This is a genomic window from Kordiimonas aquimaris (assembly GCF_025574485.1).
GTDB lineage: Bacteria > Pseudomonadota > Alphaproteobacteria > Sphingomonadales > Kordiimonadaceae > Kordiimonas > Kordiimonas aquimaris.
Genome location: NZ_JAOBPO010000003.1, coordinates 39,867 through 97,537, shown reverse-complemented (window position 1 = coordinate 97,537; position 57,671 = coordinate 39,867). Strand labels below are relative to the sequence as shown.

Sequence of the window (57,671 nt, the reverse complement as noted above, 5' to 3'; positions counted from 1 at the left end):
CAGTACCTGGAGGGAAAATTGCTTCCGCTCCAGCAGAATACAACGCATCGTAATCCTGTGGTGGAATAACACCGCCAACAATAACCATGACATCAGGGCGTCCTAGTTTCTGCAGTTCCGCCCTCAATGCCGGCACAAGTGACAGATGCCCTGCCGCTAAGGATGATACACCAATAACATGCACATCATTTTCAATGCCTTGTCGTGCAACTTCTTCTGGCGTTTGAAATAGCGGTCCAATATCAACATCAAACCCAAGGTCAGCATAGCCGGATGCTACAACTTTCTGCCCGCGATCGTGGCCGTCTTGACCCATTTTCGCGATTAGGATGCGGGGACGCCTACCATCATTAACCTCAAATGCATCAACAAGTTGAAGCACTTCATCGACTTTTTCTGACTTGCCAACTTCCTGTTTATACACGCCTGTTATCGCCTTAATCTCTGCTTTGTGGCGACCATAAACCTTTTCCAATGCGTCTGATATCTCGCCAACAGTAGCTTTAGCACGCGCTGCATCAACAGCTAGTGCCAATAAATTCCCAGAACCAGTATCTGCTGATTTTGTAAGAGCATCAAGTGTTTGACTGACTTCAGAATCATTGCGTTCTGCTTTTAGGCGTTTGAGTTTTTCTAACTGGGACGTTCGCACAGCTGTATTATCAACCTTCAAAACATCGATTTCTTCAGTCTCATCTAATTGATATTTGTTTACGCCTACAACGGTTTGACGGCCGCTATCAATTCGTGCCTGCGTTCTAGCTGCTGCATCTTCAATACGCAGTTTTGGTATACCAGCTTCGATAGCTTTTGCCATACCACCTTCGGCTTCAACCTCTTGTATATGCCCCCATGCTTTTGCTGCAAGATCAGCTGTAAGCTTCTCAACATAATAACTGCCGCCCCAAGGATCTATAATGTCAGTTGTTCCCGTTTCCTGCTGAATGAACAACTGAGTATTGCGTGCAATACGTGCAGAAAAGTCCGTAGGAAGAGCAAGCGCTTCATCAAGTGCATTTGTATGCAGGCTCTGCGTATGCCCATGTGCAGCTGCCATTGCTTCAATGCATGTCCGTGGTACATTGTTGAAAACGTCCTGCGCTGTTAATGACCACCCAGATGTTTGGCAATGTGTGCGTAGAGACAAGGACTTTTCGCTTTTTGGATCAAACTGTTTAACAAGTTTTGCCCATAAAAGACGACCTGCCCGCATTTTGGCAACTTCCATGAAATAATTCATGCCGATCGCCCAAAAAAAGCTAAGCCGCGGCGCAAAAGTATCAACATTCATACCAGCAGCAACACCGGCACGAATGTATTCCACGCCATCAGCCAAAGTGTAGGCTAGTTCGAGGTCAGCTGTCGCTCCGGCTTCTTGCATATGATAGCCAGAAATCGAAATACTGTTAAATTTAGGCATGTTTTTGGATGTGTAAGCGAAAATATCCGAGATTATTCGCATTGATGGTTTAGGTGGATAAATATAGGTATTACGCACCATAAACTCTTTCAGGATATCATTTTGAATTGTACCAGAAAGCTTTTCAGGGCTCACTCCCTGCTCTTCTGCTGCTACAATGTAAAGTGCAAGAATGGGCAATACGGCACCGTTCATCGTCATGGAAACAGACATTTGATCAAGCGGAATACGATCAAAAAGAGTACGCATGTCATAAATGCTATCGATAGCAACACCCGCCATTCCAACATCGCCAGAAACACGTGGATGGTCGCTGTCATAACCGCGGTGTGTAGCCAAATCAAACGCAACAGAAAGCCCCTTTTGACCGGCGGCAAGATTCCGCCGATAGAAAGCGTTTGAATCTTCCGCAGTTGAGAAACCTGCGTATTGCCGAATGGTCCATGGGCGTGTTGCATACATCGTAGGGTATGGTCCGCGCACATATGGTGCAGCTCCAGGATATGTGTCGGTGAAGTCGAGGCTTTCTATATCAGCTGCAGTGTATTGAGGCTGCACAGCGATACCTTCTGGTGTAAGCCATGGTTCAGAAACGTCTGTTTTGGATAAAATCTTTGCATCTGATAGTGCAACTTTCGAAAAGTCAGGGATTTTGCTCATAACATAACTCCTGATTCAGATGTGCCATTGTCAAATGCACTGAATGCCTCTTCTAAAACAGCAACAACATCACAGCCCATATATATCATCGCATCCATACCAGCCTTTGTAAGCTCGGTGCCATCTGGCAGCTTGCCGGCTACATATATGCGCTTAAATCCTGCTTTTTTAAGCGTGCCAACCATTTCAACACCCACTTCCTGGTATTGATGGTCTGATCCACACAGTATGGCAAAGTTATCGGATGACTTTTCTGCTTCATTCAACATTGCTTCTGCTGTGTTAACGCCTGCGCTGCCACTTGCCGCAATACCGCCAGCTTCAAAGAAGTTTTTTGCAAATGTTGCACGCGCTGTAAAATCAGCTGGAGTTCCCAGGTTTGCCAAAAATATGGATGGCCGCTTACCGCTTTCAACTGTGATTTCATCACTCTTGAAACGTAACTTTTCAAACTCCCAAGCTATGCGCTTTAGAACAAGTGGTTGAAGTTGCTCAACAGCCTCAAGTGTTTTTGTTTCTTCGCTTGAATGACCAACAATACCAGTAATAGATTTTTCAGTAATGTCGGGAAACTCGGAAATCCCCGTTATTGCTAGCTTTCGCTTTCTAATATTGACTGCACGCTTGTCAGAGATTGCATTCAGTTTCTTTGAAAACGAACCGTTTCGTAATGCTGAGAGAATACCACCTGCGTTCTCTAATTCTTGGAATTGCTTCCATGCCGTTTCAGTCATTTCATTCGTTAATGTGTCTATTGCATAGGAACCTGCAGCAGGATCCAGAACTTTCGAAAGATTACTTTCTTCCTGAAGAATGATTTGAATATTGCGCGCAATTTTACGTGAAAACTTATTTACTGAACCCAGCATCAAATCATGTGGCAACACAGTTACACTGTCTGCTCCACCAATAGTAGCGCCAAAACAGGCTGCAGTACCACGGAGTATATTGACCCAAGGGTCTTTCATACTGAATTGATGTAATGCGGAAACCGCATTTATTCGTGGTGTGATATCCGTTACACCGCAAGCGGACATTACCTGATTCCAAAGCTGTCTAAGCGCACGGAATTTTGAAATTGTTTGCCACAAGCTTGTGCTAGCAGACATTGTGAACTGTATGTGTTTCGCAGCTATTGCTAGCTCTAGACCTTGCTTCTCCATGCTACGCAAGTATGTTACAGCAGTTGACAAGCAAGCGGACAGCTCCTGAACTTCCCCTGCTCCAGCGTTACTATACACAGTACCGTCAGCTACAAACGTAGAAACATTTGGCCAGCTTTGTGCAAATTGCTCAGCTACTTTGGCACCTGCTGATATTGCTTCTTCAGCTCTTGTATTGAGATACCCGAAACGAGCTAGCGCACCAATTGGATCAACACCCAATAGACCATTAATATCTAGCTGCTTGTATTCCCGGTCTTTTAACAACTTATCCATAGCAGTAGCAGCGGGAGCAAAGTCTACACCTTGGATAAGAGTGAATGGCAACATGTCTAAATAAACATCTTCAAACGCAGTGGATAAGCTATTTGGCGATATGCCGTGTATGCCAGTCTCATCAACTGTAATAGCCACAGCAGAAGCGCCCCGGCTCAAGTCTTCCAAAATTTCAGTATTGACGGTTGATGCGTCATTTCCCCAATGAGGTGAGACTATCGCCCATTCGCCGTACTCGCGTATGGATTGACTTCTAATTTTCGATGTTTCGCGTGTGTACAGTGCGTCAACAATAATATCATCATACGTGTGATACTGCATGGCGCGTTCAAATGGTTTTCCGCGTAGAACTTTCTCAACGGATGACCGCCAATCGACGTGAGAGCCCCCAGAAAAACCCTCCATGAATTTGATAGGAAAATCAGACATGCCAACCCCTAAGGCTTAAGGCAGTTTATTTGCTGCCTAGAAGATACAAATTACGATACGGTTTAAAGAGTTATACCGCATTGATCAAGCGTAGGGTTGCACCTATCAGAAACAAGCCAAAGAGAATACTCAACACTTTGTGTGGCAACCAATGCGCTGCTTTTGCTCCAAACGGCGCAGTTATAACGGCAGCTAAACTTACAATTATGGCAGAGGGGCCATGAATAAAACCTAACATGCCATCTGGCATACCTTCTATACCTTGGCCTGAAATGATATACCCAATTGTGCCAGCAAAACTCAGCACCAAACCAATTACAGAGGCCGTACCAACAGCACGGCGAATTGGAATATTGTACAAGGTCATATAAGGGACAGAGAAACTCCCTCCCCCTATGCCCATTACAGATGAGAAAAAGCCAATTAAAGTGGGGTTTGAAAAACGAAAAACACCTGATGGTAATGAACTGCCAAGTTTCCATTTATCAATGGGCAGAAGCATCTTTATGGCAAGAAATGCGGCAAGCGTGGCAAAAAAGTAAACCAGCTCAGTCGTTTTCAAGTATGTTGCAAAATAACTTCCTGATACTGCGCCAATGACAATTGTAAACCACCAGGTTTTCACAACGTTCCAATCGACGGCTTCTTTTTTATTGTGAGCCCATGCGCTTGAGCAATTTGTCGCAACAATGATTGCTAACGAAGTGCCTATGGCTGCATGCATGCGCCACTCAAAGGGTACCTCAAGCTTGGTAAACACAATGAATAATGCTGGAATAGTAACAATGCCGCCACCAATACCCAATAATCCAGCAAGAAAACCAGCAATACCCCCCGCAATTATTAGAGGTAGAGCATTGATGATAATATCCACAGGTCACTCCTCGTTTGTTGTTTTTCTTATGCTTTTCATATTCGGCCACGCATTATGATTATGGTCGTTATTTATCTAACTTGAGACTTATGACTTGGAAACATAAAAGCCACCACATAAAATGTGATGGCTTTATTATGGTCGGGAAGACAGGATTTGAACCTGCGACCCCTACACCCCCAGTGTAGTGCGCTACCAGGCTGCGCTACTTCCCGAAATAGATATTCAACAGAGCGGCGCACTATAACCGCGTGAAATTTCTCACGCAATAGGTCTATTTGAAATCTATGCTCATGCTGAATGTGAAATCAATTAAAGGCTGCTTCGTAATTTTTTAAGCTTTAATACTGCAGATTGAACAGCGGAAAGATCGTGCTTATCCTGATTTGATTCAGGTGCAAAAGTTTCTACAATTGGTTCCAAAGTTGTGTTTTCAGAAGCTGTTACATGTTCAATTGTTGCCTTCAGCCCTTGAGCTTTGAAAAGCTTTTGAACACCGCGAATAGTATAGCCTTCTGTATGTAGTAACCGTTTGATAACAGTTAATAAAACAACATCATCAGGGCGATAATATCGACGATTACCACCACGCTTTAGAGGTTTAATTTGATTAAACTTACTTTCCCAAAAACGAAGTACATGTTGTGGCAGGTCAAGTTCCTCCGCAACTTCCGAAATTGTTCGGAAGGCATCGCGGCTTTTACTACCGCGGGAACGTGTATCATCTCCCATAGCGTTCATCAGGCATTACTCCAACGACTATGCGTTGATACGGTCTTTCATTACTTGGCTTGGTCGAAATACCAATACACGACGCGGGTCAATTGGCACTTCTTGGCCAGTTTTAGGATTGCGCCCCATACGACCATTTTTCTGGCGAACAAGAAAACTACCGAACGAAGATATTTTCACATTCTCACCGGAAACCAAGCATGACGCTACTTCCTCAAGAACAGACTCAACTAATTCAGCTGATTCGTTCCTTGAAAGGCCAATTTCTTCATAAATTGCTTCGGTAAGGTCTGCGCGCGTTAATGTTGTGCTGCTCACATGCACCCCCTTCTATATAATGAATTGAGAACCAAACCTTATGCCCGTGTGCCTCACGAGTCAATAATTCAGAGAAATTCAATACTCAAAAAACTCATTATATAAATAACTTAGCGCGGCTTTTTGAATCAATACAGGAGGTAATGCTCTGCAACTAACTATCGTCGCCTTTTGCTAATGGGACAATCTCATCACCAATCGCGATTTCTTGTAAGTCTTCACCAATCAGTTTCACAAGGTCGTTTTGAGCCATATCAATAGCTGAAGTTACTGCAGACGAAAACCCATGTGCATTTGCACTACCATGGCTTTTCATTACAAGACCATTGAGGCCAAGAAATACACCACCATTATGATTGTTAGGATCCATATGATCTCTCAGCGACTTAAGTCCCTGACTTGCAAAGAAATAACCGATTTTAGTAAATAGCGTTGATCGAAATGCACGGCCGAGCAAATCTGCCATCAATCTTGCAGTGCCCTCAACTGTTTTCAAAGCTACATTGCCTGTAAAGCCGTCTGTAACCACGACATCTACAGCGCCAGTAGTTATATCGTTTCCTTCAACAAAACCAACGAAGTTTAAAGGTAAATGATCAAAGTCGCGCAACACATCAGCAGCAGCCTTAATACTATCTTTGCCTTTAAGGTCTTCAACGCCAACATTCAGGAGGGCAACTGTAGGCTTTGACAGGCCAAGAACTGTGCGCACATATGCAGCTCCCATAATGGCAAATTGCACTAAATTATTACTGTCGCATTCAACGTTTGCCCCAAGGTCAAGCATAACGCTTTCCCCGCGAATGGTTGGCATTGGTGATATAAGGGCTGGCCTGTCTATACCTGGCATGGTTCGTAGCATAAACTTGGCCAGCGCCATTAGTGCACCGGTATTACCGGCTGAAATGGCAACCTCTGCAGACCCGTCTTTTACGGCCTGAATTGCTAAACCCATTGATGACTGCCGTCCGCGGCGTAGAGCTTGAGAAGGTTTATCATCGCTAGAAACTACAGAATCAGTGTGAAAAACCTCACTCGCTGCTGAAAGTTCTGGATAGGCCGAAAGTAATGGCTGTATCTGTGTTTCATCACCATAAATATGAAATTTAGTGTGCGGAAAAAGCCTGCGCGCATCAGCAATACCATCTATGACCATTTGCGGTGCTTGATCGCCGCCCATTGCATCGACAGCAATTGTAATTTTTTTAGCCACTCACTATTCCCAACCTAAACACCTGCGTGCCCGCCTGCCCCAGACAGCAGCACTATTAACTTTCATCGAACAATATAGAAATTATGTGTTAACTCAAGATTCGTCGTTCAATTTAGACAAAACCGCAAAAGGGTTTGGTTTTTTTTCAAGCTCAGCGTTCACACTAACAGAGCCGTTAGGCACATCTTGAAGCTCAGCATCTGCTGCGCGGGGATACGGATCCATCATAACAGATAAGGTTTGTGCCACAATTTCACCAAGGGCAACTTGTTCACCTTCTAGAGCATCATAGTCAGGCGCATCAGGGTCCAGATAAACTTCATCTTCGTCAAACTGGTTCGCAATTTCTGGCTCAACCAGATTTAATTCAAAATCTTCGTCGATTATCTCATCAACAGGTGCCAAACTCACAATGCACTTCTGCTTTAATTTTGCTGATACATGACCAGACACAATAATTGCATCGCGATCACGTGCTGTAGAAACAGAAATATCAGCAGACAAAAATGCAATTGATACTATTTTAAATCGCTCTGCTAATCCGGATAGTTCGGCTTCACTCGCTTCTACTTTAAAACGTCTTTCGTCTTGATTAATTTCTGAACGAGGTATGCTTAAAGATAAGTCAAATGTCTGTGTCATCTTCGGTCTTCTTATTGCGAAAGAATAAATTATTTAGTTGCTACTGTTGGATTGAAAACATTTTTTGTATGCAGATCATTGATGTTCCAATTATATGATATCAACTGCACAGTATCCAGAGTATATGTGGCCAGTGCACTGGCAGCCTCTTCATTTTCAGTTATATTACGTATAATTACGGCTTTAAGAGATGTTGTTTTATCATCTGAATTCATAGCCTCACTATAGCTTTTCATACACCCTAGAAGAGTCGCGCCAACTTTCTTCATTTCTTTGCCAACGCTCATATCGCCGACACCAAGTTCGCGAAGCGAACGATCCATATCGCTAACGAGTGTTTCCTGCAACATACGGCGGATAACATTGTCACGCGATGCATCAGATAACGCACGATCAACAATAAAAAGATGAAGAAGGATTAGAGAAAACCTGCCGTCAATTGTATCTTCGATACTGTATGGCGGTTGATAAAGCACAGGTTTGCGCGCTTGATCGACCAATTGTTTATAAAGTAAATGAACTTCCTGCTTCATTCGGCGCTTGTCTCGAAATGACTTAAATAGCCCTTTCATAAGAGTGTCCTCTTCTTGCCATAAAGTTATCGAAAAAATGAATAGATCACTGTTATTGTGTGCAATATAGTGCACGCTCTAACACGGAGCCTTGCGCTAGGCAATGCTGGCGGTTATTAAGGCTTTGTTGTGTATTTAGTTAAGGACGCTATCACTATGACTGCATCAGTATTAAATGTAACTCTTAAAGCCTCTGTTATGATGGCTGCAGGTCTGGCTTTAAGTGCTTGTGGTGATGGTCGGGCTGTACGAGGTTATGTTTTCGACCCTCAGCTTGCAGACGCTATTCAACCAGGTGTTGATAATCGCATTTCTGTGGAGTCAACTCTCGGCACTCCCACAATTAAAGCAACTTTTGATGATTCAACATGGTATTACGTTTCAACGCAGGTTCGTATCCGGCCCGTATTTTGGCCAGACCCGAAAGAGCATCGTGTATTAGTTGTTGGATTTAATGACCGCGGGGTTGTGTCTTCCGTGAATAATCTTGGTCTTGAAGATATGCGTGAGATTGAACCAGTTGGTGATAAAACGCCAACCAAAGGACGCCGCCTTAACTTCTTTGAACAGATATTTGGTAGTATTGGCCGCTTCTCCGGTCAGGCCCCTACAGGTTCTGGCGAGAACCGAGGACCTAACGGTTAGAATTATAAGTCAACCAATAGAATAGAATCAAAAAAGCCCCGGCGTACCGGGGCTTTTCTTTTGTTATGTCACGAATTTAGTGCGCGAGTACTGCAAGCAGTAACAATGCAACAATATTTGTGATCTTAATCATCGGATTAACGGCTGGACCAGCTGTATCCTTGTATGGATCACCAACTGTATCACCAGTTACTGCAGCTTTATGAGCTTCAGAACCTTTACCGCCATGATTACCGTCTTCGATGTATTTCTTGGCGTTATCCCATGCACCACCACCAGCAGTCATTGAGATTGCGACAAACAAGCCACCTACCAAAACACCAACAAGCAATGCGCCAAGAGCCGCAAAACCAGCAGCCTGACCAGCAACAGCTGTTATTACATAGTAAACAATGATCGGAGCCAAAATTGGTAGAAGGCTTGGAACGATCATCTCACGGATTGCGGCTTTAGTCAGTAAGTCCACAGAACGTGCGTAATCAGGTTTTGACGTACCTTCCATGATGCCTGGATTGTTGCGGAACTGCTCGCGCACTTCTTCAACAACAGCACCACCTGCACGGCCAACTGCGGTCATGCCCATCGATGCAAACAGATAAGGCAACATTGCCCCCATAAACAGACCAACGATGACATATGGATTTGCAAGATTAAAATCTACATCCAGGTGACCAAAGTATTTCTCAAGGTCGGCAGTGTATGCACCGAATAGTACAAGTGCAGCCAAGCCAGCAGAACCGATAGCGTATCCTTTGGTTACCGCTTTAGTAGTGTTGCCAACAGCATCGAGTGCGTCTGTACGATCGCGTACTTCATCATCAAGGCCAGCCATTTCAGCAATGCCACCAGCATTGTCTGTAACTGGGCCGTATGCATCAAGCGCAACAACCATACCAGCTAAAGCAAGCATAGCAGTTGCTGCAAAGCCAAGGCCAATAACACCAGCTAGCTGGTAAGCAATAATGATACCTGCACAGATAACAATTGTTGGCAGTGCCGTTGATTCAAGTGATATCGCGAGGCCTTGAATAACATTGGTGCCGTGACCTGTTTCCGATGCTTTGGCGATTGATTTTACAGGGCGGAATTCAGTGCCTGTATAATATTCAGTCAACCAAATGATGATACCTGTCACGACAAGACCAACAAGACCACAGTAATAGAGCGTCTCGCCTGAGAATACAGCACCTGCAGCAGTGAATGTTTTGTTCATGTCACCACCAAGCGCGTATTCCATCGCAAACCACATGGCACCAGCTGACAATACAGCCGTTACGATAAAGCCTTTGTACAACGCACCCATAATTGAATTGCTGCTGCCAAGCTTCACAAAGAATGTTCCGATAATTGATGTAATAATACATACGCCGCCAATGATCAGCGGTAATGACATAATTTCAGCAGCGCCTGTTCCAATAAACAACGCGGCAAGCACCATAGTAGCACCAATGGTCACAACATATGTTTCAAACAGATCGGCTGCCATACCAGCACAATCACCAACATTGTCACCAACATTGTCAGCAATCACGGCCGGGTTACGCGGATCATCTTCTGGAATACCAGCTTCAACCTTACCAACAAGGTCTGCGCCCACATCAGCACCTTTAGTGAAGATACCACCGCCAAGTCGTGCAAAAATTGAAATCAAAGACGCACCAAAGCCAAGCGCAACTAGTCCCTCAATAACAATACTGTCGGTTGGGGCAATGCCTATTGGTCCAATCAAAACTGCATAGAAACCAGCAATAGCCAACAAAGCTAAGCCTGCAACCAGCATGCCTGTTACGGCACCTGAACGAAAAGCCATTGTAAGCCCTTCTTGTAGGCCGGTACGCGCAGCTTCCGTTGTTCGCACATTGGCTTTCACAGAAATCAGCATGCCGATGTAACCAGCCACGCCAGACAATACTGCACCAATGACAAATCCAATTGCAGATGTCGCACTAAGCAAGAAGAAAATAGCAATAGTTACAACAACGCCAACAACAGCAATTGTCCGGTACTGCCTATTCAAATAAGCTTGCGCTCCGTCCTGGATTGCGGCTGCGATTTCTTGCATTTTTTCGTTACCGGCACTTGCTGATAAAATAGCACCGCGTGTTACTATGCCATAAATAACGGCAATAACGCCGCAAGCGATGGCAGCGTATAATACATTCATGGGAAATCCTCCCCCTAAAAACCTAAATTACAGGCGTTTTAACTGGTGATACTCCCCACCAACCAGTTTGCCCCTTTGCATAATTCCCTAAAGAACCACGAAAATACTCTAGAAAGCAAAAACGATGGTTGCAAGCGAGATTCACATCATCAGACATAAAGCATTGGACAATGTGTGTTTTTCTAGAAAACTAAATGATGTAATTCATTAATTGGGTATGCGAAGCGCTTCGATAACGGAAACATCAGCTACAATGTTACCAGAAAGAACCTCGTTAGCCTTTTTCTTGAGTACAACCGCTGTTTTCTCCAGATCCAGTTGTTGACTAGATCCTTCCCGCATTAGATCAGCCTTGCTGATAGCAGAGATAAAAGCGTGTTGAAGTTGTGGCTCAGACCTTCTTACTGCAATGAAGTCTTCGTCACTTTTCACAAGTACGTCGATATTGATAAAAAAGTTACCAATAAAGCGCGAAGAACCACTGGCGCTGGAGTAAATAGGAACAGTCAGGCGCTCGAAACGAATGGCTTGTAAGGGGACTGTTTCTTCTTTTTTTTCAGCAGCTATTTCTTCTTCTGTCGAAGTATTTGCTGCATTATTGGATGCATAGAAATAGGCAACAGCACCGCCAATAGCCAACCCTCCAAGTAATCCAATTAAGAGCAGGCCTTTTGCCGAACCGCCAGTTTCAGTATCTATTTCTTTATTGTCTGCAGCCATCTTGCGTCCCCGAGTCAAAAGTGTTTGAACCCCCGATGGTCAACCTGCACAGGTTCTCCCATTGAATCAAGTAGCTGAATGTTTTTTTCGGTAGTCATATGTCCGATTTTACTAATATTTAGGCCGCTTGATTTTGATAACTCATCAATTTCCATGCAATGTTTTTTATCTGCAGTAAATACAACTTGATAATCATCGCCGCCAGACCAAATCAAAGCCTTATGCTCGGGAAATTCTTCCAAAAATTGATTCGCAAGTACAGAAACCGGCAGCAAATCGCTTTTGATGATACATCCGAGATTAGAAGACTCACAAATATGACCAATATCTGCGAGAAGCCCGTCCGAAACATCGGCTGAAGCTGACGCGATGGAGGTAAAAGAATTTTGTACGCCGATTGGCGGATTTGGTCTCAAGTATCGTTCTATAAGATTTGAATATTTATCGCCTGAATTCTCTTTAATGCATACTAATCCTAAAGCTGCTTCACCCAAGTATCCCGTTACATAAATATCATCTTGATCATGTGCACCGCTGCGTTTGATCATTTGTTCTGCCGGAACGTGCCCGGCCATTGTTACACTGATCATTATGTTGGTACCATCATGCGTTGTTGTATCACCGCCTGCTAATAAGCAACCAAAATCTGTTTGTGCATGCCCTAGCCCTATAGCGAATTCAGTAAACCATTCCTCAGTAATTGTTTTAGGCAAAGCTAATCCTAGCCAATAAAGGTCTGGCGTTGCGCCTTTGGCTATACAGTCTGAAACATTAACGGCAATAGCTTTGTAAGCGATGGCGTCAACAGGATCATGTGAATGAAAATGCGTGCCTTCGACGATTATGTCTTTAGTAACGATGCTATCGAAGCCAGTTTTAGCGGGAATACAAGCAGCATCATCGCTTAAGTTAAGCGAGAATTTGCCCGCGAGTGGAGCAAAGTATCGTTTGATTAGCTCAAACTCTCCGCTCATACTTTCCTCAGTTAAAATGCTATGTTTGTGATCATTTGGTTTGTCCAGATTACTGGCGCACGTCTTTCGATAGTTTATCAAGAATACTATTGATAAATGACGCTTCTGCACGTTCGTAAAAACCATGCGTTACATCGACATACTCATTAATCACAACTGCTGCAGGTACGTCAATACGAGCAACCAGTTCATAAGAACCTGCACATAGAGTAGCCAGTAATATCTTATCTAGCCGATCAAATGACCACTCTTTCGATAAGTATGGCTCAATCAGGTCGCGCCATTCCTGGCGTCGTTCCCATGACCCTTTTAATATATCTGAAAACAATTCCGCATCAGCATCAACAAATTGCTCACCTTCTAATTCGGCACCCAATCTGTGGTCGATATACTCTTTAGTAACTAACTCAAGTTTGGGTTCGTCGGCCATTAGTAGTTGATAGTGAGCTTGAACTACAGCCAAACGTGCCGCACTGCGTGGGCCGCCCTGTTTGTTTTGCTTGTTTCGTTGCTGCGCCATAATTAAGCCCCATACTGGGCTTTTAGCCCAGCCATGCGTAGCGCAGCATTTGCTGCATCAGCGCCTTTATTTTTTTGTTTCCGGTCACTACGCGCCCAAGCCTGGTCATGATTTTCTACAGTCAACACGCCGTTGCCAACAGGTAATAACTCTTTAAAGGCCAAATCCTGTAATGCACGTGCACTTTCACCGCATACATAGTCATAGTGCGTTGTTTCACCGCGAATTACACACCCAAGTGCCACATATCCATCATATTTAGTGATCGTACCTTTTGCTGCCATTGCAATAGCAGCTGGTATTTCCAGAGCGCCAGGCACATCAGTTCTATCCCAAGTTCCACCTGCCTGCTCAATTGCCTCAATGGCACCGGCAGCAAGCTCGTCTGCAAGGTCACTATAAAACCGCGCTTCGACGATAAGAATATGGGGTTTTGCCATGAATGGCTCCGATCAATTAATTACTGTACGAATATCAACACTCAATATTTTGGCTCTTCTACACCGCCTCTGCGCAGTGCTTCAAGAGCCAATATCGTGAATCATGAGTAATATGTTATATTTGTATTTATAAACTCATCTTTAGGCGTGAAACATAGCGCGCCAATACATCAAACTCGATATTAACCTTGTCACCTAACTGGCAAGAACGAAAACTTGTTACGTTTTGCGTATGTGGAATTAGATTTATCGAAAACTCACATTCTTCCGGCCTGTCGGTTACTGCATTTACAGTAAGAGAGGCGCCGTTGATAGTAATGCTCCCCTTTTTTGCAATTAGGTGCTTGTGTTCGCTTGATACTGCAACATTAAGTGTAATTGATTCCCCCAAACGATCAAAACGGGTAATTTTTCCAACACAATCAACATGTCCTGTAACGATATGACCACCGAGCTCGTCGCCTAACTTTAAAGAACGTTCAAGGTTGACCTCATGGCCTTTTTGCCAAGAGTTAACGGTCGTAACACTGATTGTCTTTGCTGATACATCTGCACCAAAATAGTCAGTGCCTTTATCTACAACAGTAAGGCACACACCGTTGCATGCTATTGAAGCTCCAATATCAACAGATGAAAGATCGTAACCTGTCTCAAAGACAAATTGCTTGTCGGTTGCACCCTCAATGCTGCGAATTCGCCCAACGTCAGTAATAATTCCAGTGAACATAGCTTTAGCTCTATTTTATGTTTCGGTACGTCGTAAGTACATCCGGACCAAGGTTTCTTGTGGTTTCTATCACGAAAGATGGGTCAGCTATATATCTTTCAAGGCTTAAACCTTGAATAGCATTAATCCCATCTTCTCCAATTATTGTTGGCGCACGAAATATAGCATGTTGATCGATTAATTTAGCTCGTGCAAATGAGGCAGCAATTTGTGCCCCCCCTTCAATCATCACAGATGTAAATCCGAAATTCGCAAGTAAGGCTGAAACTTCTCGCATGTCTCGTGTTGAACGCACATTCAATATCTCGACGCCACAAGCACTGAATGCATCAACATTATTATTAACTTCAGTGACAATAACGGTTTTGATTTCATCTGCTGTTTGAACCACTTGTGCTGTAAGGGGTGTTTGTAGATTAGTATCAAGTATGATGCGAATGGGGCTTTTGCTCTCAAGACCATTAACACGGCATGATAACATTGGATTATCCGCCAACACAGTATTTACGCCTACCAAAATTCCATCATGTTTTGCGCGCATCATATGCCCAAATTGGCGTGCTTCTGGGCCGGTAATCCATTTACTGTCACCATTTGCCTTAGCAATTTTACCATCATTTGAAACAGCAAGTTTAAGAGTGAATGTTGGTCGGTTTTCAGTAGCCTTCAATACAAAGCCAAGGTGAAAAGCTTCCGCATCCTGAGATAAAATATTTTCTGTTACATTAATTCCAGCTTGACGCAGCATATTAATACCGGAACCGTTTACCCGTTCATCTGGGTCACGCATAGCAACAACAACACGGCCTATCTCTGCCTTGATCAAAGCCTCAGCGCACGGAGGGGTCACTCCATAATGTGAACATGGCTCCAGCGTTACATATGCTGTTGCCCCTTTCGCTTGGTCATCAGCTTGCTGTAACGCTTTTGCTTCGGCATGTGGTCGCCCACTTGGCTGTGTCCAGCCACGACCAACAACAACGTTGTCTTTAACTATAATGCAGCCAACAGAAGGGTTAGGTGAAACATTGCCCTGCCCGCGAGCACCAAGGCCTAGAGCAGCCTGCATCCAGTCATTGTCGCTTTTGTTGGACGTAAGAGAGTGATCAGTCGTCTTCAAATTCCCTGCCTTCAGGACCAGACATCTTACCTAAGAACTTCTCAAAATCTGAAGCTTCACGGAAATTACGATATACAGAGGCATAACGCACATAAGCCACCTGATCGAGACTATCCAGGCCTTCCATAACCAAATGGCCTATCTGATCAGATTCAATTTCATTGTCACCCATAGATTCAAGACGCCTTACGATACCGTTTATCATGCGCTCTACTTGACCTGGGTCAACCGGCCTCTTGCGCAGTGCTATATCAAGTGAACGCTCAAGCTTTTCACGCTCAAATGGAACTTTACGCCCTGTTTTTTTAACAACAACCAGCTCTCGCAATTGAACGCGTTCAAATGTTGTGAATCTTGCACCGCACCCAGCGCAGTACCGCCGCCGCCTGATAGCCGCTTTATCTTCGGACGGGCGACTGTCCTTCACTTGAGTATCTTCGTTCTGGCAAAACGGACAACGCATGAATTATAGCCCCCTAATCCCTAAATATTGTATGCAGGCGATCTTCTGATCGCACATATATGTAACCTGTCGATCAGCCGGCGTAAATGGGGAACTTGTCACATAAAACGGCAACGTCTCTGCGAACTTGTTCCTCTGCTGCTCCATTGTCCTCAGGATTAGCGGCCAGCCCATCAATAACAGTGGTTATCATGTCTGCAATTTTTTCGAATTCTGCTTCACCAAAACCACGTGTGGTACCTGCCGGCGTTCCAAGACGAATGCCAGAAGTGATAAATGGTTTCTCAGGGTCAAATGGAACACCGTTTTTATTACAAGTCATGAATGCACGTTCAAGCGCTTCATCAGCGGCTTTCCCTGTAATTCCTTTAGGGCGTAGATCAACCAGAACAACATGCGTGTCTGTACCATCAGAAACAATATCGAAACCATTTTGCTGTAAGCGTGCAGCCAACGTTCGCGCATTGATAACAACTTGCTCTGCATATTTTTTAAATTCGGGTTGCAATGCTTCTCCGAATGCAACGGCTTTAGCTGCAATAACATGCATCAATGGGCCACCTTGAAGTCCGGGAAAAACAGCAGAGTTAATCTTTTTAGCAATAGCTTCGTCGTTAGTCAAAACCATACCGCCTCGAGGCCCACGCAATGTTTTATGTGTCGTCGTTGTGACAACATCAGCATAGTCGAGTGGGTTGTCGTGAATGCCACCGGCAACAAGGCCAGCAAAGTGTGCCATATCAACCATGAAAATCGCACCAACACTGTCGGCAATTTCGCGAAAGCGTGCAAAGTTAATTGCACGAGGATAAGCAGAGCCACCAGCGATTATTAGGCGTGGTTTATGTTCTTTCGCCATTGCCGCAACTTCATCATAGTCAATTAAGGCATCTTCTTTGCGGACACCGTATTGAACGGCATTGAACCATTTGCCTGACTGCGCTGGTTTTGCACCGTGTGTCAAGTGGCCCCCAGCATCCAGTGACATACCCATAATGGTGTCACCTGGTGTGGTCAAAGCCAGCATTACGGCGCCGTTTGCTTGTGCGCCGGAATGAGGTTGAACATTTACAAAATCTGCATTGAATAACTGTTTGGCACGATCAATCGCCAATTCTTCAGAAATATCAACATGGTGGCAACCCTGATAATAACGACGTCCCGGATATCCTTCCGCATACTTATTTGTAAGTACAGAACCTTGGGCTTCTAGTACAGCGCGGCTTACAATGTTTTCAGATGCGATAAGCTCAATTTGACTTTGCTGTCTCTTTAATTCGCCATCAAGCGACTGTTTCAGTATAGGATCTGTATCACCTAAGCTTGCAGTAAAAAAACCTTCTTGTGCAAAGTTGCTCATAATAATCGCTTTCTTTGGATCGTTTTAGATAAAGAATTAAGAACTCAATTTAGAAACGCGCCTAGCATGGCGACCACCTTCAAAAGGTGTATTTAAAAACTCAGATAAACAATCTAACGCGGTATCAACACCGGTTAGTCGTGCCCCCAGCGCCAATACATTTACATCATTATGTTGCCGTGCGAGGCGCGCCATCAAACCAGAATGACAAAGCGCTGCTCTAACAGATTCATTTCTATTCGCAGCAATTGATATTCCAATGCCAGAACCACAGACCAAAACGCCTCGGTTTGCCTTGCCCCCAGCAATTGCTTCGCCCATGGCTATGCCATAATCTGGATAGTCAACAGAATCGGTGGAGTTTGTACCAAGGTCCAAAACTTCAAAACCGAGGTTTTCAAGTTTACCCTTTAATACTTCTTTTAATGAAAAACCTGCATGATCGCTGGCTATTGCAATGATTTCATTCGCCATTTCCGTAATTCCCCAGCACTGACTAGTGTCTTTTTTGGACATAGCCAATTATGCATTTTTACTTGGCAGCGTGATATCATACTCCCTTACGCAACCCAAGTGTCTATTGAGAAATTACTCAAGCAAAATTCATTCACGAAGCTGAATAAGGCATCATAGCTAGGTAGTCGTTTTTATATGACAATGCACTGCAGTAATAAGATGCTTAAACTTCAATGCCGCGACGTGGTGTTTGCCCACTATCTTGTTTAGACATTACGTATTTTAGCTTTTTAACGGCAAGCGCTTTAAGTGCGGCATTGCCCGCCCTTGGATCACCGACAATAGATACTTCTCTACCCGTATCCTCGCATACAGCAGATACTTTTATGAAGTTACCCTGGGGTATCATTTCAACTATTATTCGAGTAGGAACTGGCATGTACTAGCCGTTAAGCAATCTTGCGCGTTAAGCCAAGGCGTTGCCAAACCTCTGACAATGCATTGATAAGCGAATCCATTGCATTATCGTCATGAAGTGGTCCGGGCGTAAAACGTAGACGTTCTGTACCTTTGGCTACCGTTGGGTAATTGATAGGCTGCACGTAAATACCAAATTCATTTAACAGCAAATCAGAGACATCCTTACAAAGCACAGGGTCCCCAATGAACAAAGGCACAATGTGACTTTCAGACGGCATAACAGGTAGCTTCGCATCCCGCATACGCTGCTTAAGTTCAGCAGCTCGCCTTTGTTGCTGAATACGTTCACTACTGCTGCCTCTCAAATGACGCACACTAGCCAGAACACCTGCAGTTAGAACCGGGCTTAAAGCAGTTGTGAAAATAAATCCGGAAGCACAGCTGCGCACAACATCAACTAAGGCTTGCGAAGAAGCTATATAGCCTCCCATAACACCGTAGGCTTTTCCAAGAGTGCCTTCGATGATAGTGATGCGGTCAGCAAGGCCATCACGTTCAGCAACGCCGCCACCTTGTTCGCCGTACATACCAACGGCATGAACTTCGTCGAGGTAAGTCATGGCATTATATTTATCGGCCAGATCACAGATAGCTTTAATCGGTGCCATATCGCCGTCCATGGAATAAACAGACTCAAAAGCGATAATTTTAGGTGCCTTCGGATCAGCCGCTTCCAGCAGTTCTTCCAGATGTGCAACATCATTATGACGGAAGATTGCCTTCTTTGCACCGCTATTGCGGATGCCTTGAATCATGGATGCGTGATTTAGAGCATCTGAAAAAACAACACATTCCGGCAATAATCCCGCGATTGTAGATAATGTTGCTTCGTTGGAAATGTAACCTGAAGTGAAAAGCAGAGCAGATTCTTTCTGGTGCAGGTCAGCTAACTCTTTCTCAAGCAAAACATGATAATGATTCGTTCCGCCAATGTTTCTGGTTCCGCCAGCACCCGCGCCAGTTTCGTCAAGAGCATTATGCATAGCTTCAATTACTTTAGGGTGCTGCCCCATTCCCAGGTAATCATTACTACACCAAACTGTAATTGAACGTGCATTGTCTCCAGCATCATGCCGCTGAGCGCGAGGAAAAGCACCGCGTTCACGAGAAATATCTGCAAAGGTTCTATAACGACCTTCGCTGCGGATAGTTTCTATCGCAGAAGATAATATCTTTTCATAATCCATCTGACAGTCCGTCAACAATTTGGCCCGACTCACAACGCGTTACATATGCAAAGATGCCATGAATACGCCGTCTACGTACCTAATATGACACATTTCGTCCAGCAGTGAAATTGTCGCATGTCAATTTCAGCTGCTATATACCTAATATATAATACTTAATTTGCTGTAAAGGCAGTCAATTGTTACGATTTCTCTAATCAATTTTGACAATTATAGGCCAAAATGAATTTTATCAGACCAGAAACGTTCAAGGTTCCTCAAGTTCTTGCGTAAATGTTTTAACTCATCCTGAGATGTTAAATCATCCCGCATCATTTCCTGTAAATGCCTAACGTAAAGCTGATCGATTAGGTCTCTAATTTCATAACCCGCATCAGTAAGTGAGATACGCACGGCCCTTCGATCATAGTCTGAACGTTCATGACGAAGGTATCCCATTTCCACCAGTTTCTTTAGGTTATACGAAACATTTGATCCTTGATAATAACCACGTGACTTTAGCTCACCTGCGGTCATCTCGTTTTCACCGATGTTGTGCAAAAGTAATGCCTGCACTGGATTAAGATCATTCTTACCAATTTGCTCCAAGTGATTTTTCAGAACGTCAAGCAAACGCCGATGCAACCTTTCCACTAAAGAAAGAATGTCCAGAAAGAGAAATTTCGGATCATTAAAATCATAACCATGCATCGTTTTGCCCTAACGTTGTCAATTTTCACCTTGTTTCAAATGCCACGACACCGTCCACCCAAAGAAAAAGGACAAATTTTCGTCGAATCTGAATATCATCAGTTTCGCGGACAACTACTAATGCTTAGTTAATGATAAAATTGTATCTAATTTAAAGTTATTTGGCGTATTTCTATTCAATCCGGTATAGATCAGAAAAACAGATACAAGAGCACGCACACAATGAACCCCAAATTCCCTAGCACACGCTTAAGAAGAACGCGGCAACATGATTGGTCTCGCCGGATGGTCCAAGAAACTAGAGTTTCTGTTGATGATTTGATCTGGCCGATTTTTATCTGTGATGGGAAGAACATTGAACAGCCGGTGGCCTCAATGCCAGGTGTTTCGCGACTAAGTGTTGATAAAGCAGTAAAAGCTGCGAAATCTGCAGCTGAAATAGGTATCCCCTGTATAGCGTTGTTTCCATCAACTCAGCCTGAACGTCGTAGTGTGAATGGTGATGAAGCATTGAATGCTGATAATTTAATAAACACAGCATTAGCGGCGATTAAAGAAGCTGTGCCTGAAATTGGCCTGTTGGCTGATGTTGCGCTCGACCCCTATACCAGTCATGGGCAGGACGGGTTGTTGGAAAATGGCACTATCCTCAATGATGCAACAGTTGATGTACTTGTTCAGCAAGCTGTCATACAAGCACAAGCAGGCGCAGATATCATTGCCCCCTCTGATATGATGGATGGTCGTGTCGGTGCAATTCGTAAAAAGCTTGATGAAGCCGGTTTCTCGCATGTGCAAATAATGGCTTATGCAGCTAAATACGCCTCGGCATTTTATGGACCATTCCGCGACGCAGTCGGTAGCACAGGTGTCTTATCAGGCGATAAAAAGACTTATCAAATGGATGCCGCAAATCGTTTGGAAGCGATCCGTGAGGTTAGTCTAGATATTGATGAAGGGGCCGATAGCGTGATGATCAAGCCTGGCATGCCTTATCTGGATATTATTCGGGAAATAAAAGATACTTTTGGAGTACCAACATTCGCATATCAGGTATCAGGAGAATACGCCATGATACTAGCGGCATCCCAAAATGGATGGCTAGACAAGGAAAGCATTATGATGGAATCGCTGATGTCATTCAAACGTGCAGGTGCGGATGGTATTCTCACTTATTTCGCATATGAAATAGCGAAAAAACTAAACGAATAGCTCACCTTTTAACGACCAACTGTTGTTTCACCAATATCACCTTCTGCAGGAGCTTCCTCTTCCACAGGTACTGGAAACTCAACCATCATGCGTGTGATATTCGAGGTAGGTGTAGAAACTTCCCATCTCGAACCCAGATCTGATGGTTCATAGTAGATAGGTAATTGAGTACCTGTTTCCTCTAAGCGCTTGCAATTATCGCGAATTTTCTTTTGCGCAACTGGATTCCACGCACGAAATGAGGTGTCGGCAAGATTAGTGTCATCTACCCATATCAGATCTGCCTGCTCGTTGCATTCAGCTGCTAAACCAATCCACATTGGTTGTTCTCTCAGTTCCGGGAAATTGAGAATCAGAAAATAATGTGTTGAACCATCTTTAATTGTAGCAAGGTTGCCTTCCCTGCCCTCATGTAAATAACCTTTAACCATACGCTTTGCATGACGCCATGTGTAAGGCGGGCGACCATAGAATTCGAATATCTGAAAATAACTACCTGACACAGGCTCTAATATTGCTTTACCAACTGGTTGGGCAATTGCAGTACCTGTATCATCGAGACCTTGCATCATCATCATGGCAGCAACTAATGCAAACATGTCTGTATCTCCAATTAATCAAGCCTAAGCAATACTGCTTCTAGGAACATATAGCTAATATAGGTATACTCATCGCAAATGAAGCAGAGATTAACATTTATCTCTTATCAGTGATTTTATTACACCACGCAAAGTTTGTACCTCCTGCGAAGAGAAAGAAGCATTCTGCATGACATTCCGCAATGTATGTTCTTGTTTGGTGCGACGTTCAGCACTTCTAAAATACCCACGTTCCTCCAGTGCGCCTGTTAAATGGGAATGCAAGCCTTCCATTTCTTTTTTACTCGCTAATCCCTCGGCATGCCCTGGTTGGTAATGCGGTGTGTCGTTTCCAAATATATACAGCTCGTAAGCCATTAATATAACAGCTTGGGCAAGATTAAGACTGCCAAAGTCTGGATTAACAGGAACTGTAACTATAGAATTAGCGTATGCTATATCATCGTTTGAAAGGCCTGAGGCCTCTCGTCCAAACAAAATAGCAGTACAGTGGTTTTCAGTTAACGCATTTATCTCGGCCGCTGCTTCGCGCGGTGTTACAACTGGCTTTATCATGTCGCGCGGACGAACAGTAGAGGCATACACATGGTGGCAGTCATCAATTGCAGAAGCCACATCATCAAAAACGCGCGCATTATCAAGAACCACATCAGCACCACTTGCTGAAGGCCCAGCAGAGGGATTAGGCCATCCATCACGCGGCGCAACCAACCTTAAATCAGTCAGCCCAAAATTAAGCATGGCTCGTGCTGTTTTCCCGATATTTTCGCCTAACTGTGGCTGCACTAATATGATTGCAGGTCTACCCATTGCTAATCGGCTTTCCGCCAGGACGTTCCGCTAGGTCCATCTTCTAGCAAGACGCCCATTTCAGCGAGTCGGTCTCTGATTCGATCTGATTCGGAAAAATCTTTATTTTGTCGTGCTTTTAAACGATCCTCGATAAGCCCTTCGACCTCATCTACATCAATGCTTTCGCCAAGTCCGCCCTTGAACCATTCATCACTCGATTGCATCAACAAACCCATAAACTGAGCACCAGCTTTTAATGAGGCCGCAGTTTCGCTCGTTGCTAATGCGTCAAGCGCTGCTAATGCTTTTGGCGTATTTAGGTCGTCTGACAAGGCATTAATAACACTTGAAGGAACTTCAGATGCAGGTGCAACACCGTCAACTAAACGGTACCACCGATCGAGCCTTTTCTTTTGTTCAACAGCGTTATCATGAGAAAAATCAACTGGTTGCCTATAATGTGCGGTTAAAAGAGACAGTCGCATTGCCTCGCCGCCGTGTTGTTCCAGTAATTCTCTGATCGTATAGAAATTGCCCAAAGACTTGGACATTTTAACACCATCAACAGTCAAGTAGCCGTTATGCATCCAATAGCGAACAAACTGTTTGCCGTGTGTGCATTCCGATTGAGCAATCTCGTTTTCATGGTGAGGGAAAATGAGATCTTGACCTCCTGCATGAATATCAATTTCGGTACCGAGGTGTTCTTCGACCATGCATGAGCACTCAAGATGCCATCCCGGTCGACCTCGCCCCCAAGGGCTATTCCAACCGACTTGATCATCTGTTGAGGGTTTCCATAAAACAAAGTCCGCAGGATCTTTTTTGAAAGAAGCTACTTCAACACGGGCTCCTGCAACCAGTTCATCTCTACTATGTCGAGACAAACGGCCATAGTTTTCCATAGAAGGCACGTGGAACATCACGTGCCCATCAGCGACATATGCGTGGCCTTTTTCGATCAAATCCCGCATCATTTTTATCATTTGCGGTAAATGCTCTGTTGCCTTGGGTTCTAAGTCAGGATCAAGAGAGCCTAACGATTGCATATCTTCTTTAAATATCTTGGTGTAGCGCGATGTTATAGTTTTTATACCAACACCCTCATCTGCGGCGCGCTGCATAATCTTGTCTTCAATATCAGTGATATTTCGCGCATATGTAACATGTTCGGTACCGTAAACATGGCGTAACAAGCGATACAACAAATCAAATACAGTATAGGGGCGCGCATTTCCAATATGAGCGTAATCATATACCGTTACCCCGCACACATACATACGGATGTTCTTGGCATCTATCGGCTCAAATTTTTGTTTCGCTCGTGTTTCTGTATTATATACGTATATATCCGTCATGACTTATCCAGCAAGGCGCTCGAGCACTTTTTCACGTCCTATAAGCGGTAACAAGACCCCCATATCAGGTCCATGGTTTTGGCCTGTTAGTGCCTGTCTTAAAGGCATAAACAAAGCTTTACCCTTCACGCCCAATTCATTTTTGATGCAGTTTGTCCAGGCAGACCAGGTTTCCGTCGTTATATCGCCGTCTGGTAACAGGTTCCTGACATTTGCAATATGAGCTGGATCTTCAATTATAGGAGTTACTGGCCCGTCTACGATCGCTTTCCATGCATTTACATCTGCTATCTTGCTTAAATTGGGTTGAATAGCCTGCCAAAAAGTTTGATCGACGCCTTGCAGCCGGTCTTTGACAGCTTCATATGGTAACGCATGCAGAATTTTTGCATTTAACATATCCAAATCTGCAGGGTCCAATTTGGCTGTCGAGCGGCTAAATTTACCGAAATCAAATCCGGCGATTAATGGTTCAACCGAAGTAAATGCCTCAATAGGTTCGCTCGTGCCTACTCTAGCTATCAAGGACACAATAGACATGGCTTCCAAGCCGGCTTCATCACGGTATTCACCGATGGACATTGCGCCATGGCGTTTTGAGAGACCTTCGCCTCCTTTACCTGTCATAAGCGCGAAGTGCGCCATTTCAGGTGACTTACCACCAACGGCTTCAAAAATCTGCACTTGTACAGCTGAATTAGTCACATGATCTTCACCGCGCACAATATGAGTTATGCCGTAATCAACATCATCAACAACACTTGGAAGGGTATATAAAAAGCTGCCATCACCGCGAATTAAGATAGGATCGGAAACTGATTCCATATCAATTGAAACCGTTCCTCGAATTAGGTCTTCCCATTCAACACGTGCCGGTACATCAAGCTTAAAACGCCAATGTGGTGCACGGCCTTCTGCTTCAAATTTACTACGCTCATCATCAGTGAGTGTAAGTCCACTACGGTCATAAACTGGCGGTTTACCTCTACTCATCTGGATTTTGCGCTTCATATCCAGTTCGTCGGCAGTTTCATAACATGGATATAAACGGCCTGCTTTCTTGAGTTGCTCAACAACTTCGTTATAGCGCTCAAAGCGATCACTTTGGCGAAAAGTCTCATCCCATTTCAAGCCTAACCATGTGAGGTCTGCGCGAATGGCGTCTTCGTTTTCCTGTGTGGATCGTTCGCGGTCTGTATCGTCAATGCGTAGAACAAATGTACCGCCTTGCTGTTTGGCATAAAGCCAATTCACCAATGCAGCACGAATGTTGCCAACATGAAGTTTTCCCGTCGGAGACGGCGCAAAACGAACTTTTACACTCATTATATTTTCCTGTCAGCTTGAGGCACATAAATGCCTTTTACTGTATAAACATTGTTCAGGAGCGCGCGCTCCGAAAGCCATTTGTGATAGGGTATCGACGATCCCTACCATAATTTTTCCCGGTAATTTTCACACCGGGCGGCGACTGACGCCTTTTATATTCAGCGATGTACAGCAGGTGTTCAATACGTGCAACCTCTGATGCATCATGACCACGTTCAATTATTTCACTAACAGCCATTTCATTATCAACCAAGCACCGCAATATATCGTCTAGGCGCTCATAAGGAGGTAAGCTGTCTTCGTCTTTTTGATCATCGCGCAATTCAGCCGTTGGCGGTTTCGCAATTATATTATGCGGCATGACTGGCCCAGATGGCCCTAATGCTCCCTTAGGAACAGTTTGATTGCGCCAACGGCATAACTCAAAAACATCAAGTTTATATACGTCTTTCAAAACACTATATCCGCCACACATGTCACCGTATAGCGTGGCATAACCTACAGACATTTCCGATTTGTTGCCCGTTGTAAGCACCATTTTGCCAAACTTGTTAGAAAGAGACATCAAAATAAGACCACGTAAACGGGATTGGATATTCTCTTCTGTCGTATCGGGGTTTGTATCTTTAAACGCAGGAAATAACATCTCATTAAATGCATCCATGCCCGGCTTAATAGCAATGGTGTCATAGTTAACGCCTAATAATTTGGCGCATTCCTCCGCATCACTAACACTTTCACCTGAAGTAAATCGTGAAGGCATCATGATACAGTCAACCTTATCTGCGCCCAGCGCATCAACTGCGACAGCTGCAGATAAAGCGCTATCAATACCGCCAGAAAGGCCGAGTAGAACGCCGGGGAAATGGTTTTTCTGCACGTAATCACGTAATCCGAGCATCATGGCCTGATAGATGGCCGCCATGCCGGTTTCGAGCTCATTCATGTTCTCTGTTTCACACACAAACCCATCGTTCACACGTTTCCAACATGTCAGCAGCTCTGCTTCTTGCCATGCCGGCATTTGTATGATTTTTTTACCACGGTGATTAAGTACGTAACTGGCACCCTCAAACACCAACTCATCCTGCCCACAAACCTGATTACAAAATATAAGCGGTAATTTTGTTTCTTCTGTACGGAGTTGGCCTTGTTTCTCGCGTTCTTGATGCTTGTTAACCTGAAACGGACTGCATGTCGGCACAAGAAGGATTTCAGCGCCATCCGATTTTAGGGCATTTGCAACTGAAGGAAACCACATGTCTTCACATATCATTACACCGAGTGAGATGCCGCGAAACAGTATTGGTTTAGGCAAAGGCCCTTGTGAAAATACCCGCTTTTCGTCGAAAACTCCGTAGTTAGGTAGATCATGCTTGTAACGAATGGCAGTAATGTTACCGCCCTCAAGCAAGAATGTACTATTATATAGAACACCATCATCCAACCATGGCGCACCTACCAATAAACCAGGCGCTCCTTCACCAGCAGTAATTTCAGCTAAACTCTCAAGCGCTTGCCTTGCCATACGTACAAAATATGGCTTCAACACGAGGTCTTCTAAAGGATAGCCAGTAATAGACAGCTCAGGTGTCAAAATCAGATCCGCACCATCGGCCATGCCGCGTGCATATGCAGCAGCAATGGCTTTACAGTTGCTCTGCACAGCACCTAAATTTGGGTTTAGTTGTGCAATATATATAGAAAGTGTTTCTGACATATCAGCCTTTTAACGCGGCATACTACCCATCACAAGCAAAGAAACAGCTAATAAGTTCCGTTTACCTTACAGTATTTCGTGTCTAGGCAGCCGTCGTTTGATTCATCGCTAACCGTTCATCTTTAAGAGCTTCTGCAAGTAAAAAGGCTAGCTCAATTGCCTGATTGGCATTCAAACGTGGGTCGCAGTGTGTGTGATACCTAGATGACAAGCTTTCCTCTGTTATCGCCACAGCACCACCTGTACATTCAGTCACATTTTGCCCCGTTAACTCAAGGTGTATACCGCCTGCATATGTGCCTTCAGCTTTATGACATGCAAATACCTGCTTCACTTCTTTCAAAATCCGATCAAAGGGCCTTGTTTTCAGGCCACTACCAGCAGAAAGCGTGTTTCCGTGCATAGGATCACATGACCAAACAACGTGGCGTCCTTCAGAGCTTACTTTTCGCAAAAGGCGCGGCAGGTATTCTTCAACCTTATCGGCACCAAAGCGCGTAATTAGAGTCAATCGCCCTGCTTCATTTTCAGGATTTAGAATATCAATCAAACGAATAAGGTCATCAGGGTCAGTTGTTGGACCTACCTTAGAGGCAATAGGGTTTGACACACCTCTTAAGAATTCAAGGTGTCCACCATCAGTTTGACGCGTTCGATCACCAACCCAAAGCATGTGAGCAGAAGTGTCGTACCAATCACCAGACGTTGAATCGACACGTGTTAACGCTTGCTCGTATCCAAGCAGTAATGCTTCATGAGATGTATAAAATTCAGTTCCCTGAAGCTGTCGAACATCAGCAGGATTGATGCCACAAGCTTGCATGAAGGACAGTGCTTCACCAATACGGTCAGCCAATTCGCGGTATTGTTCACCTGCACCACTTTGACTAACGAAATCCAAATTCCATTTGTGAACGGACATCAAGTTAGCATAGCCACCTTGTGCGAATGCACGCAGCAAATTAAGTGTGGCTGCTGACTGACTATAGGCACGCGTCATACGTTTTGGATCAGGAATCCTCGCCGCGGCGTCAAAATCAATGCCATTGATAATGTCACCACGGTAACTTGGTAGTTCTACGCCATTGATGGTTTCAGTGTCTTTTGATCGTGGTTTTGCAAACTGACCCGCCAGGCGCCCTACCTTAACAACAGGGCAAGATGCCGCGAATGTCAGAACAACAGCCATCTGCAGCAAAACACGAAAAGTATCACGGATGTTATCCGGATGAAATTCAGCAAAGCTTTCGGCGCAATCACCACCTTGAAGTAAAAAGGCTTTTCCGTGAGCAACATCAGCCAATTGTGCTTTCAAATTCCTTGCTTCACCGGCAAAAACAAGTGGCGGATAACTAGCTAGTTCCTTTTCAACAGAATTAACTTCTACTGTATCAGGGTAATTAGGCATCTGCACTATTGGCATTGATCTCCAGCTATCTGGGCGCCATTCACTCATCACTCTTACCTTTTCACTAACGCGGCTTTAAACTATTATTTCAAATTATCACACTTCTACGCAACATCATGTGCACATAAACTGATCTACAATCCATGCGCAAGTCTTAATATAGGAATGAACTGGCGAAATCCATATAGCAAATCATATGTGTTGCTGTGCATTATGAAATCCTGTTATTTGAGCGCAACTACAGGAGTAACAATGACACCAATATTTGCCAAAAAAATTATATTTGACCTAGACGGTACGCTCGTTGACACGGCACCGGACCTTCTCGCAGCAACAAACCACGTGTTACATGAAATTAACCGTGCACCAGTCACGCTAGAGCAAGTGAGGCACATGGTAGGCTTTGGCGCTATGAAGCTTATAGAGCTTGGATTAAAAGCAACAGGTGGTGTCAACCGGCAAGATACCGCTGAACTCTTACAAAGTTTCTTAAAATACTATGCAGATAATGTTGCTGTTAACTCGCGTCCATTTCCCGACACGATAAATGTATTGCAAGCGCTTAAATCTGATGGATTTGGGTTAGCAATTTGCACCAACAAACCTCACCATTTGGCAAAATCATTGCTGCATGACCTCAATATGACTCAATATTTTGAATGTATTATTGGCGGTGACAGTCTTCCATATAAGAAGCCTGACCCTCGCCCTATTCTCAGCGCAATAAACGCCTTACCAGGTACAGGTCCGGCTATAATGATTGGCGATAGTATTGCAGATATTGACGGGGCGCGCGCTGCAAATATTCCATCTATTTTGGTTACTTTTGGATATTCAGCTATTCCACATGATGAATTAAATGCAGATCTGACCATTACGGCAATGGCAGATCTACCGGCTTGCGTGACATTGGGCGCCATTGAATAGCTTTGCGTGTAAGATGCGGTACAAGTAACCGCATTGGCATGCGAAGGTAATGGCTACGGATATAAAGCAGCGCTTTTGCAAGAGGAGAAGTTAACCCATCCATGGCTTTTGAAATCAATGCCCACCTTAAAAGCCAAAACAACATTGGCTTTTTCATGTTTTTAGCCATTTTTTGAGCGTTCTCGTCAGAAAATAAGAAACCGACACACCATACCGCAAGGCCTACTGGCTTTTCTGCACCAACCTGCTCGGCTCTCACACACAAATCTTTGCGGTCACTTTCATTTAAATCCTGAAATAGATAATAATGCTCAATGAACCCCCGAACCGGGTTATCAAAGGCGCCATCTGCAAAAGCGTGGATAGCTGAATGTATAAATACATCGGCCGGACAAAATGTCTTTAGCGCGCTAGCTTCTATTGTTCTTGCGCCGTCAATCATTTGATCAATACCGATTTTGTATCGTGCCGTTCTAGGCAGCAAAAGGTGGTGCACGTCAATGATTGTACCACGTTTACCATGGCGCATAGGCGGCAATTCATGCATCCATTGGCGGTAGTATTCTTGATCATACTCGTTGTCAGTTTCTTGGTCGGCTTTCCAGCCTGCTTGCATCAAAAGCTTTTCGACTTGATCAAGCTCTTCTTCTCTCACAAGAATATCAATATCACTAACGCGCCTACCTTGTGCAGCTTTCAAATCCCGTGCGACATACGCGGCGCCCTTGAGTAAAATTGGTGTTATTTCTGTCCCCTCAAGCGCCCGCTCTAATCGGTTCATTTCGAAATGTAACATGCGGTGATCATGGGCCGTGCGTAGTAAGGCATTGTCAAACACGTCATTTATCTTGCCTTCGTGTGCACCTGTCAAAGCAGCAGCCATTTGCCCAAGTACATGATGAGCATCAGCAAAAATCATTAACTTGATGCGTTTCAAAACTTTTTCTGGCAAAGGCTTTAGGCCAACGATCTGCTTCAATGCTTTACGCTGCATGATCATCTCTTTCCTGCAACGCTTCATCAATCAAGCTCAAACTTTGTTCCGTTGAGCCATAGCTTAATTCATAAGCAACCGCGTCATCAAAAAGGCGTGTGATAGCAAGATAAGCTTGCTCGCCGAGCAAGCCGAAATTGGTAGAAGCCGGTATTAAACGTAAAATCGCCTCTGCAGTATTTAATCTGCGTTTATATGGCCGCATACCGGGCTCGAATTCGGGAAATAATATCAGCTTAGCTTTTGCCTGCTTATGAGATTGATCGATATCACTACGCCTTGCTCGTCTGTATGCAATATCGCCTTTTGGTGAACCTTTAACGATTGGACTAATCCATTCATCACCGGCAAGTTCGCGGACAATTGGAATTGTTTCTTCTTTAAGCGAAATTGGTCTTGGATACGGCTGCAGCACTGCATCGCCAAGGCCAACAAGAGCGAATTCATCTGAAAATAGACGGTACCCTCGTTCAAGAAGCGCTGCCGTTAGTGTACTTTTACCTGAACCGGATTCAGCGCTCATAAGAATAGCGCCATCTTTATCCGCCACTACACCTGCATGAATGGTTACAAAGCGACAGCATTTAAGCGCTACTGACAGGTTTAAACCCATTTCAAATGCCAAAGGTGCCATTTCAATCGGCAGAGGCACTGCAGGCACTTCAAAACCTGGATCAGGAACAACTTGTGGCCGAAAAAACTTACGTAAAATGTTAGGTGCACGTAAATTCAAATGAACATCGGTAACGTCACTTGGGAAAAGCTCTACCTGACAATCACGGTATGTATCCTGAAGAAAATCGATTAGTGGATCGCTTGAGCCCGATATTAACTGGGCAAATGGACCCAAGTGTAAAAGTAAAGAACCTTCACGTAACGAAGAACGTATTTCGCGTCTACTAAGGTCTGATACGCGTGTTACTGTACTCATTCTATACAGTCTCGGGCCAAATCAAGCCGGTATCATCAAGTTCTGACAAGGTTAAAGAGACTAGCTCCTGCGTTAACTCTTCATCCGTCAGTTCAAACCTTCTGCGTAAGTTCATAGCTAATTCTGTAGCAGTTTGTGCAACTGATTCAGTTTCTGTAACAATCCCAAACGACAAAAAATTCAAAAAATGCGTTTCAGCAGACGCTTTTACAAATACTAGATAAGTGTCATCAAACTCAGTAGCGATGTAGCCATCGCTACTGGAACGCCATTTCATGTCGTCAGTGATAGGACCAGCTGCCATGGAAATTACTCAGAAAGATATTAATACGGAGGACAAGCGTTACTACCGCCATTTTGCCTCAGATATGTAAGAATTGACACAATACATGAAATTCCCGGCCAACCGGTCTCGGATACACCGCATGCATATTGCAGTGACAGAGCAACAAACAAACCATCGTCGCCTCTTAAATCCCATACAGAGCCATCAATGAAATCACCAGGCCGTATTTCCCTGTTGCGTCGTAGTGTCGTGAAATAATATCCACAATCTATATGAGTGGGTTCTTCACAATCGTCATCATCATCGTCATCTTTAGAGCTGTAACCAGCTTCAATACCATCAGCATATGTATTAGAAGAGGCCTGCATCAACAAATCTAAATCGCTGGAAGCGTTTTCAAAGTCCGCATCATAATAGTAGTCATAATCATCGTCATCGCCTTTGCCACCACTATCATCATCACAATCATCTTGGCCACCACCATATGAATATGATGAACAAGCAGAGGGTGTGAGAGAATTGGGCAAACCGCCCGTAAATTCTCGCGTGTTACGATGATCCTTAAATTTCTGAATATCAGATAATTTATAACCGCCTTTTGACGCATCATAGCTAATATTTCTTGTCCCAGACCAGGCATTTCCGTCCGAATCAACAAGGATACGCATGCGACTAGGCAAAACGATTACACAATTTAACTGAGAGATAGCCAATTGACGTGCAGACGCTTTAAGCGTTAACACCATTGGCATGCCGGCCACACCAAGTTTCAAGAGGTTACGGCGAGCAGCGCTATGATCAACGTTTGCTGACTTTCCTACACTTTTTACGGTGCTGTTTTCTGGTAGATCTGTCACAGATTCATCCATTATAAACTGAATAATTTCATGCACTGGCGCCTATATTCAGGCAGACCACCAACCAGAACATAATCTTAATACATTAAAAGAGTATGAGTTGACCAGAGTTATTTCAATCAAATCAATATCAATCTTTGACATAAAAATGAAAGAAAACTGTTTTTAATTGGTTAACGCAAGTATGACAGTAAAAGACCTGTGTTTTAGTAAATGGAACAAATGTAAGCATGGCAAAGAAGAATCAAGACGATAAGTCTATTCTTAATGAAAGAACCATAACCGTAGTTTTGTTGATTGTGCTCACATTATCCTGGGCTTTTGATTTAATCGACACTATTGCCGGATTATTCATTTTATTAATTGTTGGCGGGTTACTTATTCGTCTTGAAATAGAGCGCCGATATAATGCGCTTGATAAACGCCGGAATGCGCTGCAAAAAAAGCGTGATATGCGTGATACTGGCGTTCGCTCGGTTCGAGCAAATGCACTTGATGGTATACCGCTGCCAATCGTAATTATTGCAGAAGATCACCGTATTTCGTTTGCTAATGCTTCGGCAAGAGAATTGCTTGGCGAAAAGATTGTAGATGATGATATTACACTTTACTTGAGGCATTCAAAGTTTGCTAAAGCACTTAAGTCTATCTTTGTTAAAAACAAGAAAAACGCTGGTGTTGTAAGGCACAGAGATGAAAAAGATCGAAGCTTTGATGTGACTATCACCCGTGTTCCAGGAACCGGAAAACATACTATCCCTACACAAGCCATGGCTTTCTTCTATGAAGTAACCAGCCTGCTGCAAACGGAACAGATGCGTGTTGATTTTGTTGCTAATGCCAGTCACGAACTCAGAACTCCTTTATCATCACTCATAGGCTTTGTAGAAACGCTTCAAGGCCCTGCAAAAGACGATCCCCCTGCCCGTGAACGGTTTTTAACGATTATGCAAACCGAAGCAGGACGAATGGTGCGGCTTATTGATGATTTATTGTCGTTATCTAAAATCGAGATGTCCCGGCACTCAACACCAGACACTAAAGTAGATATCAAAAACCTTATTGAAGGTGTTGTTACTTCCGCAACTCAAACGGCGGAAAGCCGCGGTATTACCTTCGATGTTAGCGTTGAGAAAAACGCTAATGAAGCTATCGCCGATGCTGATCAAATAATGCAAGTGATGCTCAATTTGATAGTAAACGCTGCAAAATACGCTGACCGCGACACCGTAGTGAGTGTAAAAGCAACTATAGCAACAGATGCGCGATTTATTAAAATTAGCGTATCAGACAAGGGCCCTGGTATAGGACAAGAACATCTTTCGCGACTAACAGAGCGTTTTTACCGCGTTGATGACGCTCGATCACGTAAAATGGGCGGGACCGGGCTTGGACTTGCTATCGTTAAACACATTTTATTGAGACACGAAAGCCAATTGAAAATTAAAAGCAAAATGGGTGTAGGCACGACATTTACTTTCCGGCTGACGCGGCCTTAAGGCTTTGTAGCTGAAAATTAAGAGTATGATAATTGTTACATTTTAAGTTTATCTGATGATTCCATGCTACTAAAGTGCCATCAATCTGTAACATTAACTCAGTAACTCTTACTTAATTGATACACGACTTACATGCATCACTTGAGAGGAAAACGCAGTGAAAACCCGCGTTCTACTAATCGAAGACGACTTAAATATTACTGAACTTGTGCGTTACAACCTTGAACGCGCCGACTATAAAGTCGAATCGGTTGCTGATGGTGAAGAAGGCCTTTATCTGGCAGCTCAAGATACGCCAGACGTTATTCTTCTTGATTGGATGCTACCTAATCTGTCAGGTTTGGAAATATGCAGACAGCTGCGCCGCAACGAAGAAACGGCAAATGTCCCAATTATAATGCTTACGGCTCGCGCTGACGAACCTGATCGTGTACGCGGACTTGAAATCGGCGCTGATGATTATGTTACAAAACCATTTTCACCCAAAGAACTTATAGCCCGTATTCAAGCCGTTTTAAGGCGCGTCCGCCCTGCCCTTGCTGGACACGAGCTCCGATTTGAAGATATATCGCTTGATAATGTGTCGCATCGTGTGATGCGTAACGATACACTTATCCACTTGGGTCCAACCGAGTACCGTTTGTTACGTCATTTTATGGAAAATCCGGGCCGCGTATTTTCACGTGAGCAATTGCTTGATTCTGTTTGGGGACACGATGTCTATGTTGAACCACGCACTGTCGATGTTCACATTAGAAGGCTGAGAAAAGCGATGAATGAAGGCGACGGTAAAGACTATATAAGAACTGTGCGTTCAGCAGGCTATGCACTCGATAAGCACAGATAGTGTTTGTTTTGCCAACTAATTATCAAGCAGTTGGTATTTGAACGTTCAGTTTTGTTAGCGATCGCTCTAGCATGATTAACGACCATAACGTGGTATGGTGATCTCTAACGCCGCTTATATGTTCTTCGGCCAATCGTTTAATTGTTTTGACATTAAACAACCCGCTATCTGTAAAAATTTTACTTTTTGCCAGCGCGCGAACATCATTAGAAAGTTCATCTCGCATCCAATTAACCGTTGGCGCTACAAAGCCTCGTTTTTTCCGGTCGATGATGTGCTCTGGCAGGAAACCACGTAAAGCACCCTTGAAAATTGCTTTACCACTGCCCTCAACAATTCGGTTCTTCGGTGGAACGCGAAATCCCCACTCAACAAACTTGTGGTCAAGGATTGGGACACGCACCTCAAGGCTATTGGCCATGCTTGTTCTGTCAACTTTTGTTAGAATGTCGCCCGGCAAGTAGGTCTTGAAATCAATATATTGGATAGTTGTTAATGCATCTTGCCCTTTTACTTCATCCGCTAATTCTTCAAACCTTTCATGTGGATGATAGCCATTCAAAAGCTTAGTCATACGCGAGCTATGCAGCTTCGTTCGTTCTCTATCTGATGTGCGACTAACGCTGTGACAGTAAGCTTGTGCCGAAGTGCGTGATAATGCCTCAAAAGTAGTTTTTGCACGTAAAAATTGAGGTGCCCAATCAAGCTTGGGATATAATGAGCCGAGTGTGCCGAAGACAGGCTGCCGAATTGCCAATGGCAGCTTAGAGCGCATGGTCTCTTCTGCCATATGAAATTTATGCCGTCTATATCCAGCGAAAAGCTCATCTCCTCCGTCGCCTGATAAAGCAACAGTTACTTTTTCACGTGCTAATGCACACACCCGGTATGTTGGTAAAGCTGATGCATCGGCAAAGGGTTCGTCAAAAACGTCAGCCATTTTATCAATAAGCTCACTATCAGTAGCTGATACAAGGCGGAATCGATGTGAGGTATTAAAGTGATCAGCTACAACTTGGGCATGACCACTTTCATCATAATCTGGATCATCAAACCCAATGGCACATGTTTCTACTTTTTTCGTGCTGTTTTTTGCCATTAGGCCAACAACCGCACTCGAGTCTACACCGCCAGAAAGAAAAGCACCCAGAGGTACATCAGCGATCATGCGCATACGCACGGCTTCCTCTAGGTGTGGCAATAAATCTTCCTGCACAGACAGGGCTTGAACATGTTCATTGAAGCCAGGTGTCCAGTAGGTTCGGATTTGAGGTTGTTTCGAGCCTTTGACGAGAACCATCGTAGATGCAGGTGGTAATTTATGTACATGTTCAAGAATGGTCTTGGGATCAGGCACATAGCCAAGCGTTAAATAATCTTCCAGCGCATCCAGCCGCAACACTCTAGGCACATTATCATGAGCGAGAATGGCCTTTAATTCAGACGCAAATATAAAATCCCCTGACGGTAAAAAACTATAATGCAGCGGTTTTATGCCAACGCGATCTCGCGCCAAAAGTAAGCTTTGTTTACCGCCATCCCAAATGGCAAACGCAAACATGCCGCGAAAACGTTCAACACATGCCTCGCCCCACTGCTTATAGCTACATAGAACAACTTCGGTATCAGATGAGGTTTTGAATTGATGACCAAGACCTTCAAGCTCTTGTCTTAGCGTTTGATAATTATATATTTCGCCGTTGTAAGAGAGAACAACCTCTTTTTGGTCGCAATACATAGGTTGCTTACCGCCATCAAGATCAATTATGCTAAGTCTACGGTGGCCCAATCCAACGTCACCACCGTTAAAATAGCCGTCTCCGTCAGGCCCACGGTGCGCAATTTGATTAGTCATATGTTTTAGCAAACGTTCTTCAATCAAAGAACCATCATGCGTCATCCAGCCGGTTATTCCGCACATAATCTGGTTCCTTTTACCTTTGTTTGCGCATCACTCCACAAGCCGTTTTTATGTAGATTTTTTTTAATAAAACCAGAAAAAGTCTTACGCACAACCTCTAGATCATCAGCGACTGATGCTGTTAAAACCACGGCTTCTCCTACAGCAGGCATTTCTTTAAAACGGGCATAAGCAGAGAATAGTTTTTCTTCTAAACTACTAGCTATTGCTGCTTCATTGAGCCGATACATTGACCACACCATAATGCGCATCTCCCCACGGCGGAAAATGCGTTCTTCAACATGTTGACCACATATTTCAGCATGGTTTTGCCTTAATCCTGTCAATTCTTCCCAATCATGGCTCGTAAGGCTATTGCCAGATTGATACAAACGCCGACCAGGCCCTAATGCGTTGTAGGTGCTGGCGTAAACACTAAATACGACACTGTTTTCACGTAACACACTCTGTCGTTCCACATCTGCGTTCAGGAATTTAGGCGTTGAAACTTTTGCAGGTCTATTGATAAGGCGATATCCATTAGGAGCAACCTGATAAAGCGCGGTATTTTCTTGCTGACCTTCTTGGTATACAGGCTCAAATTGGCTTGGAAAGACATAGCTAGCAAACAATGGTAGGAAGAACAAACTTACGCCAAAGATACTGAATTTATGATGATCAAGCTCGTGTTGTTCTTGTTTTTGCTCAATTCTACCCGCGGCAATATCAATATCAGACACCCTGTAGGCAAAGCTTATTAGCGCTAATAATACTATTGATAAAAACACCCAGCCATAGATCAAATGGTCAACATCTTTTGCGAAACTTTGATCTGTCATTTCAGCAATGGCCAGAATAGACAAAACGCGAATAATGTTGGCAACAATAGGTAAGATAACACCAACACACAGTATCATTACACGGCGTTTCCAGCTCTCAAAGACCAAGTTTGCAAGTAATATACTTGTTACAACACTCGTAAACAGAAACCGTATACCAGCACAAGCCTGTGCAACTTCATAAAGACCGCTTGGCAATTCAATTAGAACACCTTCTGCAGTAAAATCTGCACCTATAATATCCAATACTAAAATGACCATATTGGCGGTCAGGTGCTGTAGATGGGTAACAAGCGCATAGCCAAACGGGATCGTTAGATAGAGAAATCCCATCGGGAATAAAAGTGCCCGATAAATCTTTGTTCCAAAGGAGAAAAGAACAATCCCCTGTATCGCAGTAATAAGGCCCAAATGCGCAAATAAAGCTGAATCAAGCAATTCTCCCATCAGCCATATCGCTACTGCGCCAGTAAGAACAACAAGACCCATGATCGAGAAGCTGGGCTTTATAGCCCTTAACATTTCTCTACGCGACCATATTAAAACAATACTGACTAGCGGTACGATTTGACCATGTGCAAAAACATCAACGGTTTGAACGAGGTCGACTAAGTGGACAACGGTGGACCACCAAGCATAGAAAGTTATGGCCAAACCAAACAGCATGATTGCAAAAGCTATTTTACTGCGATCAGTCATGCTGTATTTTCTTCCTGGGTTCTAGCAGAGTTGATCATATTATCGAGTGCAGACCAACTTGCAGACCAACTGAAATGCTGCTCAACAAATTTTCGTGCATTTTTCCCTATTACGGCAGACTGTTTTGGGTCAGCCAGTAAGTTATTGATCGCCGCAACATATGCCTCAGCTGTATCCGCAATAATGATAGCTTCGTTATCAGGCGCATTGATACCTTCATTGGCGGCGGAGGTAGCTATCACTGGCTTAGCCATAGCCATACCTTCAAGAACCTTGTTCTGTATACCTCTTGCCGTTTGAAGCGGAGCAACAACAATATCTGCAGAATTAATTTCATCAGCCATATTATCGACGCGCCCCAGCACATTAATATAAGCATGATGAGACAACTCCTTCACCTCAGGTGCAACAGGCGCGCCAGCAATTATGAATTCAATAGAACTGTCATGATCAAAGAGCTTCGGCAATACGTGTTTCGTAAACCATTTAACAGCTTCAATATTTGGACGATAGTCCATCGCACCCGTGAATATAAGGCGAGTTGATATATTTTGCTTTGCACCAGTTTCATTTTGAATGCGCGGGTTAAAAGCAGCACAATCTACACCATTTGTTATGCCATAAACTTGTGTAGTCTTCTGTAAGTTGAGGGGCATTCTTTTTTTAAACAATGCGGCTTCATCATTGCTGACAAGAGAACATGCCTTACTTTTCGAGGCAACAAACGCCTCAAACCTTGAGAGGTATTTTGCCTCTCTATTGTAAATCCAGCGTATTGGTATGGATGCGCCTGCTGCATATGCTTCCCATTTTGCAGAATCGACATCTACCAAATCAGTAATGATTGGTACATCATCAACCTGAGAAGGCAACCAAGCAAAAGGTGCTGCGGAATAGACAAATATAAGATCGAACTTTTTAGTGAAAATAAGAGACTTTATATCCTGCCTTATTTTTTTTGATGGATAAGCACATTCGGTGAGTGACTTGTCGGTTACAAAGCCTTTTATAGCTGATAGCTTCTGCTTCAAGGGTGAGGCAAAAGCATACATCACACTTGCACACTGCTCTTGTAGAAAAGAGATATGTTTCACATCTGCTTTGTCATCAATGAAAAAACCTAAATGCACTTCGTTTTTACACAACAAGTGTTTCAGAAAATTCCACGAGCGTATCTTGTCACCTTTGTTAGGCGGGTACGGAATACGATGTGACAAAAACAGAATACGCGCCATTAAACCTTATCCTAAATGCCGGGATACTATCGGCCCAGCTATTTTTGATACAGGTAGTGGTAATTTTTTCCACCACTTTGCCAATTGGCCATATACCCCCTTATGTTGAGACATTTCAGGAATGGTGATGCCTTCACGTAATCGCCATTCATATTGCATTTCTGTCGGCTCAAAGCCCCAGTTCTTTTTAAATTTATAAGGGCCGCTATCAATCTTGCTACGACCAAAATCAAATCGGGTTACGCCTCGTTCCCGAGCTTTTATCATCAATTGAAAATACATATAGTCATGTGCAGCTAGTGGTCTTGCCAGCGCATTCCCACCAGCATAATAAGGCATAACCGTGTCGCAGTAATAGAAGCTCATCAAACTGGCAACAGCCTCGCCTGTGTTATTTCTAGTAATTTGAATTTCTACATCATCTGCAAAAACATCACGCAAGGCTATAAAGAGGCGCTTTGGAAAAACAGGTGTACCTAAAGTCAATACGCTTTGAGCATATAAGTCATAGAAAACAGAAAAGTCACCGTTCCAATCTGTAACCATTTCTCGTTTCAAACTTTTTCTTATTACAGCGCGTTGTTTTCTTGGAATATCGAGCAGCTGCTGTTCTTCATCATCTGCCAAATCTCTTATAAAAGTCGCTGATTCTGACTTTCCGATCCATTCATCATGCTGTTGATGTTTGGAAATGCGTGTTCTGTTTTCAAATACCGGTATATTTTCTTTATTGGCTAAATCCCATGCAGCGTTGTAGAGGCTCTCTGCAATAGTATCATCAAGCGCAACTGCGCCGCCGTATACACAAAACATGTTTGAAATTAAAGCCTTACCAAACAAGAAATGCTTTTTAATCGATAACGGCAGAATACCAACGACTTCAGTTCCTTGATAAGCAATTAAATAAGGGCACGCCTGTCTTGCACCTTGCTCAATGACCGTTTTCCATCCAGAACGGTGGCAAAATGTTGAGCCCTTCTGGTGAATTAAAAAATCATCCCAGGCGGCGAAACTTTGTTCCTCTAATATGACAATACGCACAGACATCAATTGCCCATCTCTATGCGATACTGAGCATTCAGCATATGATCCATTCTTGTAAAAGGTTGGCTTTTAAGGATCACTTCAAGCTTTTCTTCCATTACATTTTGGCGACTATAATGACGAAACTTCGATAAAAATGGTGCATCGGTAACGCGTGGCTGTTCTGGGTCAACTTCCCACGGATGCATATAAAATATTGTACTACCATTTGTTTGCGTGAAAGCTCTCGTCATTAAAGCTTTCGATAGAAAACTTGGTAATAACCGGAAGTACCCGCCACCTGAAGCAGGTAGTGATAATGAACCAAAACGAGATACAGTCATCGGTACTTCTATTATGCTTTCATCGCTTAGTGGATAGAATGGTAATCGTGGTGCGGACGGCATACCGTAATGGTCTGTTTTGCCAGGAAAAACGCTGGATGAATATTTAAAGCCAGCTTCAATCATGCGCGGGTAGTAATCCCAAGTATTTTCTGACATGGAAAAACTGGGTGCGCGGTATCCATACACCGTTTGTCCAGAAGCTTTTTCAAGCAAGGCTTTAGAATGGAGGATGTCTTGATAGAAAGTATCTGCGTCCATTTGATAAAGACGCCTATGATCCATACCGTGACAGGCCACTTCATGGCCATGATCACTAATTTTTTTTATGAGTTCAGGCTCACGTTCCGCAACCCATCCAAGGCAGAAAAATGTTGCTTTAACATTTGTACGTTCAAGCAATGAAAGAATTTTCTCTGTTTGAATTACAACCCGGCTTTCAAGGTCAGACCAGTCAGAACGCGAAAGAGAGTTCTCGAACGCCCCAACTTGAAACCATTCTTCAACATCAACAGAAAAAACATGCTGTATTTCATCAATGCCAATCGAGGCCTGTTTAGCTACAGGGTTAAATTGTGCAGCCTCAACAGCATTTTTCATGTGCTACTCGTCGTTCTTATTACCGCCGCTAGCAAGCTGTGCCATTAGTTGGGTCAATTGTTGTAACGTTTGATCTTGCGACTTCATCATGTTTTCAATCTGCGACATACGCCCTTCTATGTCCTCATTAGCTTTCTTAAATTCAGCAGCTTCAAGAGGGATAGTCGCGTCGTTTTGCTTGTTCACAGGTTGAGATTTTACAGCAGAAGACGTGGCCGTCACTTGGCGTTGATCGCTTGCCATATCGGCAACAACAGAAGATATAACGTCACTGTCAATTGTGTGAATTTCTTCTAATGCACCGTATAATAACACACGAGAGCACAGTGTGTTTAGACGTCTAGGAACACCAGCACTTTGATTATAGATTGCTTCCACTGCATCAGCGGTGAAACAAGGGTCGTTATCCCAACCAACCATGCTTAGGCGGTGTTGAATATAATCAGCTAGCTCTTCTTGTTCCATTGGCTCGAGGTGGTGAGTGGCAATTACCCTTTGACGTAACTGCTCAAGCTCGGGTGCTTCAAAAATACGCTCTCTAAATTCAGGTTGTCCTACAAGGAAACTTTGAACAAGCGCTTTATCGCCTTCCTGAAAATTAGAAAGCATACGCATTTCTTCAAGTGCTGCGCTGGAAAGGTTTTGTGCTTCATCCACAACCAACAGCGCCCTGCGGCCCCGCGCGAATTGCTCACGTAAATGTCTTTCAAGCCGCGCTAGTAACTCGCCTTTGTCTTCAGCTTGAGCATCTAAGCCAAATGCCGCAACAACACTACGTAACAAATCTTCCGCGCTTAATTGCGTGCTCACAATCATTGCAGCAATGAATTCGTTACGGTCTAGCGTATCGAACAAATGCCTTACCAGAGTAGTTTTGCCAGTACCAATATCACCAGTAACAATGATAAAACCTTCACCTTGGTTCAAGCCATAGGTCAAGTAAGCCATAGCTTTCTTGTGTGTCTTAGAACTAAAGTAGAACCTGGGGTCCGGCGTCAGCTGGAAAGGTCGACCTTGTAGATTGTAAAAACTTTCATACATCGGAAATTAAAAAGTCCCTCTTAGATATAACGTCGCTGCGTTTTCCATTAAATCACCTCCGTCACTATTTGATTGCCTCTGAGAGTGATCAAATGAAAGAGCTAACCTAAACCGTTTTGACAGTCTTTTCGACCAAGTAACGTTACCTACAATAAAATTGTCCACACGTACACCATCTTCAAATAAACTTTGACGGTAGCTAAGTCGAGCAGATAATTCAGCCTTATCGTTAATTTTCCTATTCACACCGTATGTTACCCCCCAAGCGCGTCCCGTACCAGTGTTATTGTCAAATGTGCGCAATTCGTAATTTCCCGTCAAAAAGTGCCGTGTTCTTTTTTGTTGAAGATTAAATGTTCCAACAAATGCACGACGCCGAAAGTCTAGATCGGAAAATGAGAAATTAGGGTCAGTTTCATCAATAGGAAGTGTCTCATTGTTAACAATGCCGAATTCTTCGTCGAACCTTAACGAGTTTAATCCATCATTGCCGACAATCGTATTTGCCGTAATTGTATCAGTGTAACTACCTGTAAAACTAAGCCTTATTGTGAAGAAGTGCTGCAACGAGGCGTAATAAACTTCACGATTACCTTCTTTACCTGCTGTAAAAGTCAAATCTAGCTTACGGCCAGGCGTCCAGCGAAAACCGGCTTCCCAGCCAAAACCATCTTCCGATAAGACATCCGACTGAAAGTCATTTCTGGAATAGTTAATGTTACCAATAAGTTGGAAGTAACGATTAAACTTGAGTGTTACCTCGCCGCCCGCTCGTTCATTTCTAAAATCATTTACATCTAGGTTTCTGAAAACGCGGGATGAATTTGCAAATAAACGCCACTGAAAATTATTAAAGCGATCACCAGAGTCTATGGAAGCGTTTATTTCGTGCGATGTTGAGTCAGAAAAATTAATCGGCAATGTTGTGTCAGTCAGATCATCTGCCGGGCTTTTTTGAATACCATAACGATATGTAATACGAGCATCGGCAAAATCGCGCAAACCGGCACGAAAAGAAGCCGTACCAGTGTACGTCTGCACCAAGCGCCTGTTTGTAGTTCTATTCGCTGCACTACCAGACAAACTTCCTCGTTGATCCAAAAATTGCTGCCTTAAACTAGCCCGCCCATTCAGTACGAGATGATCCTTCCATACTTCAGCATCCAAAGTACCAAAAAGATTTTGCCGGTAGTCATCAGTGCCATCAGAAAGGAAGTAAAAATGATCAAGGGAATAATCTATTGACGTGCGTAATCTAGCGCCATCAATACGAGCATTAACCCCAATAGCATTATTAAAAACACCATCCGTTAATCTATCGCTTGTAGTCAGGTTTGCATTATCCGTTACGGTAAAGCGAGTTTCAGCTCTTGGGTCAATGTAGATATGCTGTGCTTGTACAGCTTGCACCGAAAAAAAAGCGCTAAACAAAGCGCTTATTATAATGGGAATTTGCCGGTGAAAACACATAAGACTAATATGTCCCTTGCCCCCATGGCGTGCAGAATTGCCTAAAATAGGCAGTTTTTTTGAGCGATAAAGCAAAAACTTAACGTCCACCGTAACCGTAATAAGTCGCAAATTTCTTATTACTACCGTTGTATCGCGTTTTATTCAGCAGCAAATTAATGTTTTCACATGCGCTGACCATTCCTAAACTCTCTTTGATTTGAGGTTCAGTTGTTTTCTCGGCTTCAATAACAAACACAACCTGCCCCATATACAACGCCATAACTGACGCTGCAGAACTTGCAAGAACAGGTGGAGAGTCAAAAATTACGAGACGGTCTGGATAACGTGTTGAAATTTCTTCAACAATTTTTTCCATGCGCTCACTGGCTAGTAATTCAGTTGTAAGGTTGTGTTGTCGGCCCGCAGGCAGCAAAACCAAATTAGGTACATTTGTTCTTACCAAACAATCCGCTAAATCAAGGCTGTTATCAGCAACAACATCCATCAACCCACGTCCGCCAGAAACTCCTAATCGGTTTAGAATTTCAGGTTTGGAAAAGTCCGCATCAACCAATAGCACTGTTACATCCTGTTCAGTCGCGATTGAGAGAGCCAGATTTATTGTACAAAAGGTTTTACCTTCACTTGGATTTGAGCTGGTAACCAACAGCACATTACTATTTCTATTCTTGTCAGTATCTTTAGAAAATGCCGTTAACAGTAAAGAACGTTTAATAATCCGAAACTCTTCAGACATAAGATTCGGCGGCATATCTGGTGTGATATAACCACCTTCACGAAGCGCAACCAGATCGATCTCTTGTGGAGGTTTTTGCTTTTTGGGTTTTGCCGCCTTTCCGGCAGCGGTAGTTCCACCTGCACCAATGGCAAGTGAACGCGGCTTAGTATCTTCATCAGGTTTTTTAGGTTTATCATCTTCGTTAGCTGCAGGCTTAGGTCGGGGCTTTGAGCCTGGCGCACCAATCCCTTTAAAAGATTGCGAAGAAGATTGGTTGTCAGCAAATGGATTTAGTGATGATGGATCTGGCTTGCGTTCACCAAGGGCGCCAATTCCTGTCGCACCCTCTGCTTTTTTAAAAGGGTTGTTACCTGACTTCAGAGCGGCACGTTCAACAAGTGATACTGCTTTCTTGGGTTCGTTTTTTTCAGACGCAGGGCTTGTGTCAACAGAAGGTTTCTTTTCCTTTTGTTGCTGTTGTGCCTTTAACGCTGCTTTTTCTATCAAATCCATACGATTTACTACTCAATAACCAACACAATCGAAGCCTCTAAATCGGGCCACCAATCATGTCAAATGCAACAAATCCAGCAAACACAACAAATAGGGCAGCAGTAGCGCCAGCGAAAAACAGCAATTCCATACTACGTTGACGCGTCTCTTCTTCCGATAAAGAGCGTGAAACGTTGCCTAAGATATTTAAATCAAACTGCAGGCGTAATTGATCAACTGTCAAAACAACTGGGCGCAACAAAGATAGTACGAGAGCGGCACCAATACCCGCAATTAACCCACCAACAAGCATCAAACTCAAAAAGATAAGGCGTGGTGGACCACTTGGCGCAGTCGGTGTGTTTGGCGGCTCTACAACACGCAAACTTACAGCCTCATCAGCACCCTCCACATCAGAGCGCAACTCAAGATCCTGCTGCTCTTTCAATAGAAGATTGTATTGACGACGCAATTGCTCGAAATCTCTCTTAAGCTGAGCTTCTTGAGCTTCAATCTCAGGAACACGTTTTGCTTTTTCTTCCATTTCAGCAACAGTTTTGCGTTGGTCAAGCTCTCGTTGCTGCAAGGATTTAACCTGCGTTGTAGTTGTAATAATATTCAACATCAACTGTTCATACAGGCGATTAGGTGTTTCTGTTGTGTAGTTTGATTTTTTACCTGCTTCGGCAGATGCTGATAATTCAGCTGCGATCTGGTCTTGCTTTTCTTTCTGTTCTTGGCGCAACACTTCAAGCTGCCCTTTAATATTCACAATATCAGGATAGCGATCCGTGAAACCCAAAGTACGCAACTGATCAATTTTCTTCTCAAGATCAGATATCCGCTCTTCCAATGGATCGGCTTCACCACCCCCGCGTCCGCCGCGTGAAGAACGAGCTTCGCGGATAGTTGCCGGCACATTCTGAATTTGCTCTTGTAGAGTCTCAAGACTTACATTTAATTCGGCAATTTCATTACGTGTTTTTCTCAAAGATTCATTAGCTGAATCATGACGAGATAGAAAACTACCCTGCCCGCCAATGAACTCGATATTGTCTTGTTTGAATTTGGCATGAGCCGTTTCAGCCGAACTCAACCGTTCCGCATAATCCGCTATCCGTTTATCCAGAAATTCAGTTGCATCCTTGTTGGCACCTGAATTTGAAGATCCGCTTTCAAGGAAAAACGACAAAAGGTTGTTCACAACATTTTTCGCAACTTCCGCACGCTGACGATCACTAAGCCGAGCGTCATCGATTTCATACTGAATTCTATACATTCCATCGCCGAGAGAGGCGACCAGAATGTCATCCTGCATATTTATTACCAACGAATTCAATTCGGCATCATTACGGGCCAATCGCTCGAGATACTCTGAACGGCGAATAATCTTTTCAAGATTAGGACGAGTAACTAGTGTTTTACGTACAACGTCGATTTTTTTAGAAACATCAACATCAATACCAATACCACGAACAATCGATGGCAAAATAGTGTCGGTATCAACAAATATCTGCGCACTGGATTCGTATTTGTACGGCAATGTTGAAACCAACCCCCAGCCAAGTAAACAAATTAACCAGGTCGTCGCCATCATGTACCAACGCTTTCGCCAAATCCCATAAACAAGAGATTTCAGCTGTTGGAACAGGTCATGTAAACCTACTGCAGGTGATGCCATCGTTTGTCTCCTCGTCAGCTAAGCACTGACAAAAGTATCGTTAGTCTAAAGGATGCTTTCTGGTATTATCAAAACATCGCCAGGGAAAATCTTTACATTAGCGTTAATGTCGCCGTCTCTAATCAAGCTTTCGATCTTTAAACGGTATTCACGTTGCTCACCGTTCTCAAAACGAACAAGTGTTGCACGATCACCTGCGGCAAATTCGGTTAATCCACCAACTTGGATCATCACATCAAGCAAGGTCATATTAGACCTGAATGGAATAGCTTGCGGTGCACCAGCTTCTCCAACCACGCGAACTTGTTGAGAGAAAGGGCCTGTAAAAGCACTAACAACAACTGTAACAATAGGCTGCTGAATATAAACACTCAACTGCTCTTCAATATCACGTGCAAGCTCGCTTGGTGTCTTTCCTGTTGCAGGAAGATCATCAATCAAAGGCATCGATACTCGACCATCTGGCCGAACCGTTACACCTGTTGACAATTCAGGTTGACGCCACACAAAAACATTAAGACCATCAAGCGGACCAATTAAATAATTAGGCCCGGGCCCTTCGTTTGGTGGCACAAACGGCGCAGGTGGCAAGCTTTCTTTCCAATCGAAATCAAAGACACCACAAGCAGTTACTGACATTGCTGCAGCAACACACATTATAAATCGAATATTTAAAAACAAATTCATTAATCACTCATTTCGCCCGCAAGACCACCCAATCAGGCATTACATAACACGAAAAAATGACAATATCTCGTTATTCCTACATTAAATTATCACTTTAATGCCAAAGTGTTGCATTAATCAATCAATGATTACATTACTTTAAATATTATGACTAGCCTATTCAACTTTATTTGGCTTCATCGCTTTTGCTTTTTCAATTGAAAATCGCTTGTCTTTAACATTGTCATAAAACGCATCATGATCATCATTCTTCAATCCCCAAAGGATTATGAAAAAGATAGCAAAGCAGAAAAAAGCAAAATAAAGCGTTGTCATAACGTCAACCTGATTTTATTTTCAATGCCCAATTATATGACGATTTAACGATTTTCTCAAGTTGATCGTGCTGTGGCTGCCAGTGTAAGGTGTCATTCATCAAACTAACGTTTGCAATAACAGATGGTGCTTCACCTAATCTTGGCTCGGCAAAGACATTAGGTACTTCCTTTCCCACGATATCTTTGATAGCGCCAATTACCTGTAACACACTACTTCCCCTGCCATATCCGAGATTAAGCAACCGCGATTTTTTGTTTTGTTGCATATCAGCAAGCATAGCTAAGTGTGCGTCTGCAACATCGCTAACATGTATATAATCACGCACACCTGTACCATCTTCTGTTGGATGAGATTTACCGAAGATACTTAACGGTGGCGCCTGCTCCAATAAAGCGTCAATAGAACGCCCTATAAGATGTGTTGGGTTATCAAGAATTTGACCGTGCCTAAGGCTAGAGTCAGCACCAGCAACATTAAAATACCTAAATATCCCATACCTCATCTGGCTGATGCTAGCGGCATCCTTGAGCTGTTGCTCAGTAAATAGCTTTGACCAACCATATGGATTTAACGGTAACGGGCAAAAGTTCTCACTAACCGGTTCATCATCCGTAGCGCCGTACACTGCTGCTGTTGATGAAAAAATGAAATTATCAACATTGTTTGATATTGCACACGCAATTAACCGACGGCTACCTTCAGTGTTATTATAATAATACTTCAAAGGGTTAGTTACAGATTCGTCAACTTTTATTGACCCCGCAAAATGTAATATTGATTGAATGTTGTGATCTTTAATAACCTTATCAACAAGCGTTTCATCATGGATGCTGCCTTCATAAAAATGCACATTATCATGCATAGGCATGCGCTTGCCTGTACTTAAGTCATCAATAATGCAAACGTCGTGCCCGCGATCCAGCAATGCTAAAACCGTATGCCCACCTATATATCCGGCCCCGCCAGTGACTAGAATGGTTCCTTCAATCTTATAACTATTCATATTAGTTTTTCGACCTCAACGCTCAAATTCAGCTATAGCTTTGGTAAAAATATCATATTGACCACGTGAAGTTTCACGCCAATCAAAACCCAGTGCATAATTTCTAACATCGCTGCGCGAAGGTTTGTTTTCTAATAAATCCACGACAGCTGATGTATATGCAGAAGCCAAGCCCCTTTCATCAACCAGCCGCCCTGCTTCTGGTTTAGTGACTAATTCACATGCACCATCAACAGCCCTAGACACAACAGGTGTGCCACAAGCCATTGCTTCTAATAGAACATTTGCCCACCCTTCTCTTTCCGAAGGGAGCATCAAAATATCCGCTGCTGAAAAATATAATGGCATTTCATGTGGTTGTTTTTGCCCAAGAAAAAACACACGATCACTTACATTGCTTTCATCTGCTTGCGTTTGCAAAGCCTGCATTAAAGGCCCTTCACCTATAATGAATGCCACAGCATTTAAATGCTGTGCAATTACATCAATAACAATATCAACACGTTTTCTAGGGATTAACCAACCAGCAAATACTAAAATAGGCTTTGTTTTATCGAAACCAATCTCGTCAGCCAAAAGAGAACGAGCTGAAGCTACCCATTTGAATTTTTCAAGGTCAACACCATTTCTTAGTGGTGTGATTTTCGAGCCATTCGCGCCTTTGCTAACCAGCTTCAGTTTAAGGGATTGACTGACAGTGATTGTATGAGCTGCAGATTTTAGCGCTTTTAAAATCATCCGCTCAGGGTCTGGCATATCTGCGATCTGAGTTACATCGCTACCTCGTGCCGTCATGACAACCGGTATGTTTAGTTTCTGACCTATTCGACTAGCTGCAACACCATCCGGGTAAAGATAGTGCGCATCTATAATGTCAATCTTCGCCTCCTTTTTTATCAAGCTTCGAAGTACTCTAAGCCCTGCAATATAAAGAAAAAAAGGTGTTAAAAGCATACCAATTTTAGGGATAACAAGGTATCTTGGATGATAAATTTCAAGGCTACCTTCTTTCTCATATAACTTAGCCATTGCTGCGCGCCCATAAGAGCCAAAAAGCTTACCCCGGAATGGAAACCAGGGCACTGGAGCAACGACAATGGCTTTAACATCGCTATCTTCAAGAAGGTGTTTTAAGCGATTTTTAACAAAAATACCGAGGGTCGGCTCACCCAAGTGTGGAAACAACGAGGAAAATAAGACGATATTAATGGTTTTTCCGTGCTTTGAGGACATTATTTTCTATACTCTTACAGTAAGTTATTTGGCCTCTAGCTCAAAAACGGCGATGTATTTACGCAACAATTACTGAAGGTTAAGTAATTGACGCCTCGCATCGACAGCACCAACAAAATTCGGATCAAGACTTAACGCCTGAGTTAAAACCCTTATGGCATCCCGGCGGTCACCGCGCGCCACATATGCTACACCCAAGTGATATTTATACAATGCCTCCCCAGGGGCTCGGCGAGCGGCTTTTTCCAATAGATCAACGGCTTTCGATGTGCGTTTTTCTGCCTGAAGTGCGATCCAACCAGCAATATCAAGGATCGCCGGGTCATCAGGAGCCATAAGATAAGCCCGGTCTGCCAACTGGGTGCTAGCGCGGTTTTGCAGCTGCAAATATATCATAGCTAACTTTGCAACAACACTTGCATCGGCAACACCAGAGCGCAAGATATACTCATATTGTTCGCTTGCCTCTTGAAAAGAGAGTGATTGCTCGTAGCGAAGTGCAAGTTCTAAGCGAACTTGTCGGGCCTCCGGATTACGCTGTATAAAACTCTCTAACGTTTGAATAGTATCAGATGGCTGACCCATTAAAAACAAAGCTCGTGAAAGCCCAATGATTAGGTCGGGTGTTTGATTTCGCCCCAGCGCTTCTCTATACGATGCGGCTGCAAGTTCTGGTTCGCCTTTCCCAAGGAAAACATCACCAACGAGGCTCGCCTTAACATCTACTGGGCGCTTTGCAGTTACAAGTGATGGCAAGCGGCGTTCAGCTTCCTCCAGTTTTTGTCCTAAAGCTTCAGTTGCAAACAAATACCAATTCACAACATCAGCATCAACGGTTGCCTTTTCTGCGCGCATTGCCCTTAAAAATGAAATTCTTGCGCCAGTATACAAGCCCGTTTGCAGTAATGCACGTGCGTGAAACAAGTGCGCCTCACCTTCATCAGACTTAAATGCAGCATACCGAGACAACGGCCTTTCTGCAGCGGCGGATTGCCCCATTTCAAGCAAGAGCAAGCCCATTCTCTTTAAGATTTCCGGTTGATCTTCTCCGCGAACAGCTGTTGCACGTGCCTCTTCGATAGCACGTGTTGTATTACCTGAATCGGCCAAAGCCTGCGCATAATCGGCCCACAGTATAACGGAACCTCTTACATATCGCACTGCTTCTCGAAAATAGGGTACAGCCTCTTCTGCCTTGTCATTCTCCAAAAGAGCTTTACCTAATGCTGCCTTTGCACGCACATCATTAGGTTCAAGCTCCAATAATTCTTTTAGATCCGATTCAGCTTGCCCGTATTGCCTCAAATTTAGATACGCCAAACCACGGTTACGCAGCGCTGTATAGTAATTTTCATCCCGGGAAAGCGCTTGTGTAAAAGACTGGACCGCTCTTTCAAACTGTCTTTGTTTAAATTCCAGCGTCCCTCTCATATTATAGCCAAGCGCACGATCAGGCGCAGTAGTAATTATTTTTGCAATAGTTGCCTCGGCACCAATGTAATCCTCTGTCCGTAACTGCATGCTGCCAAGAACTCCAAGGTCTTTTATTTGACTTTCCCTGCCTGCTGTTACAACTGACAAGGTGGATAGCGCATTTTCGGTTTCGCCGGCTACAAATTGAGCAAGAGCCACTTTAGTCGCCAAATTATTAACGGTAGGTGCTCTGGTATCGGTTTGTAACGTGGAAAGTTTCTCGTACATAAGCTTTCCGCGCTCTATTTCACCGGAAGCCATTAAAATAGCAGCTCCCATTGCCAATATATTTACATTGTCCGGCTCTTGTTCGAGCAATGGTCGAATAACATTGTACGCACTTGTCGGTTGTTGGCGTTTCAGAAAAGCACCAGCTAATGCAAGTCGTGCTTGTCTGTTTGCTGGACGCGCTTGCAAAACCCTGGATAAAAGAGTGATAGCATCATCCAAATTTTCCAGCTGGTATGCAACTAAACCACGCACATATAACGCAGGCAGATAGTTTTCAGTTACTGCGCGCGTTCGTTTTAATAAAGCGTCCGCATCCGTATATTCCCCCCTGCTCGCCAAGATAACGCCGGAAAGATACAGAGCCATAGGGTTTTTAGGTGAGGATGCATAAACGGAATCAAGGTATTTTTCTGCATCTTCGAGGCGATTCTGATTAATGCGAATTCCTGCCAATTCCAGATTAGCCATCAAGTTACCAGGGAAAAGCCGAACAGCGTCCAACATAAAAGTTTCGGCTAGTTCCACGTCACCCCTATACCGCGCAAGCAAACCACGCGTATATTGAACCATAGTATTGCGGTCATCTCTCTCATATGCCTGATCTGCAAATTGCTTTGCATCATCCAGTCTGCTTTGTTTTAACGCAATACGCGCTAACCCAAGATAAGCTTGATAATCTTCCGGAAACTGGGTCTTTGCTTCTTCATATGACCTAATAGCATTTGCATAATTACCATCAGCAAAATAAGCATCTCCAGTAATTATTAATGCATCGCGTTGATCAATTTCAGGAATTATAATACCGCGTAGCGCTAATAATGCGTCGTTGTACTTTCCTTGGATGAGTAGTGATTTTGCGTAGGATACGGCAGTACTAGCGTAGTCAGCACCTAATTGCCTAGCACGCTCAATTGCAGACTCAGCTGGAATTCCGCTTCCAAGACTAAGGTATACACGCGCCAGTAATTGATAACTCTCAACATCTGCAGTACCGTTTTCATGCGCTTGCGTAATTGTAGCTAACGCATCCTCATAATTTCCAGTCGAAATTTGCTGTTGCGCAAGGCGTTTAAAGTCTTCCTGCGCAACCGCTGTCTTATGAACAGAAACAAATAAAGCGAGCAGAACAACACTGAAAGTCAGCAAGATGCGCTTTAGAGGTTGCCGCAAAAGCATGCTTAAATTCTTGCTATCACCAAGTGCAATTTGGATATTTTTATTCAATTAACGCACTCCATGTGGGAATAAAATTACCCGGACTGTTTGTAGGATAATCAGCAGGTCGAGAAAAAGCGAATAATTCTTGATGTAATACAAGTCGTATTCCAACTTTCGTCGTGAATCCTCCAACGATGCTCCATAAGGATAGCGAATTTGAGCCCAGCCGGTAATTCCGGGCTTTAGGCAATGACGTTCGCCGTAAAATGGAACTGACCCCTCGAGTTGTTCCACAAAGTATGGACGTTCTGGGCGCGGCCCTACAAAGCTCATATCGCCGCGTAAAACATTAAGTAATTGTGGTAATTCATCAATTCGAGTGCGTCTAAGAAAATGGCCAACCGGTGTCACTCGTGGATCGTTCTCTTGTGCAAAGGCCGGCTGATTACCCTGTTCGGCATCAACTTTCATGCTGCGTAATTTCAAAACATCAAACGTAGTACTATTTAACCCTACCCGTTCTTGTTTATAGAAAACTGGCCCTCGACTTGAAATGCGCACCAGTAAAATTCCAAGTAAGAATATTGGGCTACTCAAAAACAGGAAAATTAGGCTTATTACTATATCAAGTAACCTCTTAAAAGATCGCTCTAATACATTGGTTCCTTTAAAGCCTTCAGCAAAAATAATCCAATCAGCTTTCACAGAGTCTAAATCAACATACCCTCGAGCTTCTTCATAAAAAGTCAGCCGGTCTTTCACTTCGATACCAGCGAGTTTACATGCAATTAATTCTTTGATTGGTAACTGTCCTGCTTCAAAATGATTACCAATTACAATCAGTTCGCAATCAACATCACTTAAATGCTCGAGTAAACTTCGCTTGTTACTCAATGCGTTAATCTTTGCTTTGATCAATCGCTCATTTTCTGGAAGAGTATTTCGACTTTCCTGGTCACCATCAAACTCTATTGCTTCAATTATCTTAAGCCCTGCTTCGGGGGCGTTTTCTGCTTGCTGAATTAGTTCAACCGCGTCTGCACCTGCTCCAAGAACAACAACGCGCTTCCCTAATACGCTTTCTTTGAAAACAACAAAAGAAAGCCAGTGTATCAACAATATAAGAGAGCCAGATATTACGAGTGTTATGAACAATATCGAGCGCCACAAAGGCAGGACCGGAAAGAGGTAAGCGATTGCTGCTAATAGGAAAATACTGATAAGAAGGCTTGTAGATAACCGAACAAAGAAAACCTTCATATCTCTAATTGCATCGGATTGATAAGCGCCAAGACCAAGCAAAATGGTCACCAAGACAATGGGGATAGTCAGCTTGGCAAAGAAAGATACTGCCGTTTGATCAAGAGAGAGGTCTAACGCCCAATATCGATAATATTCGGCAAGAAATGCAGACCCGAATACCGCTATAAAATCAGCGACAGCCAGCGTCAGTTTTACTGGTGATACGTGGTGGCGAAATATTCGCGCCATACAAACATTATCCCTACAGGCAAAAAACCAAATTAAGGTTTATCCGTTTCGCCCCCATCAGCTTTCTCGACTATAAGCAACGTTAATCACAATAACAATTACTTAGCCAAATATAGTAATGACACAATACTTGACACCGCTAATGCCAGACCACATCCAGCTCCAAAATCAACATACTGACCTATAATCGGCACTTTATTAATTTCCAGCACATACTCACGCTGCTTCTCATCAGAAACAGATGCAACCTGAACATGATCAATAGAAGTTGGGTCTATTGCATGAGCAATGTGCATAGCCGCAATAGCCGACCAGCCCTCTGTCAAAACAGGCATTGGTTTACTTTTCGCCGCAAGAATAGCGCCTACCAAGCCGGCAATTTCACGCCCGCCAAGTTTTCTCATGATATCCAATGCATCATAGCTTTTTTTTGCTTCTTCACTAGAGCTAGCATACTTATTTCGTTTAACTTCCTCGATTAACGAAATGCTTGCCTTAATGTTACCTGGCGCAATAGCAGATAACCCAAGCAACTGCCCACCTGCAGCGATAGCCTCCATACCAAATGCTGTAGCGGCCATGCATTCCGCCTCGCTCCATGGTTTTTCTGTGTCATGTGGTATTGCCGGAGCCATTTCTAGAACACGCAAACCAACACCATGTTGCTTACAGAGTTTATTTACTGACGCGCTGCCTTTACTAGCCGCCTCAATGAAATCAAAAACTTCTTGCGAACCACTTGCCCCAACATAGGAACTAGCCAGCACACAAAGGTGTGCCTCTGAAATGTCTGCCGTTTCGTCAGCCTGCCAACGCTTCAACCACCAAATTAATTGATCAAAACCAACATTTTTAGCGGTGGCGCTTGGTTGTTTATTCGCCACAGCTTCATCCCGAACATCAGCAGCATCAATTGATGATACTTTTAGAAACAGGTTTCTTAAGTCGTTCAAAGGATTAGGTGAAGTCATGTATGATGTCCAAATTATCTACGAGAACATAGCGTGGTAATAATAGGATGAAAGAAACAATATGTATCAATATGTATTAATGTGTAATAGTTCAGCCGTTGATATTGCTAACCAAAGGCACATCAGGCATAATTAGCAGTTAGGAATAGCATATAAATGCTTTTGTAAACTGCAAAAGTCCATGTGCTATGAATTAAGACATGTTAGGCATGGCAACAAATGGCATCTAGCAATAGAAAAATTATTCTTTCAACGCTGTTAGCAGGTACTGCTGCCGCAACCGGCACACTTATGTATGGTATTTACAAAAGCCCAGGTGAGCAACTCATCATTCTTGATGATACTATACCGCCTGTAATTAGTAATGGTATGTTACCTCCGCCAGCAACATATAGAATGTCAACACCTCCTCCTGTTGAAATTCCAGGTATAAGACGTTTAAAAATAACACGCCCAAGTTTACAGACTGCAACATTAACACCTGCCGCTACAATTCAAACTGCTTCTGTTAATGAAGCGGCACCTTCTGAAGTAATAACTACCGAAAACAGTGTAAACGAAGAAGAGTTTTACCTAACTGGCACGCGTAGCGCTGAGCTAATTCGCACACCTGTTGAGGCACGCATTGAAACCTTTCCAACAGTTACATTGGATGAAGCAATTGAGGGCGCGCTCGCTGTTGACGAATGGGGCTTTCAAGTTGTTCAATCATACTTAAATCAAGCGCTGGGTGATACAGATGCTCTTAAAGAGCGGATGGATGCTCTACTTAATCGTTTGGAAGATGCAGCAGGAGATTATGATCTTGCAACCATTTCAGACGCGGCCAATCTTATAATTGAAGCAGGTGCGCGAACGCATTGGACTGCTTTTATGGCTCCCTTCGTACTTGATGAAGGCTTTGAATTAAGTGAAGGAGCCATTGGTTGGGACTTAGGCCCTAGTACCGACAAGCCATACACTGACTTTGTACGTGTTTCTACCGACAGTAAAATGCTTGAAGGAAACAATATGCAAAGCGAGGGCTCAGCAAGCGGCCCGTCGATTTTGTCAAAAGGCGTAAGAAATCTTGATGCATTCGTCGCCAACAACATAAAAAATGGTAAATACCGCGTTGTTATTCTTACAGCACCTCGCCCTAATGGACAAAGCCCACTTTATCCATTTGGTGTCGATGTGAAACGGAACGGCGCTAAAATCAACATGGTTGATACACGCGCAACAGATGACCTTGTTCCAGTAATGAAACTGGCAACAGAAGGCGTTGGACGCCTGGGATCAGAAGCGGCAACTGACGACGTGTCTTACAACACTGTAAGCGAAGATTATTCGCTTGTAGCGTCTGCATCTTCCGAGCTTGTACCATCTATGCATTCAATGTCAGGCATGGACGGGTTTGTTACACAGAATACATTTGACACACTCACTTCCAGTGCAAATTACGCAATGATTGCTGACGTAACACCATCATTCCAGACCGTAGGTGGTGGAAACGCACCGGCAGCTGGGCACATGTTGGTTACCAGAGCAGAAGTAGTAGACGGCACTTTGCGAATTAACTTTCGTCAGCTAGGTGGTCAGAATACATACGTAACAGCAGTTATTATTTACCCTGAACCTGATCAGGAAATTGAGCAACAGCTGGCTGAAGAAGTTGCTACCTTCATAAACCGCGTGGCTCCTGCCGCCGGTGAAAATTTAAGCGTAGAAACTATTGTCGGCAGTAGTCTTGCTATTGTAGACCCTGTTACTGCATTCAATGACGGTGCTAATGGCCTACCAACGGTAGAGGCCAATGCAGTCACGCCGCAGCCAACAGCGCAACCCACAACGGAAACTGAAACTGATACAACACCGGATCCGACCCCGACAACACCGGACGAGCCTGATACAAACGATGCTGATAACAATCGGCCAGAAGCTGCTGCGCCTGATAGCGCAGGAGACCCTGGTAACAACTTAGGAACACCGCCAGCTATTGAGCCTGATCCAGCACCTGCTCCCGATCCTGATCCAGCACCTGCTCCCGATCCTGATCCAGCACCTGCTCCCGATCC

The 57,671-nt window shown here is 43.7% G+C and carries 52 protein-coding genes, 1 tRNA gene and 1 pseudogene (1 of these 54 only partly in view); 6 read left to right on the top strand and 48 right to left on the bottom strand.

What is annotated here, in order from left to right; genetic code table 11:
* The 9 genes from scpA to OEU88_RS10125 form a co-directional block, all read right to left on the bottom strand.
* On the bottom strand, nucleotides 1–2,080 hold the 5' portion of the coding sequence (gene scpA / locus OEU88_RS10165; RefSeq protein ID WP_262695060.1) for a methylmalonyl-CoA mutase. The gene continues 68 nt to the left of window position 1, outside the view; the window shows 2,080 of its 2,148 coding nt (coding positions 1–2,080); the start codon lies at nucleotides 2,078–2,080; its stop codon lies beyond the left edge, outside the window.
* Nucleotides 2,077–3,948: a methylmalonyl-CoA mutase subunit beta gene (locus OEU88_RS10160; RefSeq protein WP_262695059.1), complete on the bottom strand. Its 1,872-nt coding sequence runs from the start codon at nucleotides 3,946–3,948 to the stop codon at nucleotides 2,077–2,079. Before OEU88_RS10160 ends, scpA begins: the two co-directional genes overlap by 4 nt.
* Before the next feature lie 70 nt (nucleotides 3,949–4,018).
* The gene (locus OEU88_RS10155; RefSeq protein ID WP_262695058.1) at nucleotides 4,019–4,822 is read right to left on the bottom strand and encodes a sulfite exporter TauE/SafE family protein; all 804 of its coding nucleotides are present in this window, start codon (nucleotides 4,820–4,822) and stop codon (nucleotides 4,019–4,021) included.
* Between the two features lie 138 nt (nucleotides 4,823–4,960).
* A tRNA-Pro gene (locus OEU88_RS10150) sits at nucleotides 4,961–5,037 on the bottom strand.
* 97 nt (nucleotides 5,038–5,134) lie between these two features.
* On the bottom strand, nucleotides 5,135–5,563 hold the full coding sequence (locus OEU88_RS10145; RefSeq protein ID WP_262695057.1) for a MerR family transcriptional regulator: 429 nt from the start codon (nucleotides 5,561–5,563) through the stop codon (nucleotides 5,135–5,137).
* A gap of 18 nt (nucleotides 5,564–5,581) precedes the next feature.
* The gene (locus OEU88_RS10140) at nucleotides 5,582–5,872 is read right to left on the bottom strand and encodes an integration host factor subunit alpha (protein ID WP_262695056.1); all 291 of its coding nucleotides are present in this window, start codon (nucleotides 5,870–5,872) and stop codon (nucleotides 5,582–5,584) included.
* A 154-nt stretch (nucleotides 5,873–6,026) separates the two neighbouring features.
* Entirely contained in the window at nucleotides 6,027–7,085 is a 1,059-nt protein-coding gene (gene plsX, locus OEU88_RS10135) for a phosphate acyltransferase PlsX (RefSeq protein WP_262695054.1), read from the bottom strand.
* Nucleotides 7,086–7,178: 93 nt separating this feature from the next.
* Nucleotides 7,179–7,727 (bottom strand): YceD family protein, encoded by a 549-nt coding sequence (locus tag OEU88_RS10130; RefSeq protein ID WP_262695053.1) that lies wholly within the window; start codon nucleotides 7,725–7,727, stop codon nucleotides 7,179–7,181.
* A gap of 29 nt (nucleotides 7,728–7,756) precedes the next feature.
* Nucleotides 7,757–8,299 (bottom strand): ubiquinol-cytochrome C chaperone family protein, encoded by a 543-nt coding sequence (locus OEU88_RS10125; RefSeq protein ID WP_262695052.1) that lies wholly within the window; start codon nucleotides 8,297–8,299, stop codon nucleotides 7,757–7,759.
* A gap of 156 nt (nucleotides 8,300–8,455) precedes the next feature.
* Between OEU88_RS10125 and OEU88_RS10120 the strand changes: the two genes are divergently transcribed.
* On the top strand, nucleotides 8,456–8,944 hold the full coding sequence (locus OEU88_RS10120) for an outer membrane protein assembly factor BamE (protein ID WP_262695051.1): 489 nt from the start codon (nucleotides 8,456–8,458) through the stop codon (nucleotides 8,942–8,944).
* A gap of 76 nt (nucleotides 8,945–9,020) precedes the next feature.
* Here OEU88_RS10120 and OEU88_RS10115 read toward each other — a convergent pair whose 3' ends face one another.
* The 13 genes from OEU88_RS10115 to OEU88_RS10055 all read right to left on the bottom strand — a co-directional run bounded on the left by OEU88_RS10115 (nucleotide 9,021) and on the right by OEU88_RS10055 (nucleotide 20,245).
* On the bottom strand, nucleotides 9,021–11,108 hold the full coding sequence (locus OEU88_RS10115) for a sodium-translocating pyrophosphatase (RefSeq protein WP_262695050.1): 2,088 nt from the start codon (nucleotides 11,106–11,108) through the stop codon (nucleotides 9,021–9,023).
* Between the two features lie 207 nt (nucleotides 11,109–11,315).
* Complete coding sequence (locus tag OEU88_RS10110; RefSeq protein WP_262695049.1) at nucleotides 11,316–11,828, bottom strand: hypothetical protein; 513 nt, start codon at nucleotides 11,826–11,828, stop codon at nucleotides 11,316–11,318.
* Between the two features lie 14 nt (nucleotides 11,829–11,842).
* Nucleotides 11,843–12,802, bottom strand: coding sequence for a thiamine-phosphate kinase (gene thiL / locus OEU88_RS10105; protein WP_262695048.1), 960 nt, complete (start codon nucleotides 12,800–12,802; stop codon nucleotides 11,843–11,845).
* Nucleotides 12,803–12,851: 49 nt separating this feature from the next.
* Nucleotides 12,852–13,322, bottom strand: a complete 471-nt coding sequence (nusB, locus tag OEU88_RS10100) for a transcription antitermination factor NusB (RefSeq protein ID WP_262695047.1) — start codon at nucleotides 13,320–13,322, stop codon at nucleotides 12,852–12,854.
* 2 nt (nucleotides 13,323–13,324) lie between these two features.
* Entirely contained in the window at nucleotides 13,325–13,762 is a 438-nt protein-coding gene (locus OEU88_RS10095; RefSeq protein WP_262695046.1) for a 6,7-dimethyl-8-ribityllumazine synthase, read from the bottom strand.
* Nucleotides 13,763–13,889: 127 nt separating this feature from the next.
* Nucleotides 13,890–14,489, bottom strand: coding sequence for a riboflavin synthase (locus OEU88_RS10090; protein WP_262695045.1), 600 nt, complete (start codon nucleotides 14,487–14,489; stop codon nucleotides 13,890–13,892).
* A gap of 10 nt (nucleotides 14,490–14,499) precedes the next feature.
* On the bottom strand, nucleotides 14,500–15,609 hold the full coding sequence (gene ribD, locus OEU88_RS10085) for a bifunctional diaminohydroxyphosphoribosylaminopyrimidine deaminase/5-amino-6-(5-phosphoribosylamino)uracil reductase RibD (protein ID WP_262695044.1): 1,110 nt from the start codon (nucleotides 15,607–15,609) through the stop codon (nucleotides 14,500–14,502).
* A complete protein-coding gene (nrdR, locus tag OEU88_RS10080) occupies nucleotides 15,596–16,072 on the bottom strand; it encodes a transcriptional regulator NrdR (RefSeq protein ID WP_262695043.1) in 477 nt (158 codons plus the stop codon). Before nrdR ends, ribD begins: the two co-directional genes overlap by 14 nt.
* A 73-nt stretch (nucleotides 16,073–16,145) precedes the next feature.
* Entirely contained in the window at nucleotides 16,146–17,432 is a 1,287-nt protein-coding gene (gene glyA / locus OEU88_RS10075) for a serine hydroxymethyltransferase (protein ID WP_262695042.1), read from the bottom strand.
* Nucleotides 17,433–17,468: 36 nt separating this feature from the next.
* Entirely contained in the window at nucleotides 17,469–17,906 is a 438-nt protein-coding gene (rpiB, locus tag OEU88_RS10070; protein WP_262695041.1) for a ribose 5-phosphate isomerase B, read from the bottom strand.
* Between the two features lie 205 nt (nucleotides 17,907–18,111).
* On the bottom strand, nucleotides 18,112–18,327 hold the full coding sequence (locus OEU88_RS10065; protein WP_262695040.1) for a DUF6898 family protein: 216 nt from the start codon (nucleotides 18,325–18,327) through the stop codon (nucleotides 18,112–18,114).
* A 10-nt stretch (nucleotides 18,328–18,337) separates the two neighbouring features.
* Nucleotides 18,338–19,555: a 5-aminolevulinate synthase gene (gene hemA / locus OEU88_RS10060; protein ID WP_262695039.1), complete on the bottom strand. Its 1,218-nt coding sequence runs from the start codon at nucleotides 19,553–19,555 to the stop codon at nucleotides 18,338–18,340.
* A gap of 210 nt (nucleotides 19,556–19,765) precedes the next feature.
* Nucleotides 19,766–20,245, bottom strand: coding sequence for a MarR family winged helix-turn-helix transcriptional regulator (locus OEU88_RS10055; protein ID WP_262695038.1), 480 nt, complete (start codon nucleotides 20,243–20,245; stop codon nucleotides 19,766–19,768).
* A 222-nt stretch (nucleotides 20,246–20,467) separates the two neighbouring features.
* Between OEU88_RS10055 and hemB the strand changes: the two genes are divergently transcribed.
* Nucleotides 20,468–21,457: a porphobilinogen synthase gene (gene hemB, locus OEU88_RS10050; RefSeq protein ID WP_262695037.1), complete on the top strand. Its 990-nt coding sequence runs from the start codon at nucleotides 20,468–20,470 to the stop codon at nucleotides 21,455–21,457.
* Nucleotides 21,458–21,465: 8 nt separating this feature from the next.
* Here hemB and OEU88_RS10045 read toward each other — a convergent pair whose 3' ends face one another.
* From OEU88_RS10045 to OEU88_RS10020, 6 genes are all read right to left on the bottom strand, one after another.
* Nucleotides 21,466–22,056 carry a C-type lectin domain-containing protein gene (locus tag OEU88_RS10045; RefSeq protein ID WP_262695036.1) on the bottom strand — a complete coding sequence of 197 codons (591 nt, stop codon included), beginning with the start codon at nucleotides 22,054–22,056 and terminating at the stop codon, nucleotides 21,466–21,468.
* 90 nt (nucleotides 22,057–22,146) lie between these two features.
* Nucleotides 22,147–22,866: an RNA methyltransferase gene (locus OEU88_RS10040; protein ID WP_262695035.1), complete on the bottom strand. Its 720-nt coding sequence runs from the start codon at nucleotides 22,864–22,866 to the stop codon at nucleotides 22,147–22,149.
* Nucleotides 22,867–22,868: 2 nt separating this feature from the next.
* Nucleotides 22,869–24,206, bottom strand: a complete 1,338-nt coding sequence (cysS, locus tag OEU88_RS10035; protein WP_262695034.1) for a cysteine--tRNA ligase — start codon at nucleotides 24,204–24,206, stop codon at nucleotides 22,869–22,871.
* 3 nt (nucleotides 24,207–24,209) lie between these two features.
* A complete protein-coding gene (gltX, locus tag OEU88_RS10030) occupies nucleotides 24,210–25,532 on the bottom strand; it encodes a glutamate--tRNA ligase (protein ID WP_262695033.1) in 1,323 nt (440 codons plus the stop codon).
* 55 nt (nucleotides 25,533–25,587) lie between these two features.
* Complete coding sequence (locus OEU88_RS10025) at nucleotides 25,588–27,255, bottom strand: NAD+ synthase (RefSeq protein WP_262695032.1); 1,668 nt, start codon at nucleotides 27,253–27,255, stop codon at nucleotides 25,588–25,590.
* A gap of 82 nt (nucleotides 27,256–27,337) precedes the next feature.
* On the bottom strand, nucleotides 27,338–28,711 hold the full coding sequence (locus OEU88_RS10020; RefSeq protein WP_262695031.1) for a class II 3-deoxy-7-phosphoheptulonate synthase: 1,374 nt from the start codon (nucleotides 28,709–28,711) through the stop codon (nucleotides 27,338–27,340).
* Nucleotides 28,712–28,915: 204 nt separating this feature from the next.
* On the opposite strand from OEU88_RS10020, the gene gph reads away from it, so the two are divergent.
* Nucleotides 28,916–29,590: a phosphoglycolate phosphatase gene (gph, locus tag OEU88_RS10015; protein WP_262695030.1), complete on the top strand. Its 675-nt coding sequence runs from the start codon at nucleotides 28,916–28,918 to the stop codon at nucleotides 29,588–29,590.
* Here the strand turns inward: gph and OEU88_RS10010 are convergent.
* The 4 genes from OEU88_RS10010 to OEU88_RS09995 are packed head-to-tail and all read right to left on the bottom strand — an operon-like array spanning nucleotide 29,538 to nucleotide 32,658.
* On the bottom strand, nucleotides 29,538–30,584 hold the full coding sequence (locus OEU88_RS10010; protein WP_262695029.1) for a nucleotidyltransferase family protein: 1,047 nt from the start codon (nucleotides 30,582–30,584) through the stop codon (nucleotides 29,538–29,540). The genes gph and OEU88_RS10010 overlap by 53 nt on opposite strands.
* Nucleotides 30,574–31,515, bottom strand: a complete 942-nt coding sequence (locus OEU88_RS10005; RefSeq protein ID WP_262695028.1) for an HprK-related kinase A — start codon at nucleotides 31,513–31,515, stop codon at nucleotides 30,574–30,576. The genes OEU88_RS10010 and OEU88_RS10005 overlap by 11 nt, the downstream gene beginning before the upstream one ends.
* Before the next feature lies 1 nt (nucleotide 31,516).
* Entirely contained in the window at nucleotides 31,517–31,819 is a 303-nt protein-coding gene (locus tag OEU88_RS10000; protein ID WP_262695027.1) for an HPr-rel-A system PqqD family peptide chaperone, read from the bottom strand.
* Nucleotides 31,820–31,839: 20 nt separating this feature from the next.
* Complete coding sequence (locus OEU88_RS09995) at nucleotides 31,840–32,658, bottom strand: hypothetical protein (RefSeq protein ID WP_262695026.1); 819 nt, start codon at nucleotides 32,656–32,658, stop codon at nucleotides 31,840–31,842.
* Nucleotides 32,659–32,888: 230 nt separating this feature from the next.
* On the opposite strand from OEU88_RS09995, the gene OEU88_RS09990 reads away from it, so the two are divergent.
* Both OEU88_RS09990 and phoB read left to right on the top strand, forming a co-directional pair.
* Nucleotides 32,889–34,157, top strand: coding sequence for an ATP-binding protein (locus OEU88_RS09990; protein ID WP_262695025.1), 1,269 nt, complete (start codon nucleotides 32,889–32,891; stop codon nucleotides 34,155–34,157).
* Between the two features lie 157 nt (nucleotides 34,158–34,314).
* Nucleotides 34,315–35,004 (top strand): phosphate regulon transcriptional regulator PhoB, encoded by a 690-nt coding sequence (phoB, locus tag OEU88_RS09985; RefSeq protein WP_262695024.1) that lies wholly within the window; start codon nucleotides 34,315–34,317, stop codon nucleotides 35,002–35,004.
* A 22-nt stretch (nucleotides 35,005–35,026) separates the two neighbouring features.
* Here the strand turns inward: phoB and OEU88_RS09980 are convergent, their stop codons facing one another.
* The 16 genes from OEU88_RS09980 to OEU88_RS09905 all read right to left on the bottom strand — a co-directional run bounded on the left by OEU88_RS09980 (nucleotide 35,027) and on the right by OEU88_RS09905 (nucleotide 55,614).
* Nucleotides 35,027–36,925 carry an XrtA/PEP-CTERM system amidotransferase gene (locus tag OEU88_RS09980; protein ID WP_262695023.1) on the bottom strand — a complete coding sequence of 633 codons (1,899 nt, stop codon included), beginning with the start codon at nucleotides 36,923–36,925 and terminating at the stop codon, nucleotides 35,027–35,029.
* Nucleotides 36,913–38,442, bottom strand: coding sequence for an exosortase A (gene xrtA, locus OEU88_RS09975; protein ID WP_262695022.1), 1,530 nt, complete (start codon nucleotides 38,440–38,442; stop codon nucleotides 36,913–36,915). Before xrtA ends, OEU88_RS09980 begins: the two co-directional genes overlap by 13 nt.
* Nucleotides 38,439–39,677, bottom strand: coding sequence for a TIGR03087 family PEP-CTERM/XrtA system glycosyltransferase (locus tag OEU88_RS09970; RefSeq protein ID WP_262695021.1), 1,239 nt, complete (start codon nucleotides 39,675–39,677; stop codon nucleotides 38,439–38,441). Before OEU88_RS09970 ends, xrtA begins: the two co-directional genes overlap by 4 nt.
* Before the next feature lie 6 nt (nucleotides 39,678–39,683).
* Nucleotides 39,684–40,724, bottom strand: coding sequence for a FemAB family XrtA/PEP-CTERM system-associated protein (locus OEU88_RS09965; protein ID WP_262695020.1), 1,041 nt, complete (start codon nucleotides 40,722–40,724; stop codon nucleotides 39,684–39,686).
* Nucleotides 40,724–41,644: an XrtA system polysaccharide deacetylase gene (locus OEU88_RS09960; protein WP_262695019.1), complete on the bottom strand. Its 921-nt coding sequence runs from the start codon at nucleotides 41,642–41,644 to the stop codon at nucleotides 40,724–40,726. Before OEU88_RS09960 ends, OEU88_RS09965 begins: the two co-directional genes overlap by 1 nt.
* 3 nt (nucleotides 41,645–41,647) lie before the next feature.
* Nucleotides 41,648–42,685 (bottom strand): XrtA/PEP-CTERM system-associated ATPase, encoded by a 1,038-nt coding sequence (locus OEU88_RS09955; RefSeq protein WP_262695018.1) that lies wholly within the window; start codon nucleotides 42,683–42,685, stop codon nucleotides 41,648–41,650.
* A 6-nt stretch (nucleotides 42,686–42,691) separates the two neighbouring features.
* The gene (locus OEU88_RS09950) at nucleotides 42,692–44,095 is read right to left on the bottom strand and encodes a TIGR03016 family PEP-CTERM system-associated outer membrane protein (protein ID WP_262695017.1); all 1,404 of its coding nucleotides are present in this window, start codon (nucleotides 44,093–44,095) and stop codon (nucleotides 42,692–42,694) included.
* A gap of 139 nt (nucleotides 44,096–44,234) precedes the next feature.
* Nucleotides 44,235–45,389, bottom strand: coding sequence for an XrtA-associated tyrosine autokinase (locus OEU88_RS09945; RefSeq protein WP_262695016.1), 1,155 nt, complete (start codon nucleotides 45,387–45,389; stop codon nucleotides 44,235–44,237).
* Nucleotides 45,390–45,426: 37 nt separating this feature from the next.
* A complete protein-coding gene (locus tag OEU88_RS09940; protein WP_262695015.1) occupies nucleotides 45,427–47,049 on the bottom strand; it encodes an XrtA system polysaccharide chain length determinant in 1,623 nt (540 codons plus the stop codon).
* A 45-nt stretch (nucleotides 47,050–47,094) separates the two neighbouring features.
* Nucleotides 47,095–47,736 (bottom strand): XrtA/PEP-CTERM system exopolysaccharide export protein, encoded by a 642-nt coding sequence (locus tag OEU88_RS09935; protein WP_262695014.1) that lies wholly within the window; start codon nucleotides 47,734–47,736, stop codon nucleotides 47,095–47,097.
* A 156-nt stretch (nucleotides 47,737–47,892) separates the two neighbouring features.
* Nucleotides 47,893–48,051, bottom strand: coding sequence for a hypothetical protein (locus OEU88_RS09930; protein WP_262695013.1), 159 nt, complete (start codon nucleotides 48,049–48,051; stop codon nucleotides 47,893–47,895).
* 4 nt (nucleotides 48,052–48,055) lie between these two features.
* Nucleotides 48,056–49,057, bottom strand: coding sequence for a UDP-glucose 4-epimerase GalE (gene galE / locus OEU88_RS09925; RefSeq protein WP_262695012.1), 1,002 nt, complete (start codon nucleotides 49,055–49,057; stop codon nucleotides 48,056–48,058).
* Nucleotides 49,058–49,072: 15 nt separating this feature from the next.
* The gene (locus OEU88_RS09920) at nucleotides 49,073–50,290 is read right to left on the bottom strand and encodes a glycosyltransferase (protein ID WP_262695011.1); all 1,218 of its coding nucleotides are present in this window, start codon (nucleotides 50,288–50,290) and stop codon (nucleotides 49,073–49,075) included.
* 69 nt (nucleotides 50,291–50,359) lie between these two features.
* Nucleotides 50,360–53,218 carry an XrtA/PEP-CTERM system TPR-repeat protein PrsT gene (gene prsT / locus OEU88_RS09915; RefSeq protein WP_262695010.1) on the bottom strand — a complete coding sequence of 953 codons (2,859 nt, stop codon included), beginning with the start codon at nucleotides 53,216–53,218 and terminating at the stop codon, nucleotides 50,360–50,362.
* Entirely contained in the window at nucleotides 53,219–54,643 is a 1,425-nt protein-coding gene (locus OEU88_RS09910) for a TIGR03013 family XrtA/PEP-CTERM system glycosyltransferase (RefSeq protein ID WP_262695009.1), read from the bottom strand.
* A 98-nt stretch (nucleotides 54,644–54,741) separates the two neighbouring features.
* Nucleotides 54,742–55,614 carry a nicotinate-nucleotide--dimethylbenzimidazole phosphoribosyltransferase gene (locus tag OEU88_RS09905; protein WP_262695008.1) on the bottom strand — a complete coding sequence of 291 codons (873 nt, stop codon included), beginning with the start codon at nucleotides 55,612–55,614 and terminating at the stop codon, nucleotides 54,742–54,744.
* 219 nt (nucleotides 55,615–55,833) lie between these two features.
* On the opposite strand from OEU88_RS09905, the pseudogene OEU88_RS09900 reads away from it, so the two are divergent.
* A pseudogene (locus OEU88_RS09900) lies at nucleotides 55,834–57,671 on the top strand (hypothetical protein); the annotation flags it as partial.

Bases quoted from the DNA above. Each gene is read 5' to 3' on its own strand.
- OEU88_RS10115 (WP_262695050.1), bottom strand. From the start codon at position 11,108: ATGAATGTATTATACGCTGCCATCGCTTGCGGCGTTATTGCCGTTATT.
- OEU88_RS10000 (WP_262695027.1), bottom strand. From the start codon at position 31,819: ATGGCAGCTGGTCCTATCACTGACGACATGAAATGGCGTTCCAGTAGC.
- nusB (WP_262695047.1), bottom strand. From the start codon at position 13,322: ATGGCGCAGCAACGAAACAAGCAAAACAAACAGGGCGGCCCACGCAGT.
- OEU88_RS10045 (WP_262695036.1), bottom strand. From the start codon at position 22,056: ATGTTTGCATTAGTTGCTGCCATGATGATGATGCAAGGTCTCGATGAT.
- OEU88_RS09990 (WP_262695025.1), top strand. From the start codon at position 32,889: ATGGCAAAGAAGAATCAAGACGATAAGTCTATTCTTAATGAAAGAACC.
- OEU88_RS10120 (WP_262695051.1), top strand. From the start codon at position 8,456: ATGACTGCATCAGTATTAAATGTAACTCTTAAAGCCTCTGTTATGATG.
- glyA (WP_262695042.1), bottom strand. From the start codon at position 17,432: ATGAGCAACTTTGCACAAGAAGGTTTTTTTACTGCAAGCTTAGGTGAT.
- OEU88_RS09910 (WP_262695009.1), bottom strand. From the start codon at position 54,643: ATGGCGCGAATATTTCGCCACCACGTATCACCAGTAAAACTGACGCTG.
- OEU88_RS10025 (WP_262695032.1), bottom strand. From the start codon at position 27,255: ATGTCAGAAACACTTTCTATATATATTGCACAACTAAACCCAAATTTA.
- thiL (WP_262695048.1), bottom strand. From the start codon at position 12,802: ATGAGCGGAGAGTTTGAGCTAATCAAACGATACTTTGCTCCACTCGCG.
- gltX (WP_262695033.1), bottom strand. From the start codon at position 25,532: ATGAGTGTAAAAGTTCGTTTTGCGCCGTCTCCGACGGGAAAACTTCAT.
- OEU88_RS10095 (WP_262695046.1), bottom strand. From the start codon at position 13,762: ATGGCAAAACCCCATATTCTTATCGTCGAAGCGCGGTTTTATAGTGAC.
- OEU88_RS10110 (WP_262695049.1), bottom strand. From the start codon at position 11,828: ATGGCTGCAGACAATAAAGAAATAGATACTGAAACTGGCGGTTCGGCA.
- galE (WP_262695012.1), bottom strand. From the start codon at position 49,057: ATGAATAGTTATAAGATTGAAGGAACCATTCTAGTCACTGGCGGGGCC.
- OEU88_RS10005 (WP_262695028.1), bottom strand. From the start codon at position 31,515: ATGAGTACAGTAACACGCGTATCAGACCTTAGTAGACGCGAAATACGT.
- xrtA (WP_262695022.1), bottom strand. From the start codon at position 38,442: ATGACTGATCGCAGTAAAATAGCTTTTGCAATCATGCTGTTTGGTTTG.
- OEU88_RS09930 (WP_262695013.1), bottom strand. From the start codon at position 48,051: ATGACAACGCTTTATTTTGCTTTTTTCTGCTTTGCTATCTTTTTCATA.
- OEU88_RS10130 (WP_262695053.1), bottom strand. From the start codon at position 7,727: ATGACACAGACATTTGACTTATCTTTAAGCATACCTCGTTCAGAAATT.
- OEU88_RS09965 (WP_262695020.1), bottom strand. From the start codon at position 40,724: ATGTCTGTGCGTATTGTCATATTAGAGGAACAAAGTTTCGCCGCCTGG.
- OEU88_RS09970 (WP_262695021.1), bottom strand. From the start codon at position 39,677: ATGGCGCGTATTCTGTTTTTGTCACATCGTATTCCGTACCCGCCTAAC.
- OEU88_RS10145 (WP_262695057.1), bottom strand. From the start codon at position 5,563: ATGAACGCTATGGGAGATGATACACGTTCCCGCGGTAGTAAAAGCCGC.
- hemB (WP_262695037.1), top strand. From the start codon at position 20,468: ATGAACCCCAAATTCCCTAGCACACGCTTAAGAAGAACGCGGCAACAT.
- OEU88_RS09980 (WP_262695023.1), bottom strand. From the start codon at position 36,925: ATGTGCGGAATAACCGGCTGGATGACGCATGATGGTTCTTTGATTGAA.
- OEU88_RS09920 (WP_262695011.1), bottom strand. From the start codon at position 50,290: ATGTCCTCAAAGCACGGAAAAACCATTAATATCGTCTTATTTTCCTCG.
- OEU88_RS09905 (WP_262695008.1), bottom strand. From the start codon at position 55,614: ATGACTTCACCTAATCCTTTGAACGACTTAAGAAACCTGTTTCTAAAA.
- OEU88_RS10010 (WP_262695029.1), bottom strand. From the start codon at position 30,584: ATGCAGCGTAAAGCATTGAAGCAGATCGTTGGCCTAAAGCCTTTGCCA.
- OEU88_RS10065 (WP_262695040.1), bottom strand. From the start codon at position 18,327: ATGCCAGTTCCTACTCGAATAATAGTTGAAATGATACCCCAGGGTAAC.
- OEU88_RS09960 (WP_262695019.1), bottom strand. From the start codon at position 41,644: ATGAAAAATGCTGTTGAGGCTGCACAATTTAACCCTGTAGCTAAACAG.
- cysS (WP_262695034.1), bottom strand. From the start codon at position 24,206: ATGACGGATATATACGTATATAATACAGAAACACGAGCGAAACAAAAA.
- OEU88_RS09945 (WP_262695016.1), bottom strand. From the start codon at position 45,389: ATGGATTTGATAGAAAAAGCAGCGTTAAAGGCACAACAGCAACAAAAG.
- OEU88_RS10090 (WP_262695045.1), bottom strand. From the start codon at position 14,489: ATGTTCACTGGAATTATTACTGACGTTGGGCGAATTCGCAGCATTGAG.
- hemA (WP_262695039.1), bottom strand. From the start codon at position 19,555: ATGGATTATGAAAAGATATTATCTTCTGCGATAGAAACTATCCGCAGC.
- rpiB (WP_262695041.1), bottom strand. From the start codon at position 17,906: ATGGCGAATGAAATCATTGCAATAGCCAGCGATCATGCAGGTTTTTCA.
- gph (WP_262695030.1), top strand. From the start codon at position 28,916: ATGACACCAATATTTGCCAAAAAAATTATATTTGACCTAGACGGTACG.
- OEU88_RS09955 (WP_262695018.1), bottom strand. From the start codon at position 42,685: ATGTATGAAAGTTTTTACAATCTACAAGGTCGACCTTTCCAGCTGACG.
- OEU88_RS10040 (WP_262695035.1), bottom strand. From the start codon at position 22,866: ATGGGTAGACCTGCAATCATATTAGTGCAGCCACAGTTAGGCGAAAAT.
- OEU88_RS10160 (WP_262695059.1), bottom strand. From the start codon at position 3,948: ATGTCTGATTTTCCTATCAAATTCATGGAGGGTTTTTCTGGGGGCTCT.
- OEU88_RS09935 (WP_262695014.1), bottom strand. From the start codon at position 47,736: ATGAATTTGTTTTTAAATATTCGATTTATAATGTGTGTTGCTGCAGCA.
- OEU88_RS09940 (WP_262695015.1), bottom strand. From the start codon at position 47,049: ATGGCATCACCTGCAGTAGGTTTACATGACCTGTTCCAACAGCTGAAA.
- nrdR (WP_262695043.1), bottom strand. From the start codon at position 16,072: ATGCGTTGTCCGTTTTGCCAGAACGAAGATACTCAAGTGAAGGACAGT.
- OEU88_RS10055 (WP_262695038.1), bottom strand. From the start codon at position 20,245: ATGCATGGTTATGATTTTAATGATCCGAAATTTCTCTTTCTGGACATT.
- OEU88_RS10125 (WP_262695052.1), bottom strand. From the start codon at position 8,299: ATGAAAGGGCTATTTAAGTCATTTCGAGACAAGCGCCGAATGAAGCAG.
- OEU88_RS10020 (WP_262695031.1), bottom strand. From the start codon at position 28,711: ATGAGTGAATGGCGCCCAGATAGCTGGAGATCAATGCCAATAGTGCAG.